The 55,437-nt window shown below is 67.7% G+C and carries 51 protein-coding genes and 1 tRNA gene (2 of these 52 running past the window's edge); 20 read left to right on the top strand and 32 right to left on the bottom strand.

Features of this window, described 5'->3' with window-relative positions; all coding sequences use genetic code 11:
* Both ABL844_RS25985 and ABL844_RS25980 read right to left on the bottom strand, forming a co-directional pair.
* On the bottom strand, positions 1–347 hold the 5' portion of the coding sequence (locus ABL844_RS25985) for a HupE/UreJ family protein (protein WP_418129514.1). It extends 253 nt beyond the left edge of the window; the window shows 347 of its 600 coding nt (coding positions 1–347); it begins with the start codon at positions 345–347; its stop codon lies beyond the left edge, outside the window.
* A gap of 38 nt (positions 348–385) precedes the next feature.
* On the bottom strand, positions 386–688 hold the full coding sequence (locus ABL844_RS25980) for an urease subunit gamma (protein WP_042578881.1): 303 nt from the start codon (positions 686–688) through the stop codon (positions 386–388).
* Positions 689–792: 104 nt separating this feature from the next.
* On the opposite strand from ABL844_RS25980, the gene ABL844_RS25975 reads away from it, so the two are divergent.
* The 3 genes from ABL844_RS25975 to ABL844_RS25965 all read left to right on the top strand — a co-directional run bounded on the left by ABL844_RS25975 (position 793) and on the right by ABL844_RS25965 (position 6,193).
* Complete coding sequence (locus ABL844_RS25975; RefSeq protein WP_418129513.1) at positions 793–4,359, top strand: ATP-binding protein; 3,567 nt, start codon at positions 793–795, stop codon at positions 4,357–4,359.
* Positions 4,360–4,379: 20 nt separating this feature from the next.
* On the top strand, positions 4,380–5,387 hold the full coding sequence (locus ABL844_RS25970; RefSeq protein WP_126024792.1) for a response regulator transcription factor: 1,008 nt from the start codon (positions 4,380–4,382) through the stop codon (positions 5,385–5,387).
* Between the two features lie 83 nt (positions 5,388–5,470).
* The gene (locus ABL844_RS25965; RefSeq protein WP_260319517.1) at positions 5,471–6,193 is read left to right on the top strand and encodes a hypothetical protein; all 723 of its coding nucleotides are present in this window, start codon (positions 5,471–5,473) and stop codon (positions 6,191–6,193) included.
* Positions 6,194–6,200: 7 nt separating this feature from the next.
* On the opposite strand, the gene ABL844_RS25960 is transcribed toward ABL844_RS25965, so the two are convergent.
* A complete protein-coding gene (locus ABL844_RS25960; protein WP_126024661.1) occupies positions 6,201–7,121 on the bottom strand; it encodes a LysR substrate-binding domain-containing protein in 921 nt (306 codons plus the stop codon).
* A 140-nt stretch (positions 7,122–7,261) separates the two neighbouring features.
* On the opposite strand from ABL844_RS25960, the gene ABL844_RS25955 reads away from it, so the two are divergent.
* A complete protein-coding gene (locus ABL844_RS25955) occupies positions 7,262–8,452 on the top strand; it encodes a threonine synthase (protein ID WP_418131956.1) in 1,191 nt (396 codons plus the stop codon).
* A gap of 17 nt (positions 8,453–8,469) precedes the next feature.
* Positions 8,470–9,462 (top strand): Bug family tripartite tricarboxylate transporter substrate binding protein, encoded by a 993-nt coding sequence (locus ABL844_RS25950; RefSeq protein ID WP_418129512.1) that lies wholly within the window; start codon positions 8,470–8,472, stop codon positions 9,460–9,462.
* 12 nt (positions 9,463–9,474) lie between these two features.
* Here ABL844_RS25950 and ABL844_RS25945 read toward each other — a convergent pair whose 3' ends face one another.
* Complete coding sequence (locus ABL844_RS25945; protein ID WP_418129511.1) at positions 9,475–10,104, bottom strand: helix-turn-helix transcriptional regulator; 630 nt, start codon at positions 10,102–10,104, stop codon at positions 9,475–9,477.
* 106 nt (positions 10,105–10,210) lie between these two features.
* On the opposite strand from ABL844_RS25945, the gene ABL844_RS25940 reads away from it, so the two are divergent.
* A complete protein-coding gene (locus ABL844_RS25940) occupies positions 10,211–11,356 on the top strand; it encodes a threonine synthase (RefSeq protein WP_418129510.1) in 1,146 nt (381 codons plus the stop codon).
* A gap of 119 nt (positions 11,357–11,475) precedes the next feature.
* Here ABL844_RS25940 and ABL844_RS25935 read toward each other — a convergent pair whose 3' ends face one another.
* The 3 genes from ABL844_RS25935 to ABL844_RS25925 form a co-directional block, all read right to left on the bottom strand.
* Positions 11,476–13,473, bottom strand: coding sequence for a YadA family autotransporter adhesin (locus ABL844_RS25935; RefSeq protein ID WP_418129509.1), 1,998 nt, complete (start codon positions 13,471–13,473; stop codon positions 11,476–11,478).
* A 603-nt stretch (positions 13,474–14,076) separates the two neighbouring features.
* Positions 14,077–15,063 carry an ornithine cyclodeaminase family protein gene (locus tag ABL844_RS25930; RefSeq protein ID WP_418129508.1) on the bottom strand — a complete coding sequence of 329 codons (987 nt, stop codon included), beginning with the start codon at positions 15,061–15,063 and terminating at the stop codon, positions 14,077–14,079.
* 57 nt (positions 15,064–15,120) lie between these two features.
* Positions 15,121–15,429: a hypothetical protein gene (locus ABL844_RS25925; RefSeq protein WP_418129507.1), complete on the bottom strand. Its 309-nt coding sequence runs from the start codon at positions 15,427–15,429 to the stop codon at positions 15,121–15,123.
* A gap of 173 nt (positions 15,430–15,602) precedes the next feature.
* Here ABL844_RS25925 and secA point away from each other — a divergent pair, with 173 nt between their 5' ends.
* The 6 genes from secA to ABL844_RS25895 all read left to right on the top strand — a co-directional run bounded on the left by secA (position 15,603) and on the right by ABL844_RS25895 (position 25,111).
* Positions 15,603–18,389: a preprotein translocase subunit SecA gene (secA, locus tag ABL844_RS25920; RefSeq protein ID WP_418129506.1), complete on the top strand. Its 2,787-nt coding sequence runs from the start codon at positions 15,603–15,605 to the stop codon at positions 18,387–18,389.
* A gap of 165 nt (positions 18,390–18,554) precedes the next feature.
* Positions 18,555–19,784, top strand: a complete 1,230-nt coding sequence (gene argJ, locus ABL844_RS25915; RefSeq protein WP_418129505.1) for a bifunctional glutamate N-acetyltransferase/amino-acid acetyltransferase ArgJ — start codon at positions 18,555–18,557, stop codon at positions 19,782–19,784.
* Positions 19,781–20,656, top strand: coding sequence for an ATP-binding protein (locus ABL844_RS25910; protein WP_369660995.1), 876 nt, complete (start codon positions 19,781–19,783; stop codon positions 20,654–20,656). Before argJ ends, ABL844_RS25910 begins: the two co-directional genes overlap by 4 nt.
* A gap of 50 nt (positions 20,657–20,706) precedes the next feature.
* Positions 20,707–21,114, top strand: coding sequence for an NUDIX domain-containing protein (locus ABL844_RS25905; protein WP_418131955.1), 408 nt, complete (start codon positions 20,707–20,709; stop codon positions 21,112–21,114).
* A gap of 7 nt (positions 21,115–21,121) precedes the next feature.
* On the top strand, positions 21,122–23,089 hold the full coding sequence (locus tag ABL844_RS25900) for an acyltransferase family protein (RefSeq protein ID WP_418129504.1): 1,968 nt from the start codon (positions 21,122–21,124) through the stop codon (positions 23,087–23,089).
* A gap of 51 nt (positions 23,090–23,140) precedes the next feature.
* The gene (locus ABL844_RS25895; RefSeq protein WP_418129503.1) at positions 23,141–25,111 is read left to right on the top strand and encodes an acyltransferase family protein; all 1,971 of its coding nucleotides are present in this window, start codon (positions 23,141–23,143) and stop codon (positions 25,109–25,111) included.
* Positions 25,112–25,129: 18 nt separating this feature from the next.
* Here the strand turns inward: ABL844_RS25895 and ABL844_RS25890 are convergent, their stop codons facing one another.
* The 10 genes from ABL844_RS25890 to ABL844_RS25845 all read right to left on the bottom strand — a co-directional run bounded on the left by ABL844_RS25890 (position 25,130) and on the right by ABL844_RS25845 (position 34,537).
* Complete coding sequence (locus ABL844_RS25890) at positions 25,130–25,342, bottom strand: DNA gyrase inhibitor YacG (protein ID WP_184642167.1); 213 nt, start codon at positions 25,340–25,342, stop codon at positions 25,130–25,132.
* Positions 25,339–26,094: a cell division protein ZapD gene (gene zapD, locus ABL844_RS25885; protein WP_418129502.1), complete on the bottom strand. Its 756-nt coding sequence runs from the start codon at positions 26,092–26,094 to the stop codon at positions 25,339–25,341. The genes ABL844_RS25890 and zapD overlap by 4 nt, the downstream gene beginning before the upstream one ends.
* A 30-nt stretch (positions 26,095–26,124) precedes the next feature.
* Entirely contained in the window at positions 26,125–27,159 is a 1,035-nt protein-coding gene (locus ABL844_RS25880; protein WP_418117679.1) for a hypothetical protein, read from the bottom strand.
* Between the two features lie 4 nt (positions 27,160–27,163).
* Complete coding sequence (locus tag ABL844_RS25875; RefSeq protein WP_126024676.1) at positions 27,164–28,657, bottom strand: MBOAT family O-acyltransferase; 1,494 nt, start codon at positions 28,655–28,657, stop codon at positions 27,164–27,166.
* A 69-nt stretch (positions 28,658–28,726) separates the two neighbouring features.
* Positions 28,727–29,338 carry a dephospho-CoA kinase gene (gene coaE, locus ABL844_RS25870; protein WP_418129501.1) on the bottom strand — a complete coding sequence of 204 codons (612 nt, stop codon included), beginning with the start codon at positions 29,336–29,338 and terminating at the stop codon, positions 28,727–28,729.
* Positions 29,339–29,345: 7 nt separating this feature from the next.
* Entirely contained in the window at positions 29,346–30,311 is a 966-nt protein-coding gene (locus ABL844_RS25865; protein ID WP_418129500.1) for a prepilin peptidase, read from the bottom strand.
* Positions 30,311–31,540 carry a type II secretion system F family protein gene (locus tag ABL844_RS25860; protein ID WP_184642161.1) on the bottom strand — a complete coding sequence of 410 codons (1,230 nt, stop codon included), beginning with the start codon at positions 31,538–31,540 and terminating at the stop codon, positions 30,311–30,313. Before ABL844_RS25860 ends, ABL844_RS25865 begins: the two co-directional genes overlap by 1 nt.
* A 26-nt stretch (positions 31,541–31,566) precedes the next feature.
* The gene (pilB, locus tag ABL844_RS25855; RefSeq protein WP_126024679.1) at positions 31,567–33,300 is read right to left on the bottom strand and encodes a type IV-A pilus assembly ATPase PilB; all 1,734 of its coding nucleotides are present in this window, start codon (positions 33,298–33,300) and stop codon (positions 31,567–31,569) included.
* Between the two features lie 116 nt (positions 33,301–33,416).
* Positions 33,417–33,493: transfer RNA gene (locus ABL844_RS25850), tRNA-Pro, on the bottom strand.
* Between the two features lie 51 nt (positions 33,494–33,544).
* Positions 33,545–34,537, bottom strand: a complete 993-nt coding sequence (locus tag ABL844_RS25845) for a polyprenyl synthetase family protein (RefSeq protein WP_126024680.1) — start codon at positions 34,535–34,537, stop codon at positions 33,545–33,547.
* Between the two features lie 196 nt (positions 34,538–34,733).
* Here ABL844_RS25845 and rplU point away from each other — a divergent pair, with 196 nt between their 5' ends.
* The 4 genes from rplU to proB all read left to right on the top strand — a co-directional run bounded on the left by rplU (position 34,734) and on the right by proB (position 37,707).
* On the top strand, positions 34,734–35,045 hold the full coding sequence (gene rplU, locus ABL844_RS25840; RefSeq protein WP_019656543.1) for a 50S ribosomal protein L21: 312 nt from the start codon (positions 34,734–34,736) through the stop codon (positions 35,043–35,045).
* A gap of 21 nt (positions 35,046–35,066) precedes the next feature.
* Positions 35,067–35,327, top strand: a complete 261-nt coding sequence (gene rpmA, locus ABL844_RS25835; RefSeq protein WP_093057448.1) for a 50S ribosomal protein L27 — start codon at positions 35,067–35,069, stop codon at positions 35,325–35,327.
* A gap of 71 nt (positions 35,328–35,398) precedes the next feature.
* Positions 35,399–36,475: an Obg family GTPase CgtA gene (cgtA, locus tag ABL844_RS25830; RefSeq protein ID WP_418129499.1), complete on the top strand. Its 1,077-nt coding sequence runs from the start codon at positions 35,399–35,401 to the stop codon at positions 36,473–36,475.
* 89 nt (positions 36,476–36,564) lie between these two features.
* Positions 36,565–37,707, top strand: a complete 1,143-nt coding sequence (gene proB / locus ABL844_RS25825) for a glutamate 5-kinase (protein WP_126024682.1) — start codon at positions 36,565–36,567, stop codon at positions 37,705–37,707.
* A 65-nt stretch (positions 37,708–37,772) separates the two neighbouring features.
* On the opposite strand, the gene ABL844_RS25820 is transcribed toward proB, so the two are convergent.
* Both ABL844_RS25820 and ABL844_RS25815 read right to left on the bottom strand, forming a co-directional pair.
* Positions 37,773–38,369, bottom strand: a complete 597-nt coding sequence (locus ABL844_RS25820; protein WP_184642158.1) for a CNP1-like family protein — start codon at positions 38,367–38,369, stop codon at positions 37,773–37,775.
* Positions 38,314–38,985 (bottom strand): RNA pyrophosphohydrolase, encoded by a 672-nt coding sequence (locus tag ABL844_RS25815; protein ID WP_126024797.1) that lies wholly within the window; start codon positions 38,983–38,985, stop codon positions 38,314–38,316. The genes ABL844_RS25820 and ABL844_RS25815 overlap by 56 nt, the downstream gene beginning before the upstream one ends.
* Positions 38,986–39,123: 138 nt before the next feature.
* On the opposite strand from ABL844_RS25815, the gene ABL844_RS25810 reads away from it, so the two are divergent.
* Together ABL844_RS25810 and ABL844_RS25805 are read left to right on the top strand one after the other, a co-directional pair.
* Entirely contained in the window at positions 39,124–40,869 is a 1,746-nt protein-coding gene (locus ABL844_RS25810) for a proline--tRNA ligase (RefSeq protein ID WP_418129498.1), read from the top strand.
* Complete coding sequence (locus ABL844_RS25805; RefSeq protein WP_126024684.1) at positions 40,866–41,546, top strand: lytic transglycosylase domain-containing protein; 681 nt, start codon at positions 40,866–40,868, stop codon at positions 41,544–41,546. The genes ABL844_RS25810 and ABL844_RS25805 overlap by 4 nt, the downstream gene beginning before the upstream one ends.
* 34 nt (positions 41,547–41,580) lie before the next feature.
* On the opposite strand, the gene ABL844_RS25800 is transcribed toward ABL844_RS25805, so the two are convergent.
* From ABL844_RS25800 to hemA, 6 genes are all read right to left on the bottom strand, one after another.
* Positions 41,581–42,891, bottom strand: a complete 1,311-nt coding sequence (locus tag ABL844_RS25800; RefSeq protein WP_126024685.1) for a hemolysin family protein — start codon at positions 42,889–42,891, stop codon at positions 41,581–41,583.
* Positions 42,892–42,945: 54 nt separating this feature from the next.
* Positions 42,946–43,464, bottom strand: a complete 519-nt coding sequence (locus tag ABL844_RS25795; protein WP_418129497.1) for a cupin domain-containing protein — start codon at positions 43,462–43,464, stop codon at positions 42,946–42,948.
* 17 nt (positions 43,465–43,481) lie between these two features.
* Complete coding sequence (gene grxD / locus ABL844_RS25790; RefSeq protein ID WP_126024687.1) at positions 43,482–43,811, bottom strand: Grx4 family monothiol glutaredoxin; 330 nt, start codon at positions 43,809–43,811, stop codon at positions 43,482–43,484.
* A 29-nt stretch (positions 43,812–43,840) separates the two neighbouring features.
* The gene (prmC, locus tag ABL844_RS25785; protein WP_418129496.1) at positions 43,841–44,695 is read right to left on the bottom strand and encodes a peptide chain release factor N(5)-glutamine methyltransferase; all 855 of its coding nucleotides are present in this window, start codon (positions 44,693–44,695) and stop codon (positions 43,841–43,843) included.
* Positions 44,692–45,780: a peptide chain release factor 1 gene (gene prfA / locus ABL844_RS25780; RefSeq protein ID WP_418129495.1), complete on the bottom strand. Its 1,089-nt coding sequence runs from the start codon at positions 45,778–45,780 to the stop codon at positions 44,692–44,694. Before prfA ends, prmC begins: the two co-directional genes overlap by 4 nt.
* Positions 45,781–45,877: 97 nt before the next feature.
* Positions 45,878–47,149 (bottom strand): glutamyl-tRNA reductase, encoded by a 1,272-nt coding sequence (hemA, locus tag ABL844_RS25775; protein ID WP_093302366.1) that lies wholly within the window; start codon positions 47,147–47,149, stop codon positions 45,878–45,880.
* A gap of 112 nt (positions 47,150–47,261) precedes the next feature.
* On the opposite strand from hemA, the gene ABL844_RS25770 reads away from it, so the two are divergent.
* The gene (locus ABL844_RS25770) at positions 47,262–47,540 is read left to right on the top strand and encodes a hypothetical protein (protein WP_126024690.1); all 279 of its coding nucleotides are present in this window, start codon (positions 47,262–47,264) and stop codon (positions 47,538–47,540) included.
* A gap of 13 nt (positions 47,541–47,553) precedes the next feature.
* Here the strand turns inward: ABL844_RS25770 and ABL844_RS25765 are convergent, their stop codons facing one another.
* Genes ABL844_RS25765 through ABL844_RS25750 form a run of 4 tightly spaced genes read right to left on the bottom strand, consistent with a single transcriptional unit; the run spans position 47,554 to position 50,734 of the window.
* The gene (locus ABL844_RS25765) at positions 47,554–48,069 is read right to left on the bottom strand and encodes a GNAT family N-acetyltransferase (protein WP_418129494.1); all 516 of its coding nucleotides are present in this window, start codon (positions 48,067–48,069) and stop codon (positions 47,554–47,556) included.
* On the bottom strand, positions 48,069–48,863 hold the full coding sequence (locus ABL844_RS25760; RefSeq protein ID WP_418129493.1) for an ABC transporter ATP-binding protein: 795 nt from the start codon (positions 48,861–48,863) through the stop codon (positions 48,069–48,071). Before ABL844_RS25760 ends, ABL844_RS25765 begins: the two co-directional genes overlap by 1 nt.
* A complete protein-coding gene (locus tag ABL844_RS25755; RefSeq protein ID WP_184642558.1) occupies positions 48,863–49,759 on the bottom strand; it encodes an ABC transporter permease in 897 nt (298 codons plus the stop codon). Before ABL844_RS25755 ends, ABL844_RS25760 begins: the two co-directional genes overlap by 1 nt.
* A 30-nt stretch (positions 49,760–49,789) precedes the next feature.
* Complete coding sequence (locus tag ABL844_RS25750; RefSeq protein ID WP_418122400.1) at positions 49,790–50,734, bottom strand: ABC transporter substrate-binding protein; 945 nt, start codon at positions 50,732–50,734, stop codon at positions 49,790–49,792.
* A 246-nt stretch (positions 50,735–50,980) separates the two neighbouring features.
* Here ABL844_RS25750 and ABL844_RS25745 point away from each other — a divergent pair, with 246 nt between their 5' ends.
* A complete protein-coding gene (locus tag ABL844_RS25745; protein ID WP_126024693.1) occupies positions 50,981–51,451 on the top strand; it encodes an Lrp/AsnC family transcriptional regulator in 471 nt (156 codons plus the stop codon).
* A 114-nt stretch (positions 51,452–51,565) separates the two neighbouring features.
* Here the strand turns inward: ABL844_RS25745 and ABL844_RS25740 are convergent, their stop codons facing one another.
* The 3 genes in view from ABL844_RS25740 to ugpC are tightly spaced (at most 51 nt apart) and all read right to left on the bottom strand, a layout consistent with a single transcriptional unit that may run on beyond the window.
* A complete protein-coding gene (locus ABL844_RS25740; protein WP_418129492.1) occupies positions 51,566–53,959 on the bottom strand; it encodes a DUF3772 domain-containing protein in 2,394 nt (797 codons plus the stop codon).
* A gap of 51 nt (positions 53,960–54,010) precedes the next feature.
* Entirely contained in the window at positions 54,011–54,757 is a 747-nt protein-coding gene (gene ugpQ / locus ABL844_RS25735) for a glycerophosphodiester phosphodiesterase (RefSeq protein WP_418129491.1), read from the bottom strand.
* A 3-nt stretch (positions 54,758–54,760) separates the two neighbouring features.
* Positions 54,761–55,437 carry the 3' portion of a sn-glycerol-3-phosphate ABC transporter ATP-binding protein UgpC gene (ugpC, locus tag ABL844_RS25730; protein ID WP_418129490.1) on the bottom strand. It continues 331 nt past the right edge of the window, so the window shows 677 of its 1,008 coding nt (coding positions 332–1,008); the start codon falls outside the window, past its right edge; its stop codon occupies positions 54,761–54,763.

Below are 55,437 nucleotides of genomic sequence, written 5' to 3'. Positions count from 1 at the left end.
CGCACGCGCGTGACCACCAGCAGGCCCAGCACCAGCAGCGAGGCCGCGATCATCGGCTCGACCGCCGGCAGCTGCACGCCGGCCAGCCCCGCCAGCGCGCCCGCGAGCAGCATGCCGGCGAAGGCCAGCGGCGCCCAGAGCAGGTCGGGCCAGGCGCGGCGCGCGGCCAGCGCGCTCCACAGGCCGACCGCGATCATCGCCGCGAGGTGGTCGGCGCCGGTCAGCGGGTGCATGAAGCCGGTGACGAAGCCGTGGTGCAGGCCGCCGTCGACACCGGTGTGGGCGCTGGCGGCCAAGGGCAGCAGGAGGGCGATCAGGGCAAGGGTCTTGGAGGTGCTGTGGCGCATGGAAAAGTCCTTCTGTTCTTTCTCTTGTTCTTCGAATGTCAGACGATGGGCTGATGGACGGTGACCAGCTTGGTGCCGTCGGGGAAGGTCGCTTCGACCTGGATGTCGGGAATCATCTCGGCGATGCCGTCCATCACGTCGGCGCGGGTGAGCACGCTGCGCCCCTCGCTCATGAGTTCGGCGACGCTCTTGCCGTCGCGCGCGCCTTCCATGACGGCGGCGGAAATCAGGGCGACGGCTTCGGGGTAGTTGAGCTTGAGGCCGCGGGCCTTGCGGCGTTCGGCCAGGAGTGCCGCGGTGAAGATCAGCAGCTTGTCTTTTTCGCGCGGGGTCAGTTCCATGGGATCGGCATCGGGTGACGGGAGGAGGCGGCCATTATGGGCAAGCCGGCTTGTTTGCAACAGTCGTGCCTTGTCCGCCAAAAGCCGTATGGATGGCACGGAAGATGCACCGAAACGGTGTGAACCCTGAAGCCACGACCGCCACCCCCGACGATGCCCCGCAGCGCATCGTCAAGGTGCGGCGCGACTACAACAGCTGGGTGGCCAGCGAGACGCTGGAGGACTACGCGCTGCGCTACACGCCGCAGCGCTTCCGCAAATGGTCCGAATGGCGGGTGGCCAACACGGCGTTCGGGGCGGCGTCGTTCCTGATCCTGGAGGCGGTGGGCGCCACGCTGCTGGTGCAGTACGGCTTCGCCAATGCCTTCTGGGCGATCCTGGCGACCGGGCTCATCATTTTTCTGGCGGGCGTGCCGATCAGCGTGTACGCGGCGCGCTACGGCGTGGACATGGACCTGCTCACGCGTGGCGCCGGCTTCGGCTACATCGGCTCCACGCTCACCTCGCTGATCTACGCGAGCTTCACCTTCATCTTCTTCGCGCTGGAGGCGGCGGTGATGGCCTATGCGCTGGAGCTGGCGCTGGGCATTCCGCCGGTCTGGGGCTACCTGGTGTGCGCGCTGGTGGTGATTCCGCTGGTCACGCACGGGGTGTCGGCCATCAGCCGGCTGCAGCTGTGGACCCAGCCGCTGTGGCTGCTGATGCTGGTGGTGCCCTTCGCGTATGTGCTCGTGCGCGATCCTGGTGCGTTCGCGGGCATCGCGCACTACAACGGCGTGCGCTCGGGCACGAAGGGCTTCGATCTGCACCTGTTTGGCGCAGCCCTCACGGTGGGCATCGCGCTCATCACCCAGATGGGTGAGCAGGCCGACTACCTGCGCTTCATGCCCGCGCGCACGGCGGCCACCGCGCGGCGCTGGTGGGCCGGGGTGCTGGCCGGCGGCCCGGGCTGGGTGGTGCTGGGCGTGCTCAAGATGCTGGGCGGCGCGCTGCTGGCCTACCTGGCGCTCACGCACATGGTGCCGGCCGACCGGGCGGTCGACCCCAACCAGATGTACCTGGCGGCCTACGAGTACGTGTTTCCGCACTACGGTTGGGCGGTGGCGGCCACGGCGCTGTTCGTGGTGATCTCGCAGCTCAAGATCAACGTGACCAACGCCTATGCGGGCTCGCTGGCCTGGAGCAACTTCTTCTCGCGCGTGGCGCACAGCCACCCGGGGCGGGTGGTGTGGGTGGTGTTCAACGCGCTCATCGCCTTCATGCTGATGGAGATGAACGTGTTCGAGGCGCTGGGCGACGTGCTGGGCCTGTTCGCCAACATCGCCATCGCCTGGATGATGGCGGTGGTGGCCGACCTGGTCATCAACAAGCCGCTGGGCCTGTCGCCGCCGGGCATCGAGTTCAAGCGCGCGCACCTGTGGGACATCAACCCGGTGGGCGTGGGTGCGATGGCGCTGGCCTCGGGGCTGTCGATCACCGCGCACCTGGGCGTGTTCGGGCCGCTGGCGCAGGCTTTTTCGGCGCTGATCGCGCTGGGCACGGCGCTGGTGGCCTCGCCGCTGCTGGCCTGGGCGACCGGCGGCAAGTACTACCTGGCGCGCGGCGCGGCGTCCTCCGGGGCCGGCGCGGTGCGCTGGGCCAGGGTCGAGCACGAGGGCAGCTACCAGCGCCTGAAGGTGCAGCACTGCGTGATCTGCGAGCGCGAGTACGAGGGGCCGGACATGGCTCACTGCCCCGCCTACCAGGGCCCGATCTGCTCGCTGTGCTGCACGCTGGACGCGCGCTGCGGCGACCTGTGCAAGCCGCACGCGAGCCTGTCGTCGCAGTGGTCGGCGGTGCTGCGCTGGCTGCTGCCGCGGCGCAGCTGGCGCTACCTCGACACGGGGCTGGGGCACTTCCTGCTGCTGATGCTGGTGATCGTGCCGCTACTGGCGGTGGTGTTCGGCGTGCTCTACCAGCAGGAGCTGCGCGCTCTCGCCGAGGGCGCGCTGGAGCTGGCTTCCGAATCGGAAGTGACGGCCGCGCTGGCGGGGCTGCAGAAGCTGTCGCTGCGCTCGGGCTTCCTGAAGGCATACATGGCGCTGCTGGTCATCGCGGGCATCGTCGCGTGGTGGCTGGTGCTGGCGCACCAGAGCCGCAAGGTGGCGCAGGAGGAATCGAACCGCCAGACCCACCTGCTGATGCGCGAGATCGAACTGCATCGCGAGACCGACCGCGCGCTGCAGGCTGCCAAGCAGGCTGCCGACGAAGCGCGCGAGATCGCAGAGCAGGCCAAGCAGGCCGCCGACCAGGCCAACCAGGCCAAGAGCCGCTACATCAGCGCCATCAGCCACGAGCTGCGCACGCCGCTCAACAGCATCCTGGGCTACGCGCAGCTGATGGGCGAGGATCACTCCGTGCCGCCGCACCGGCAGCAGGCGGTGGCGGTCATCAAGCGCGGCGGGGAGCATCTGCTCTCGCTCATCGAGGGCACGCTGGCCATCGCGCACATCGAGGCCGGCAAGCTCACGCTGCACGCGCGGCCGATGCGCTTCGCCGACACGCTGCGCGAGCTGGCCGACATGTTCGAGCTGCAGGCGGCCGAGAAGGGGTTGCAGTTCCGCTTCGAGGCGGCGGGGCAGCTGCCCGAGGTGGTGCGCGCGGACGAAAAGCGCGTGCTGCAGATCCTCATCAACCTGCTGGGCAACGCGATCAAGTTCACGGCCGTGGGGCAGGTCACGCTGCGGCTGGCCTATGCGCGCGAGTTCGCCTCCATCGAGATCGAGGACACGGGCCCGGGCATGCCGGCCGGGGACATCGAGCGCATCTTCGAACCCTTCGCGCGCGGCAACGCCGCGGGGGCGGCGGCCGCGCCGGGCGCGGGGCTGGGGCTGACCATCGCCAAGATGCTCACCGACCTGATGGGCGGCGAGATGAAGGTGAGCAGCACGCCGGGCGTGGGATCGCTCTTCTGCGTGCGGCTGTTTCTGCCGCGCGTGCATGACGCGGCGGCCGGCGCGGGACGCGCGCTGCCCGTTCCGCGCGCGCGGCGCGGCTACGAGGGGCCGCGCCGGCGCCTGCTGGTGGTCGACAACGAAGAGGCCGACCGCGACCTGCTCGGCCACCTGCTCGCGCCGCTGGGCTTCGAGTTGCGCAGCGCAGCCAGCGGGCACGACGCGCTCGACCTCGTTGCCGCCGGCTACCGGCCGGATGCGATGTTCGTCGACCTGGCGATGCCCGGCATCGATGGCTGGGAGACCATCCGCCGTGCGCGCAAGCTGGGCCTGACCGAGGCTGCCGTGGCCATCGTCTCGGCCAACGCCTTCGACAAGGGGCTGGACAACGACGTGGGCATCGCGCCGGAAGATTTCTTCGTCAAGCCCGTGCGCCACACCGAGCTGCTCGACTGGCTCGAACGCCGGCTCGGGCTGCGCTGGACCGAGACCGCCGCGAAGCCCGCCGCCGTTGCCGCGCCGCGCGCGATGTTGGCGCCTTCGCTGGCCCGCCTGCGCGCGCTGGAGGAGGCCGTCGGCCTGGGCTACTTCCGGGGCATCATGAACCAGCTTGACGACATCGACGCCGCGCAGCCCGAGTGCGCGGCATGGACCGAAGCGCAGCGCACGCTCGCCCGCCAGTTCCAGTTCGAAGTCATGAGCCGCGCGCTGGCCGAGGCCGTCGAAAGCGCAGCATGACCACGAAGCCATCCGCAGCCATGGAAACCTCATCGCTCGCCAGGACCCTGCGCGAACAGCAGGGCGCCAACAGCGACCTCGTGCTGATCGTCGACGACGTGCCCGACAACCTCGCGGTGCTGCACGATGCGCTCGACGAATCGGGCTACACCGTGCTCATCGCCACCAACGGCGAGCAGGCGCTGCAGCGCGCGGTGCAGGCCAAGCCCGACATCGTGCTGCTCGACGCGATGATGCCGGGCATCGACGGCTTCGAGGTCGCGCGGCGGCTCAAGGCCGATGCCGCGACGGCGCACATTCCCATCGTGTTCATGACGGGGCTGACCGAGACCGAGCACCTGGTGGCCGCGCTGGAGGCGGGCGGCGTCGACTACGTCACCAAGCCCATCAAGCCGAAGGAAGTGCTGGCGCGCATGAACGTGCACCTGCAGGGCGCGCGCCGCGCGAGGCAGGACGCGCGGCAGGCCGGCCAGGCGCGAAACGCGCTCGACGCCTTCGGCTACGCCAGCATCACGGTGCGCCTGCCCGAAGGCAAGCTCATCTGGCAGACGGCGCTCGCGCGCGACCTGCTGCTGCGCTACTGCGACACCCGCGCGCCGGAGACGCCGCCGGCGGTGCTCGAATGGCTGCGCAGCCACACGCCCGATGCGCGCGAGCGCGGCATCGAGCCGCCGGCGCTGTCGATCGTGCAGGGCGCCGGCAGCCTCACGCTGCGGCTGCACCAGCAGACCGGCGGCGACGACGACGGCGATGAGTGGATGATCATCATGCGCGAGGTGTCCGACACGGCGGTCATCGAGGCCATGAGCCTGAGCCTCAAGCTCACGGCGCGCGAGGCCGAGGTGCTGTACTGGGTGGTCAAGGGCAAGACCAACAAGGACATCGGCGAGATCCTCGGCAGCAGCCCCGCCACGGCAAAGAAGCACCTGGAGCGGGTGTACGTGAAGCTGGGCGTGGAGACGCGCACCGCGGCGGCGGGCGTGGCCATCAAGCGCATTCGCGAGCTTCAGCCCCAGTTCGAGATCTGAAGGGTACCCACCGCGTGGTGCCGTGTCATGGCGCCTGCTTTCCGCGTCCCTAGAATGGTTCGAGGCCCCCGGGGACGCGAGCGATGAAGAACACCAGCCACAGCAGAACAACGACCCGACCGCCATCGCGCGGCTGGATGCTCGCGGCCTCCTGCCTTGGAGCGGGGCTGCTCGCGGCTCCCGTTGCACAGGCGGCGGGGCATTTCGATGTGGACGACGCCAGCACGCTCGACCCGGGCCAGTGCCAGTACGAGACCTGGTGGGGCCGCACCGGCGTCGAGCCCGTCACGGGCTTCCACTTCGGGCCGGCCTGCCGCGTCGGGCCTGTGGAACTGGGCCTGAACCTCGACCGAACCTCGGTGGGCGGCGTCCATTCGGTCACCGGCGGGCCGCAGCTCAAGTGGAATTTCTACGGACAGGCGGCCGACGCGCCCTTCAGCGCGGCGGTGTCGGCGGGGGCGGTGTTCGACTTCAGGCGCGGCGGCCGCGCGGGCGGGCAGTTCGTCGTTCCCGTCACCTGGCGGCCGCTGGACAGCCTGCAGATCCACGCGAACGTCGGCGCCGACTGGGCGACCGGAACCGGGGCGCGCACCCCGCGCGGCGGCGTCGGCGTGGAGTGGGCTTTGAACGACACGGTGTCGCTCATCGCCGAGCGCAACCGCGCCTCGAACGCCTGGACATCGCGCGTGGGCGGGCGCTTCAGCATCACGCCGCTGATCAGCGTGGACGTGAGCGCATCGCGCACCGGGCCGCAGGGCGTGCGCGGCTTCGTGATCGGGCTGAACCACGAGTTCAGCTGGAAGTGAGCCGGCCCTAGCGCAGGTGGCGCTGGATGCGCTTCTCGTCTTCCGCCAGCTGCTGGCGCATGAGCGAAATGAAGTCGCGCGCGGTGGCCGAGAGCACCTTGCCCGCCGGCAGCGCCAGCAGGCAGGTGAAGTACACGTCGACCGAGAACTTGCGCACCACCAGCCCGCGCTCCGCGTAGTCGAGCGCGGTGATCGGGTTGACCAGCCCCACGCCCAGGCCGCGCAGCGCCATCTCGCACACGCTGGCCGCGTAGGGCGTCTGCACCAGCACGCGCAGCGCCACGCCGTGCGGCGCCAGCGCAGCCTCGAGCCGCTGGTGCGAGGGGTCTTCGGGGTTGAGCGAGAGAAACGGCGCCTCTGCGAGCTGCTCGGGCTTGATGGTCTTGAAGCGGGCCAGCGCATGGTTGGGCGGCATCACCACCACGCCGGGAAAGCGCGAGAAGGTGGAGTGGTCGATGCCTTCGAGCGAGAGCTCGTCGGCCATCAGCCCGAAGTCGGAGATGCCCATGGCCACGCGGTCGCGCACGTCCTTCGAGCTCAGGACCTGCAGCGACACCTGCGGCCAGGGGCTCGCGCCGCGGTGCGCCTTCAGCCGCGCCAGCGCGCGCGGCATGAAGCCCAGGCCGTAGGCCGGAAAGCAGCTGAGCTCGAGCTGGCTCACGCCGAAGTCGCGCAGGCTGCGCACCCGGTGCTCGATGGCGTCCATGCCGATGAAGACCCGCTCCACCTCCACCCACAGCGCGCGCGCCTCGGGCGTGGGCACCAGCCGCCCGCCGATGCGCTGGAACAGCAGCATGCCGGCCTGGGTCTCCAGGCGCTTGAGCGACTGGCTGATGGCGGGCTGCGTCACGTGCAGCAGCGCGGCGGCCTTGCGCGTGGAACTGCTGCGCATGAGTGCCCGGAACGTTTCGATTTCGCCGAATCGCATCGATAAGTTCTGTTATCGGTTGAGTATCTGAGGCTGCGTAATTTTATTTCCGATTGCATAAGATTTAGTCACAACTTCATCAAGCGCAGACCCCCGTGACGACATCGCCCGTTCTGGATTTCAAGTTCGCCGCTCCCCCGATGGATCCGCTGAGCCATCCTTCGTCCCCGGGCCATCCCCCCGGGCTGGTCCGCGACCGCACGCCCAAGCCCGTGCGCAACCCGAACCTGCGCGGCCTGCAGTGCCTGCGCTGCGATGCGCTCTACCCGGTCACGCTGGCGCACGACGGCTGCCCGGCGTGCCGGCGCGAGGGCATCCACGTGGCGTTGCGCGCGAGCTACCTGCCCGACAGTGCCGAGCTGATGCCCATGCCCTACACCTCCAGCTTCGCGCTGGGCGAGGGGCAGACGCCGCTGCAGGACATGCCTGGGCTGGCGCAGCAGTTCGGCGTGTCGCGCCTGTCGATCAAGGACGAGTCGTGCAACCCCACCGGCTCGCACAAGGACCGCATGACCGCGGTCGGCGTGGCGCAGGCGCTCGACTTCGACGCCCACACGCTGGTGCTGGCCTCTTCCGGCAACGCGGCCGTCTCGGCGGCGCACTACGCATGGGCCGCGGGCCTGGGCTGCGAGGTCGCGACCTACGAGGGCATGCCGGCCACCTACGCGCGGCAGCTCGACGCGCTGGGCGCGCGGCGCTACGTGTTCTCCGACAACGCCGGCCGCTGGGCCTTCGTGCGCGAGCGCTCGGAGCATCCCGGCTATTTCGCGCTCACCAACTACCGCCTGCCCGCGCTGGGCAGCGCGCCGCTGGCGATCGAGGGCTACAAGCCGATCGCGCTGGAGTGCGTGAACGAGGGCGGCCTGCCCGACCACGTCGTGATTCCCACCGCGCGCGGCGACCTCGCGTGGGGCATCTACGCGGGCTTTCGCGACCTGCTGGCAGCCGGGCGCATCGCGCGCCTGCCGAAGCTCTGGCTGGTGGAGCCGTTCCCGCGCCTGGCGCGCGTGTTCGCGGGTGGCGCCATCAACGGCAGCTACCCGGGCCACACGGCGCAGTTCTCCACCGCGGGTGCCACCGTCACCTACCTGCAGTGGCAGGCAGCCACCGCCACCGGCGGCGGCGCCGTGGTGGTGAACGACGACGAAGCCCGAGCCGCACGCCGCGTGCTCACTGCGGCCGGCGTGAGCGCCGAACTGTGCGCCGCGGGCGGCCTTGCCGCGCTGCGCCAACTGCGAGAAAGCAACTCCATCGCTGCGGACGCGCACGTGGTGCTGATGCTGACGGCCAACGCGACCGGCGATCCGAGCTGGCCCGACCGCCCGGTTTAACTTTCCAGGAATCCAACATGCCGACGATGAATCGCCGGGCCTTCGCGGCCTCCGGCTCTGCAGCCCTGCTCGCCTCTTTTGTCAGCCCCGCGTGGGCTGCCTACCCCGACAAGCCGGTGAAGCTGGTCGTGCCGTGGGCGGCCGGGGGCAGCACCGACGCCATTGCCCGCGCCATGGCGCAGCGCATGAGCCAGACCATCGGCAGCCCGGTGATCGTGGACAACCGGCCCGGCGCCGCCGGCATGATCGGCACCGACGCGGTGGCCAAGGCCGCGCCCGACGGCTACACGCTTGCCATCGTCGAGCTCCCGCACGCCATCGCGCCGGCGGTGACGGCGAAGCTGCCCTACGACCTGCTGCGCGACTTCACGCCGGTGACCATGATCGGCACCTCGCCGCTGGTGTTCTTCGCGGGCATGGACGACGACAGCAAGGACTTCAAGACCTTCCTGAAGACCGCTGCGGCTGCTGCCGCCAAGGGCTCGCCGCCTGCCATCGCGCACAGCGGCGCGGGCACGGTGAGCCACCTCGCGGGAGAGCTGCTCGCGAGCCGCACGAAGATCCCGTTCAACATGGTTCCGTATCGCGGTTCGGCGCCTGCGCTCACCGACGTGGCGGCGGGCACGGTGGCGGGGCATTTCGCGACGTTGGCCAGCGGCTCCAGCCTGCTGGGCGCCAACCGCATCCGGCCGCTGCTGGTGACGAGCGCGCAGCGGGTGAACCTGCCCGGCCTGCAGAACGTGCCGGCGCTCGCCGAGAACGGCCTCAGGGGCCTGGAGATCGACCAGTGGTGGGCCCTGGTGGCGCCGGCCACCACGCCGCTGGACGTGATCGAAAAGCTGCGCCGCGAGGCCATTGCCGCGCTGGAGCATCCGTCGGTGAAGGAGCGGCTTTCGGTGCTCGGCGTGCAGATGAAGGGGTCGACGCCGGCCGAACTGCGCGCCTTCCTGCGCTCGGAGGCGGAGCGCTGGCAGAAGGCCGCGCACGAGATCGGGCTGCAGCCGCAGTAAGCCCCGGCAGGGCTACTTCGCGTCGCTGTAGACGGTGGCGCGCGACACGCCCATGTGCGCCGCCGCGATCTCGGCGCCGCGGCGGACTTCGAGCATGCCGGCCTTCTTCAGCTCCTGCACCAGCTGCTTGCGGTCGGCCGGCTTCAGCGAGCGCGGCGTGGTCGCGCGCGCGGCGGCGAACTCGTCGATGCGCGCGTGGATGCGGTCCGAATGGCTGCCGCCGCCGGCTTCGAGGTGCTCGTGCACTTCCCTGTCGTCGATGCGCGTGAACTGCGAGATCGCGCCCTGGAAGCTCTGGAACAGCGTCAGGTCGACGTTCAGGCACAGCGCGGCCACGTACTCGCCGCTCTCGTCCTTGATGCCGATGGAGGTGCTCTTGACCTTGCGCCCGTCGGGAAAGGTGTTGGCGTAGTTCGCGATCACCGCCGGGAAATCCGGATCGCGGATGCGCGCGAGGCCCAGTTCGGTGACCGAATCGCCGACGTCTCGGCCGCTCAGGCCGTTCTCGATCGCGTGGATCGCGTTCCTGGGGTTGCTCAGGTCGTGCACCACCACCTCGCAGAAGGGCGCGAAGGTCTGGCCCAGGCCCTCGGCGATGTTGCTGAGCATGTCGAGCAGCTGCTTGTTCGGCTTCTTCTTCATACCGGGGAATGTATCCAGCTCTGGACGAACAATCTGATTTATACAAAAAGTACAATATTGGATGTATTATCCAGTCTTGTTCAGATTGTTGATCCAGGAGCCACGAATGACAGAACGCGCACGCTACGTCGATCCCCGCACCGGCCGGCGCCACGAACTGTCCGAACGCCGCTGGCGCTCGGACGACGGCAACCCGATGCTGGTCACGCCGCTGCCGGGCATCGGGCGCGACGACATCGATTCGCGTACGCGCTCGCTGTGGCGTTACCGCGCGGCGCTGCCCGTGGCCATCGACAGGCCCGCGAGCATGGGCGAAGGCTGCACGCCGTTGGTGCAGAAGCGCTGGGGCGACTTCGAGCCGCACTTCAAGCTGGAGTGGTTCAACCCGACCTGCAGCTTCAAGGACCGTGGCGCGGCGGTGATGATGTCCTTCCTGCGCCAGATCGGCGTCGATGCGGTGCTGGAAGACAGCTCGGGCAACGGCGGCGCGGCCATCGCCGCCGCGGGCGCCGCGGCCGGCATGCGCGTGAAGGTGCTCGCGCCGAGCTACACGCCCGCGCCGAAGGTGGCGCAGATCCGCGCCTTCGGCGCCGAGGTGCAACTGGTGCCGGGGCCGCGCGAGGAGTCGGAACACGAGGCGGTGCGGCAGTCGGAATCGATCTTCTACGCGAGCCACAACTGGCATCCGTTCTTCCTGCAGGGCACGAAGACGCTGGCCTACGAGCTGTGGGAAGACCTGGGCTTCGTGGCGCCGGACAACGTCGTGATTCCGACCGGCGCGGGCAGCAACGTGCTCGGCTGCTGGATCGGCTTCAAGGAGCTGCTGGCGGCGGGGCAGATCAGGAAGTTGCCGCGCATCTTCGTTGCGCAGCCGCTGAACTGTTCGCCGATCGACGCGAGCTTCACCGCTGGCGTCGACACGCTCGTGGAGCGCGCCGTGCAGCCGACCATCGCCGAGGGCACGGCGATCAAGCGGCCGGTGCGGCTGGCGGAAATCATCCAGGCCCTGCGCGAGACGAATGGCAGGACCGTGGCGCTGACCGAGGAGCAGATCGCGGCGGCGGTGCGCCGGCTCGCGGCCTGCGGCCTTTACACCGAGCCGACTTCCGCGTCGGCCGCCGCGGCCATCGACGTGCTGGCGCAGCGCGGCGATATCAGGAGCACCGAGACGACCGTGGCGCTGCTGACGGGTACCGGGCTGAAGTCGACGCAGTTCATGACCGGGCTCTTCGCGGACGCGGCCGTCGCATAGCGGGCCTGCTCAAAAAAATGGCCCCCACGCCGCGCGGCATGGGGGCCATCCTCTTGCTTGCCGATTCGTTGCCGGCTCGCTCCCTGATCGGCTCTATTTCCTCTGAGCCCCTATTTCCCTTATTTCCACTTCCAGCCCACGCCGGCGTTCACGCCCCATTCCCTGCCGTTGGTCGAAATGCCCGCGCCCCACGACATTCCTCCGTCGCCGGCAAGCGCCTTGAAGGTCAGCGCCACGGCGCTGTAGCCCTTGTAGCTGCCCACCCCGACGCCCACGGTCTTCTCGCCCGGGGCGAGCGTGGGCAGGTAGGTGCCCGACATGGCCATGGCCATCGCCGTGCCCGTGTAGGCGATGCGCGCCACGTCGGCGACCTGGCTGCGCACCTGGTTGAGCTGGTTCACGTTGACGGCGTCCGTGGGCTGCACGCCTGGCGCCACGTTGGAGATGCGCGTGCCTCCCGGCGCCTGGCCGTTGCCCAGCACGATCTGGCTGTAGTCGACGGAGCCATCGGCGCGGGTCGTGTATTGCGCACTGCTGGCCCGGGAGGCGGCTTCGGATGCCTTGAGCTGCGCCACGTTCGCCGCGTCGCTGTCCGCCGTGCCGGCCGCCACGCCGGTGATCTGGCGGAAGCGGCCGCTGGCTGCGTCGCCGACCGAAGCGGCTGCCTGTGTGCTGGCGGTGGCCTTGACGGCGGCCTGTTGCTGCGCCGATGTGTTGCGAGGCACGTATCCGGCCACGCCGGCAGCGGTGGCGGCCACCGAGCCGGCGCCCAGCGCCACACCCTCGCTCTGCTGCACCACCGCGCCGAAGCCGATGGCGGTGCCCTTGGCGATCCGCGGCGACTGGCTCAGCGACGTTCCACCGGCATCGGCGTTGTCGCCGAGAGCGGTGCCGCCTCCGCCTGCGCGCGAACTCGCGCCGATGGCCTGCGAGCCCGTGGCCAGTGCGCCGGTGCCGATGGCGATCGCGTTCGCGCCTGTCGCGAGGGCGTAGGAGCCCACGGCCAATGCGTTGTTGGCTGCTGCCTTGGCGCCTGTGCCGGCCGCAAGGGAGGTGGAACCGCTGGCCTCCGATTGCGGGCCGATCGCAACGGAACTGTCGCCGCTGGCCATCGAGTCGCCCGCCGTCGACCTGGCGTGGAAGTACTTGGTACCCGTGTTGTAGATGGTGCTGACCGACGTGCTCAGGCTGCGAAGGTTGCCGTTTGCGGTGGACAGGCCGGTGGAGAGGCTTCCGATGCTTGCCGCGGTGGACGTGGACAGGCTGGCGAGGGCGCCATTGGCCGTATTGAGGCCGGTCGACAGGCTGCCGATGCCGGCGGCGGTGGAGGTGGACAGGCTGGCGATGGTTCCGTTGGCCGTGTCCAGGCTGGTGGACAGCGAAGCGGTGGCGGTCGAGAGCTGGCTGACGTTGACCGCGTCGGTCGCAGAGCCGCCGGCGGCGACATTGGTGAGCCTGCGCTCACTGCCGCCGCTGCCCACCGACACTTCGCCAGCCGCCGTTGCAGCTGCGACCGCGGTTCCCGCGGCCGGCGAGTAGGCGGGCGCACCCTGCAGGTTTGCCAGCGAGTCGGCGGTGGTGCTGCCGGCGCCGATGGCGGCGGAGTTGTCGTACTTCGCGGAGGCGCCGCTGCCAAGGGCCACGGCACCCTGGCCGGCTGCACTGGACGCCGCGCCGATCGCGGCCGAGTTCAGCCCCTGTGCCTGTGCGTCGTAGCCGAAGGCGGCACTCCCGGTTCCCGAGGCGCTGCTCGAAAGCCCGGCCGCGGTGGCCCATTTGCCCGCGGTACTGGAGAACCCGACGGCGGTGGCCCCGTCGCCCGTGCCCTGCGAGTAGCTGCCATACACCGTCACCCCGTTCAGGTTGTTGCCGCTGGAGTCGCAGCCGGTGATGTTGGACCAGGGACCGCTTCCGTCGACCGGGGCGCTGTTCGTGCCGGTGACGGTCACGCGCCCGATGGTTGCAGTGCTCGTGCTGCTGCAGTTGGAAGGCGCGTAGGTCGAGGCGTTGGCTGCGACCGGCGAGAGCTGCAGCCCGCTGGCGAGAACTGCCGCAGTGACCGCAGACAGCCTGAAGCCCAAACGGCCGGCGCGAATGTTTTTGTACGAATTGCTCATGGATTTTTCTTTGAAATCAATCTTCTGAAAAAGAAATGCGGACTCGATGCGCGTGACGAGACGGCCTGATTCCTTGGCCGGAGCCGGGCGTCGTTCGGTTCTGGGGGTGAAAAAAGGATCTCCCGTCTTCGGGAAATCGGCCTCACCGATGGCTGCTTGCCGGCGCCGGTCAGGCGGGCAAGTGGCGAGGCGTGAGCTAGCCGCAGGGCTCGTGTGAAATCATTCCAACCTCTCCGTGTTTATTCGATGGTGAAAGTCGCGCAGAGCTGCGTTGCCAAGCTCTGCCAAAGACTTCGAGGTTGCGGAATGTATCGACTGGAAATTGACTCGGACATGACCATTAATGTCAATTAATGGCATTCCTCCGGGATTGAATTATTTCCGGATTGCGAATTTCTTTTTTAGGGTGAGAAGAAGTCCGCAATTTGGGTTTTTCTCTTTGAAAGAGCCTCGCGGCAGAAACAGCCATGCGGTGCATTGATGACCAAAGATGCCAGCAGGGACTCGGTTCGCAGCGCTCAAATGTTCTGCCGTCCGCCACAAAAAATCACGCTTTTCAGATGCGCGGCAGGCGGCGCGGCATTGCCTCCGTCTCTGAAGACGTCACCAGGGCCAGGCGATGCGCGTGCCTGTTCGGGTGTCGATGGCGCGCGCATGAAGAAGGCGTGCGACGGTCAGGTCCTGCAGCGCGAGGCCCGTCATGTCGAAGACGGTGATGTCCTGCGGCGTGCGCTCGAAGCCGGCCTTGCCGCTGAGCAGGTCGCCCAGTTCCACGCAGTCGGTGTTGGGCGCCCACTGCATTTCGCCGATCTCCCGGGCCTGCGTGCGGTCGTCGACGAACAGGCGCGCGCGGGGCAGCAGGCCTTCCGGCAGCTCCCGCTTGCCGCGGGTGTCGGCGCCGACGCAGTTCAGGTGGGTGCCGGGCTGGACGGCATCGAGATCGAACAGGGCTCCTCCGCCGGGCGTGGCGGTGATCACGATGTCGCTGCGGGCCACGGCCGTGTTGCGGTCGGTGGCCGGCGCGATGCGGCAGCGTCCTGCGAATTTGGCTTCGAAGGCGGCATTGGGCTCGCCGCTCGCACTGATATATAGAACCTCGCTCAGCGAGGGCAGCAGCCGCAGCGCGAAGTCGAGCTGGATGCGCGCCTGCACGCCGGTGCCGATGATGCACAGCCGCGCACTGCCGGGCCGCGCGAGCCGCTGCAGGCCCAGCCCGCCGGCAGCGCCGGTGCGCACGGTCGTCACCGTGTTGCCGTCGATGACGCACAGCGGCCGGCCGGTCGCCGGGCCAATCAGCATGATCGTCGCCTGATGGGGCTCGCCCCCGCGCTGCCGGTTGGCCGGCCAGAATCCCGCCGCCTTGAATCCGAGCAGCCCCTGGGCCTGCACCTCGCCGGACTTGATGCCGAACACCCCGCCGGTGCCCAGCGCCTCCCGCACCACCGGGAACACGCGGCCTTCGCGGTCGCTGTGCAGCACGAAGGCCTCGCGCACGGCGCCGAGCACTTCGTCGTGAGAGAGGAGGGCGTCGACCTGGTTCTTGTCGAGCAGCAGGAGCCGGGCGTCGGCGGGCGCGATGGAGGATGTCATCTGGAAATATTATCTATCTCCAGACAAAAAATCAAAAAACTGGCGGCTTGCGGTCCGTCAGCGCCCGGTGGACACCTTGATCCGGATCGTCGCCACGTCCCAGCCCCGGTTCTTGAGCCGGGTCACGAGCATCGGCGAGAGCTGGCGCAGCTTGGCCGCCGCGGCGCTGCCCTTGACCAGCAGGCACCAGACGTCGCCCTCGGCCGGACCGGCCTGCACGGCCGCGCGCATGGCCGGCGGGATCAGCCCTTCCACCGCCTTGAGCCGCTCCGTGGTGTCGCGCGCGCGCGCCATCAGGCTGCCCAGCGTCGGGGCGCCTTCCGCAGCCTGCTGCAGTGAAATGGCGGGGGGAAGTCGGCGATACATCGGTAATCCAGGGGTTAGAAACAAGACAGCTAAAATGCCCGGTTTGCCGGCGATTGCGCCGGAAAAAGGCTGCTTGCTTTCATGGAAAGCGCGCCCAACTGCTTTCACCATATCTTAGGGAATCCGGTCGAAGTGCCTGCCGTATCTCATCAGGCGCCCGCCCATCTCCACCCATGGCAACCAACTTCCTGACCCAGATTTTCGGCAGTCGCAACGACCGGCTGCTCAAGCAGTATCGCAAGACGGTGGAACGCATCAATGCGCTCGAACCCGAGTTCGAGAAGCTCAGCGACGACGCACTGCGCGCCAAGACCCAGGAATTCAAGGACCGCATCGCCAAGGGCGAAACCCTCGACGCCCTGCTGCCCGAAGCCTTTGCAACGGTGCGCGAGGGTTCCAAGCGCGTCATGAAGATGCGCCACTTCGACGTCCAGCTGCTCGGCGGCATGGCGCTGCACAACGGCAAGATCTCCGAAATGCGCACCGGCGAAGGCAAGACGCTGACCGCCACGCTGCCGGTGTACCTGAACGCGCTGTCCGGCAAGGGCGTGCACGTGGTCACGGTGAACGACTACCTCGCCAACCGCGACGCGACCTGGATGGGCCGCCTCTACAACTTCCTCGGCCTGACGGTGGGCATCAACCTGCCGCAGATGCCACGCGAGGAGAAGCAGCAGGCCTACCGCAGCGACATCACCTACGGCACGAACAACGAGTACGGCTTCGACTACCTGCGCGACAACATGGTCTACGAGCCGGGCGACCGGGTCCAGCGCGGGCTGAACTACGCAATCGTCGACGAGGTGGACTCCATCCTGATCGACGAGGCCCGCACGCCGCTGATCATCAGCGGCCAGGCCGAAGATCACACCGACCTGTATCTGGCCATCAACAAGGTGGTGCCGCTGCTCAAGAAGCAGGAAGGCGAAGCCGACCCGCGCACCGGCGAAGGCGTCACGGTGCCCGGCGACTTCACGGTCGACGAGAAGACGCACCAGGTGTTCCTCACCGAGGACGGCCACGAGAACGCCGAGCGCCTGCTGAGCGAATTCAAGCTGCTGCCCGAGGGCGCGTCGCTCTACGACCCGGCCAACATCACGCTGATGCACCACCTGAACGCGGCGCTGCGCGCCCGTCACCTCTACCACCGCGACCAGCACTACGTGGTGCAGCAGGGCGAAGTGGTGATCGTCGACGAGTTCACCGGCCGCCTGATGAGCGGGCGCCGCTGGAGCGACGGCCTGCACCAGGCTGTGGAAGCCAAGGAAGGCGTGGAGATCCAGGCCGAGAACCAGACGCTGGCCTCCATCACCTTCCAGAACTACTTCCGCCTGTATTCCAAGCTCGCCGGCATGACCGGCACGGCCGACACCGAGGCCTACGAGTTCCAGGAGATCTACGGCCTCGAGACCGTCATCATCCCGCCGAACCGCACGAGCAAGCGCGAGGACCAGCTCGACCGCGTCTACAAGACCACGCGCGAGAAGTACGAGGCGGCCATCCAGGACATCCGCGAGTGCTACGAGCGCGGCCAGCCTGTGCTGGTGGGCACCTCGTCCATCGAGAACTCCGAGATCATCGACGGCCTGCTCACCCAGGCGGGCCTGCCGCACCAGGTGCTCAACGCCAAGCAGCATGCGCGCGAGGCCGACATCGTGGCGCAGGCCGGCCGCACGAAGATGATCACCATCGCGACCAACATGGCCGGCCGCGGCACCGACATCGTGCTTGGCGGCAACATCGAGAAGATGATCGAGGCCATCGAGAACGACGAAGGCCGCGACGAGGCTGCCAAGCAGGCCGACATCGCCCACATCCGCGCCGAGTGGACCAAGGACCACGAGTTCGTGAAGTCGCTCGGCGGCCTGCGCATCATCGCCACCGAACGCCACGAGTCGCGCCGCATCGACAACCAGCTGCGCGGCCGCTCGGGCCGCCAGGGGGACCCCGGCTCCTCGCGCTTCTACCTGAGCCTGGACGATCCGCTGATGCGCATCTTCGCGGGCGACCGCGTGAAGGCGATCATGGACCGCCTGAAGATGCCCGACGGCGAGGCCATCGAGGCCGGCATCGTCACACGCAGCATCGAGAGCGCGCAGCGCAAGGTCGAGGCGCGCAACTTCGACATCCGCAAGCAGCTGCTCGAGTACGACGACGTGTCGAACGACCAGCGCAAGGTGATCTACCAGCAGCGCAACGACATCCTCGACGCGGCCGACCTGACGGCGCAGATCGCGGCGCTGCGCGAAGGCTGCTTCACCGACCTCGTGCGCCAGTACGTACCGGCCGAGTCGGTGGAAGAGCAATGGGACCTGGACGGCCTGGAGAAGAGCCTCTTCAACGAGTGGGGCATCGACATGCCGCTCAAGAAGGAAGTCGAGGCTTCCGAGGCCATCGCCGACGAGGACATCGTCGAGAAGGTGCTCAAGAACGCCAACGAGACCTTCGACGCCAAGGTCGCGCTGATCGGCCAGGAGAACTTCACCCAGTTCGAGCGCATGGTGCTGCTGCAGAGCATCGACACCCACTGGCGCGAACACCTGGCCTCGCTCGACTACCTGCGCCAGGGCATCCACCTGCGCGGCTACGCGCAGAAGCAGCCCAAGCAGGAATACAAGCGCGAAGCCTTCGAGCTCTTCGGCCAGTTGCTCGATTCGGTCAAGAACGAAGTCACGCGCCAGCTCATGACGGTGCGCGTGCAGTCGAGCGAGCAACTCGAACAGGCCGCCGAAGCGATGGAAAGCCGCGGCGAGAACGTCTCGAACATCACCTACTCGGCACCGACCGAGACGGGCGAAGTCGAGGTGCGCGTCGACGAGGAAAACCAGCGCCGCATCGCGGCCGCCGGGCTGGGCGCGCTCGGCGCGGAGGCTGCCGCCTTCGCCCGCGTCGGCCGCAACGACCCGTGCCCCTGCGGCAGCGGCAAGAAGTACAAGCAGTGCCACGGCAAGCTGACCTGAAGTAGACATGCTCCCCCAGGCTTGCCGCACTTCGTGTGGCCGCCAGCCCCTCGCCGGGGGCGATACCGGCGGCCCGGCAAAGCCGGTTCCGCGGTATCCCTGGCGACGAAAAGTGCGTCTTGTCGGTGCCGATGAAAAATTGATACGCAAGAAGGAATAAGTGCCATGCCCGTGAACCTGTCTGCCCCTGATCCTGCCGCCTTGTTCGCGGTGCCCGGCGTCCGCATCGGCGTGGCCGAGGCGGGTGTGCGCAAGGCCAATCGCAAGGACCTGACGGTCGTGCTGATCGACGAAGGTTCGGCCGTCGGCGGCGTGTTCACGCAGAACCGCTTCTGCGCGGCGCCGGTGCAGGTCTGCCGCGAGCACCTGGCTGCTAACCACGGCATCCGGGCGATGGTCATCAACACCGGCAATGCCAATGCGGGCACCGGCGAAGACGGGCTGATGCGCACGCGCTCCACCTGCATCGCGCTGGCGCGCAAGCTGGAGATCTCGCCCGAGCAGATCCTGCCGTTCTCCACCGGCGTGATCATGGAGCCGCTGCCCGTCGACCGCATCGAGGCTGGCCTTCCCGCCGCCCTGGCCGATGCCAAGGCGGACAACTGGGCGCGCGCGGCCGAGGGCATCATGACCACCGACACGATCCCCAAGGCGTTCAGCCAGCAGGTTCAGGTCGGCGGCGCCACCGTCACCATCACCGGCATCAGCAAGGGCGCCGGCATGATCCGCCCGAACATGGCGACCATGCTGGGCTTCCTGGCGACCGACGCGAAGATCGACCCCTCGCTGATCCAGCCGCTGGCGAAGCAGTTGGCCGACGCCTCGTTCAACCGCGTGACCATCGACGGCGACACCTCGACGAACGACTCGTTCGTGGTCATCGCCACACAGAAGGCTGCGCACGCGACCATCACCTCGCTCGACTCGGCCGAGGGCAAGGCGCTGGTGGCCGCGATGCAGAACGTGGCGCGCCAGCTGGCGCAGGCCATCGTGCGCGACGGGGAGGGCGCGACCAAGTTCATCACCGTCCAGGTCGAAGGCGGCCGCGACGCTGCCGAGTGCAAGCAGGTGGCGTACGCCGTGGCGCACTCGCCGCTGGTCAAGACGGCCTTCTACGCCAGCGACCCGAACCTGGGCCGCATCCTCGCGGCCGTGGGCTATGCGGGCATCGCCGACCTCGACCAGACCGGCATCGACCTGTTCCTCGACGACGTCCATGTGGCGGTCAAGGGCGGGCGCAATCCGTCGTACCGCGAGGAAGACGGCCAGCGCGTGATGAAGCGCAGCGAAATCACGGTGTGCATCGGGCTGGGCCGCGGCAATGCCAGCGAGACGGTGTGGACCTGCGACTTCAGCCACGAATACGTGACGATCAACGCCGATTACCGGTCATGAATGAGCAGTTCCAACGGCTGATCGAGCGAGCCGAACAGCTCATCGGGCGCATCGAATCGATCCTTCCGCAGCCGCTGGCCGAGCCGGCCGACTGGAACGCGTCCATCGCCTGGCGCTACCGCCGCCGCAGCTCGGGCCACGGCGTGCTGGAGCCCGTGAAGCACGTGGCGGCGATGTCGCTCGATTCGCTGAAGGAAATCGACGTTCAGAAGGAAAAGATCGCGCGCAACACGCAGCAGTTCGTCGAAGGCAAGCCAGCCAACAACGTGCTGCTGACGGGCGCTCGCGGCACGGGCAAGTCGTCGCTCATTCGCGCCTGCCTGCAGACCTACGCGCCGCAAGGGCTGCGCCTGATCGAGGTGGACAAGGCCGAGCTCACCGACCTGCCCGACATCGTCGAGGTGGTGTCGCAGCGGCCCGAGAAATTCATCGTGTTCAGCGACGACCTGAGCTTCGACGAGGGCGAGCCGGGCTACAAGGCGCTGAAGTCGATCCTCGACGGCTCCATCGCGGCATCGACGCCCAATGTGCTGATCTACGCGACCAGCAACCGGCGCCACCTGCTGCCCGAGTACATGAAGGACAACCTCTCGTACACCCACACCGAGGACGGCGAAGTCCACCCCGGCGAGGTGATCGAGGAAAAGATCTCGCTGTCGGAGCGCTTCGGCCTCTGGGTGAGCTTCTATCCCTTCAGCCAGAACGAATACCTGACGATCGTGGGCCAGTGGCTCTCGTCGTTCGGCATGGACGAGGCCACCATCGCGGCGGCGCGGCCCGAGGCGCTCGTGTGGGCGCTGGAGCGCGGCTCGCGCAGCGGCCGCGTGGCCTACCAGTTCGCGCGCGACTACGCGGGGCGGAGCAAGGCGTGAGCGAACAGACCCGCAAGCACACGGAAGTCTCGGTCGGCGTGCTGATCCGCATGTCCGACGGCGCGCTGCTGCTTTCGACGCGGCCCGAGGGCAAGGCCTACGCGGGCTTCTGGGAGTTTCCCGGCGGCAAGATCGAGGCGGGCGAGACGGTCGAACAGGCGCTGCGGCGCGAGCTTCAGGAAGAGCTCGGCATCACCATCGACGGCGCCGAGGTCTGGAAGGTCACGGAGCACGACTACCCGCACGCGCTGGTGCGCCTGCACTGGTGCAAGGTCACGGCCTGGAGCGGCGAATTCGAGATGCGCGAAGGCCAGCGCATGTCCTGGCAGCAGTTGCCGCTGGACGTGGCGCCGGTGCTGCCGGGCGCGTTCCCGGTGCTGCAGTGGCTGTCGCAAGAGCGCGGCCTGCCGTTCGTGGCGCCGCCGGTGGTCGCGCCTGCCGACGCGCCGGCCAGCTGATCGCTTGATGCATCCCAAGTACCGTCCGGACATCGACGGCCTGCGGGCAATCGCCGTGGGCTCGGTGCTGGTGTACCACGCGTTCCCGACGGCGCTGATGGGCGGCTTTGTCGGCGTCGACATCTTCTTCGTGATCTCGGGTTTCCTGATCACGACCATCATTCTCCAGAGCCTCGCGGCGGGCGACTTCAGCTACCGCGACTTCTACGCGCGGCGCATCCGGCGGATCTTCCCGGCGCTGATCGTGGTGCTGTTCGCCACGCTCTGCGCGGGCTGGTACCTGCTGCTGTCCGACGAGTTCGCCGAGCTCGGCAAGCAGACCGTGGGCGGCGCGGCCTTCGTCGCCAACTTCGTGTTCTGGGGCGAGTCGGGCTACTTCGACACGGCCGCCGAGACCAAGCCGCTGCTGCACCTGTGGTCGCTGGGCATCGAGGAGCAGTTCTACATCTTCTGGCCGCTGCTGCTGGGGCTCGCCTGGCGCAAGGGCTGGCCGATCGTGCGCGTGGTGCTGGCGGTGGCGGCGGTCTCGTTCGTCGTGAACGTGGCCACGGTGCATCCGCTGCCGGCGGCGTCGTTCTATTCGCCGGCTTCCCGTTTCTGGGAGCTGATGGTGGGCGGCATCCTGGCCTGCATGCGGCTGAAGCCACCGGCGCCGAGCGCGTGGCGCAGCCACCTGCAGTCGGTGCTGGGCGTGGGGCTGATCGTGCTCGGGCTGGTGATGATCCGCAGCAACAAGGCCTTCCCGGGCTGGTGGGCGCTGCTGCCCACGCTGGGCGCCGTCAGCTGCATCGCCGCGGGGCCGAACGGCGTGCTCAACAAGTACCTGCTGTCGAACCGGGTGATGGTGTGGATCGGGCTCATCAGCTATCCGCTGTACCTGTGGCACTGGCCGCTGCTGGCCTTCGTGCGCATCGTGGAGGCCGATCCGCTGCATCCATCGCCGGTCTACCGCGCGGGCGCGATGGTGGCCGCCGTGCTGCTGGCATGGGCCACGTACCGCTTCGTCGAACGCTACACGAGAAGCCGTCCCGGCACGGGGATCCTCAAGGCGCTGGGCGGTGGCATGGTGCTGATCGCCGCGCTGGGCACCGCGATCTTCTTCGGTGTGCCCGGCCCCCGCAACGACAGCGACCGGCTGCAGGTCGTCGCCAACGCCACGCTGGACGCCGACTACTACGCCGGCTTCAAGCTCGACCAGATCGGCGAGCAGCTGGTCTACAAGACCGGAAACGGCCCCAAGCGCGTGCTCTTCGTGGGCGACAGCCACGTGCAGCAGTACGCGCCGCGCATCATGGAGCTGTCGCGCACGCTGTCGATGCCCGACAAGTCGGCCTGGTTCGTGACCCAGGGCGCATGCCCGGCGGTTCCGGGCGTGCAGGTCGACAAGAACATCGGATGCGCCGAGCGCCGCGACGCGATGCTGGCCTATGCGATGGGCCCGGAGGTCGACTCGGTCGTCATCGGTGGCTGCTGGAACTGCTACTTCGTCGGCCACGGGGCGCTGGAGTACTACTTCCGCGGCCCCGACAACAAGGTCCATCCGTTCCAGGGCGGCGACGGCATCGAGCGTTCGCTGGCCTCGCTGGAAGCCACGCTGCGCGAGCTGGCGCGGCACAAGAAGGTCTTCCTGCTGCTTGACAACCCCGGCGGCCCCGAATTCACGCCCAAGCGCCTGATCGAAGGCAGCCGCCTCACGCACATGGAGGCGATGACCTCCTCGCCGACGGTGCCGCTGCCGGCCGACCAGAAGGCGCTCAACGACAGGCTGCGCGCCATCGCCGAGGCGAGCGGCGCGCAGCCCATCGATGCGATGGCTGCGCTGTGCAAGGACGGCGCCCATTGCCTGGTCACGCTGCCCGACGGCGCGCCCGCGTACAAGGACGCCGACCACCTGCGTCCGCGCTACACGCGCGAAGAGGCGAGCTACTTCGACCGGACCGTGCGCAGCGCCCCGGCGCAGCAGCCGTCGCGCTGAGCGGCCGTTTGCCAGCCGACCGACCGACAGATCGAAGAAGAGCAAGCGCCCATGCATCCCAAGTACCGCCCGGACATCGACGGCCTGCGTGCCATCGCGGTCGGCTCGGTGCTGGCGTACCACGCCTTCCCGAGCCTGCTGCCGGGCGGCTTCATCGGGGTCGACATCTTCTTCGTGATCTCGGGCTTCCTGATCACGACCATCCTTTTGCAGAGCCTGGCGGCGGGCGACTTCAGCTACCGCGACTTCTACGCGCGCCGCATCCGGCGGATCTTCCCGGCGCTGGTGCTGGTGCTGCTGGCGACGCTGGCCTTCGGCTGGTATGTGCTGCTGCCGGGCGAGTTCTCGCAGCTGGGCAAGCAGACCACGGGCGGCGCCGCCTTCTTCGCCAACCTCGTCTTCCTGGGCGAGGCCGGCTACTTCGACGCCTCGGCCGAGACCAAGCCGCTGCTGCACCTGTGGTCGCTGGGCATCGAGGAGCAGTTCTACATCTTCTGGCCGCTGATGCTGGGGCTGGCATGGCGCAGGCGCTGGCCGATGCTGCGCGTGGTGCTGGCGGTGGCCGTGATCTCGTTCCTGGTCAATGTGCTGACGGTGCAGGCGCACCGGGCGGCGGCTTTCTATTCGCCGCTGTCGCGCGCGTGGGAGCTGATGGCGGGCGGGTTGCTGGCGGTCATGCAATTGCAGTCAGTTGCACAAGGCGCCGCTACCGCCCGCGCGTGGAAGAAGCACCTGCAGTCGATCGTCGGCATCGCGCTGATCGTGCTCGGCCTCTTCATGACGCGCAGCACCAAGGCGTTTCCGGGCTGGTGGGCGCTGCTGCCGGTGCTGGGCGCGGCGAGCTGCATCGCGGCAGGGCCGGGCGGGGTGCTCAACAGGTACCTGCTGTCGAACCGGGTGATGGTGTGGATCGGCCTCATCAGCTATCCGCTGTACCTCTGGCACTGGCCGCTGCTGTCCTACGCGCGCATCGTGACCGGCGGCGAGCCGCCGCTGCAGCTGCGCATCGTGCTGGTGGCGGCGTCGGTCGTGCTGGCGTGGGCCACGTATCGCTTCCTCGAGCGCTTCGTGAAGCTGCACCTCTCGCAGGCCGTCCTGCGCGGGCTGGCGGGTGCGGGCGCGGCGCTGGCGCTGGCCGGTGTTCTTGTTTTCCTGGGCACGCCCATGCCTCGCCACGACAGCCCGGCCCTGCAGGCGGTGGCCGATGCGACGCGCGAGGACAACTACTACGACGGCTTCGAGGAGGCCGCGCTGGGCAACCAGTTCGTCTACCGCGCCGGCAACGGCAAGCACAACGTGCTGCTGATCGGCGACAGCCACGTCGAGCAGTACGCGCCGCGCGCGCTCGAGCTGGTGCGCACGCAACCCGACAAGGCACGCACCATCTACTTCGCGACCAAGGGCTCGTGCCCGCCGGTGCCGGGCCTGTTCAGCGGCCCCGACACCGGCTGCGACGAGCGGCGCACCGCAGTGCTCGACTTGGCGCTCAAGCCCGAAATCGATTCGGTCGTGCTGGGAGCGTGCTGGAGCTGCTACTTCACCGGTGCCGGCCCGACGGTGAACTACTTCGTCGACGACCGGAAGGCCGTGCATCCGTTCATCGGCGGCGACGGCATCGATCAGTCGCTCAGGTCGCTGGGCGAGGTGCTGAAGCGGCTGTCGGCGCACAAGCCGGTCTACCTGGTGCTCGGCAATCCGGTGGGCATGGATTTCGATCCGCTGCGGCAGATCGAGGGCAGCCGCCTGGGGCGCATGACGGCGGAGTCGGGTCAGCTCAAGGCGCCGATGCCGCAGGACCAGGCGCAGTTCAACGCGCGGCTGAAGCAGGTGGCGCAGGCCAATGGCGCCAAGGTCATCGAGCCTTTCGCCAGCCTGTGCGCGGATGGCGAGTGCATCCGCAGCATGCCGGACGACGGTTCGCCAGCCTACAAGGACATCGGCCATCTTCGGCCGCGCTATGCGCGAAGCTTCGCGACGTACATCGATCCGGCGCTGCTGGATGAAGGCGCCGTCGGCAAGTAAGCGGCTTTTCCTGCCGACCTACTGGATCTTGGGATCGCCGAAAGGCTCGTCGTCCGGCGGCGCTTCGGCGGGCATGCGGAATTCCTCGCTGGCCCAGGCGCCCAGGTCGATGCCTTTGCAGCGCGCGCTGCAGAAGGGCCGGTAGGCGTTGCTCGGCGCATAGACGCTCTCGCCGCCGCAAGTGGGGCAGCGCACGATGCGCTCGCCCTTGCTGTTCACCTCGGTCGTCATGCGCAAAGGGTGAGCTCGAACGGGGCGTCTTCCGAGCTCTGGTGCAGGCGGTCGTCCTTGTCGTGGCGCATCAGGCGCACCGAGACCATGAGGCGGTTGCCGCTGATTTCGGGGATCAGGCCCAGCTTGGGGTCGATGCGCAGGCGCAGCAGCTGGAAGCTGCGGCCCTGGGGCAGGTTCTGCTGGAACTGGCCGTTGACCGCGATCACCTTGTAGGGCACGTCGGCGTCGCGCAGCAGCTTGAGCAGCAGGTAGATCGACGAGGCCAGGGGCGACAGCGTGTTCGACCAGCGTTCGAGGTCGGCGCGGCGGCTGGTGGCCGGGCGGTGCTGCCAGGCGTAGTAGGCGGGCAGGTCGAACTCGCAGGTGCCGCCCGGAATTCCGGCGCGGCTGCGGATGCTCATGAGCCACTCGTTCTCGGTCAGCGCCTGGCCCGCCTTGCCGGCCACGCCGTTGAGGGAGGCGAAATTGCCTTCGAGCTGGCCGATGACCTGGTCGAGCACCGTCTCGGCGATGGCCGGATTGCCCCGGTAGCTGTTGAAGACGTTCTTGTGCTTGTCCAGGTCGCGCAGCACGTCGGCCTTGAGGTCGGCGCGCGCGGCGACGTCCATGATCTCGAAGATCGTGACCAGGGCGTAGTGGTGGGACAGGGGGGATTCGGCCGGCACCAACTCGCCGAGGCGGCGAAACAGGTGCTCTAGCCGCAGGTACGTGCGGATGCGCTCGTTGAAGGGGTACTCGTAGAGGATCACGCGTATCGGTTTTTCACGTCGGGTTCGGGCTCATTGCGTCTTGGCGGCCGGTGGCGGGAACACCTCGCGCACAGCCTCCAGCATACGCTGCCCGAAAAGAATGTAACCCCGGGTCGACACGTGGGTCTCGTTGGCAGGGAAAAGATCCTTCATCTTGAAGCGGTTCTGCTCGGCCAGCGCGAACAGGTCCGGGCCGATATTTTGCGGGTTGAACGCGGCCCGGAACGCATCGGCATGGTTTTGTTGCAAATACACGCTGGTCTTGTTCGGCACGACCATCCACACCACCTTGTAGGGCGCTGCAGTGCTCTCGAAGCGCTTCATGAAGCTCGCGGACTCGGCTGTCAGCGCCGGATTGACGCGGTCCTCGGCGGTCATCAGCAGCTTGTTGCAGGCGCGGTGGCTGAACTGCTTGCAGCCCTCGGGCACCACGCGGGCGTCGATCAGCGGGCCCCAGCGGTCGGGCGTGTTGGTCCAACTGTCGGAGGCCAGGATCTCCTTGGTGTTTTGGTATGTCAACCAGCCGCTGAGCAACTGGGCGTCCCAGTTGAGCTGGAAGCCCGGGGCCGGCCTGGACGGGTTCTCGAAAGGCGGCGGGGTGGGCTTGAAGGCATGCTTCATGGTCTTGCACGACTGCGATTTCTCGATGCGGTCGTACAGCAGCCGTTCGATGCTCTCGACGATCACGACCTTGCCCTTGAAACCCGACTTCTGGAGCCAGCCCGAGAAGTCGTCGCAGAGCACGCCGCCCAGGTTGTCCCAGTGCGTGGTCGTGACCTTGTAGCCTGCGCCCACGAGCTTCGACTGCCACGCGTAGCGCACCGAGAAGCTGTCGCCGATCACCAGGATGTCGGATTCGTTGATGGGCCAGGTCTTGACGTCGGCGTCCGGGATGGGCGGCGGCGGCTCGTGCCAGCCGAATTCGCGCTCGGAGATGCGCCCGATGCGGGTCAGGTCGCCGTAGGGGATGGGCGTGAAGAGGCTGACCAGCAGCAGGGCGCAGCACACCAGGTAGCCCGCGGCGAAGATGCGAAGCCAGGTCCTGGCAGATTTCGTGTCTTCCATGTCGTCAGAACTGGAAATAGAGGAAGGGGCTGTAGCTGCCGAACTTCGACACGCACAGGCCAAAGAGGTAGACGCAGCCCAGGCCGGTGGCCCAGGTCGCCAGGCGCTGCAGGCGCGGGCGCCCGGCCAGGCCGGCGACGGCGGGAATCCAGCGGTCGAGCGTGATGGTGGGCGGCAGCGCCAGGCAGATCACGAGGCCGACCAGGATCGTCTGGAAGAATTCCGGCTTGCGGAACGGCACGCGGAACTCGCTGAAGGCCGACACGGGCGCGCCGTGCATGCCCAGCATGCCCTTGTAGATCTCGATGGCGGCCGACATGCTGTCGGCGCGGAAGACCACCCAGGCGATCATCACGCACAGGAAGGTGAGGAACCAGCCGGCCACGCGGCCGTACCAGGTGGTTTCGGTCTTGCCGCGACGCACCTTGGCGTTCCAGAAGTGGTTGACCATCAGGTAGAAGCCGTGCAGCGCGCCCCAGAGCACGAAGGTCCAGGCGGCGCCGTGCCACAGGCCGCCCAGCAGCATCGTCAGGAACAGGTTGATGTAGCGCCGCGTCGGACCCTTTCGGTTGCCGCCCAGCGGCACGTAGAGGTAGTCGCGCAGGAAGGTCGACAGCGAGATGTGCCAGCGGCGCCAGAACTCGATCATGTTGGTCGACTTGTACGGCGACCTGAAGTTGAGCGGCAGTTGCACGCCCACGCACAGCGAGAGGCCCACGGCCATGTCGGAATAGCCCGAGAAGTCGAAGTAGATCTGCAGCGTGTACGCCAGCACCCCGAACCAGGCCGTGTACAGCGAGGGCAGCACGCCTTCGTGCACGCCCTTGAACATCATGTCGGCGTACTGGCCCAGCGGGTCGGCGATGAGCATCTTCTTGGCCAGGCCGAAGACGAAGATGCCCAGGCCCAGCGCGATGTTGTTGGCGTTGATCCTGTAGGTGGCCGGGCTGTTGAACTGCGGCATCATCTGCGCGTGATGCAGCACGGGGCCCGCGATCAGGTGCGGGAAGTAGGTCACGAACAGCACGTAATGGATGAAGCTGCGCTCGTGCACCTTGCCCTGCCAGCAGTCGACCAGGAAGGCGATCTGGGTGAAGGTGTAGAACGAGATGCCGATGGGCAGGACGATGTGGACCAGGTCGATCTGCGGGAGCCCTGCGGCGGCCAGGCCGGCATCGACGTTCTCGAGGAAGAAGTTGGCGTACTTGAAGACCGCCAGCACCCCCAGGTTGACCACCAGGGCGATGATCAGCAGCGTCTTGCGGTACTTGTCCTCCCGGCTGGGGGAGGGCGTGAGCCGCAGCCCGAACCAGTAGTTGACGCAGATCGACCCCAGCAGGAGCGGCAGCGCCTTGACGCTCCACCACCCGTAGAAGAAGAGGGAAGCCAGTGCCAGGAACCCCGCCGCCGACCGGGGGCTGCGCGCACCGATCAGGAAGAAGCCGATCAGGACCAGCGGGAAGAAAACGAAGATGAAGGGGTACGAATTGAAAAGCATCGTGAGGGGCGCTTGGGCATGCGCCGTTTGACGTGACCGTCTTTTTGCCGTCGCGGCGTCAACCCCAAATTATCGCGTGCTTGACTTAGCCCACCGTTCCCAGAAACCCCGGACCTGCTGAGCGAGTTCCTCCAGGGTCAGGGACTCGTTGTAAATGACGGCGTCCGCGGCGGCCCGCCGGGCCCGGCGCGGAGCCTGCTGGGCGATCACCGCCTTGACCGCTTCGGGCGCCCAGCCCGAGCGTGCGACGACGCGCTTCAGCTGCGTTTCCTCGGTGGCGTCGACCACCAGCACCCGGTCGACGATCGCGCGCCAGCGACCGGATTCGACCAGCAGGGGAACGTCGAACACGACGACGGCATCCTCGCCGGCCGCCGCGGCCTGGCGCTGGGTTTCGGCGCCGATCAGGGGGTGGAGAATGGATTCGAGCCGGGCCTTGGCGCCGGCGTCCGCGAACACGATCTGGCGCATCGCGGCACGGTCCAGGCCGCCGGCCGGGTCGATGACGCCCGGGCCGAAGGCGGTTTCCAGGGCCGGCATCGCGATGCCGCCCGGCAGCGCGATGGAGCGCGCGATGGCGTCGGTGTCCACGAGAACCGCCCCCTGGGCCACCAGGAGGCCCGCGACCGTGCTCTTGCCGCTGCCGATGCCGCCCGTCAGGCCGATGCGCCGCACTGCCATGCGGAGGTCAGCGCATCAGCGCGTCCAGGGGAAAGGCGAACGGAATCCACTGCCTCACGACTTCGGGGCCCGCCACGAGGCAGACGAGGCCCGCGCCGGCCAGGAAGGGGCCGAAGGCGATGGGAATGTCCTTGTGCGCCAGCTTGCCGGCGATGCGCAAAGAGATGCCGATCACCGCACCCACCAGCGAAGAGACGAGGATGATCGCGATGAGGTAGTCCGCTCCGAGCCATGCACCCAGCGCGGCCAGCAGTTTGAAGTCTCCATAGCCCATGCCTTCCTTGCCCGTGACCAGGCGAAAGGCATGGTACACAAGCCAGAGGCTCAGGTAGCCGAACACCGCGCCCCAGACGGCCGAGCTCAACGAAACGCCGGTCCAGCCCATGGCCGCGCCGATCAGGCCGAGCCAGAGCAGCGGATAGTTGAGCGAGTCGGGCAGGAACTGGGTGTCGAAGTCGATCAGGAACTGGCAGATCAGGAAGGCCCCGAACGTCGCCCAAAGCGCCCCGGCCGGCGTGATGCCGAAACGCCAGGCGCACAGGGCGAACAGGCCACCGGTGATCAGCTCGACCAGCGGGTAGCGAAGGCTGATCGGGGTCTTGCACGACGAGCAGCGTCCGCGCAGCGCGGCATAGCTCAGCACGGGGATGTTCTCGTACCAGCGGATCTCGTGGCCGCAGGCGCCGCAGCGCGACGCGGGGCGCATCAGGTCGAAGGGAGGCTGCTTCTCGACGACTTCGGCCGCCTTGTCGGCGGAGGCCTCCAGCCCGGCGGGCGCCGCGACCTTCGGCCCGAAGGCCAGCGACCACAGCGAGGGCGCATCCTTCGACGACATGAGATTGGCGACCGCGTCGGCAAGCCACTCGCGGTACATCATCACCGGCACGCGGTAGATGACGACGTTCATGAAGCTGCCGATCAATAGCCCCAGGACACCGGCGAAGACGGTGTCGAATTCCCGCGAAACCAGCATCAAACGACCTGGCCGAGCTTGAAGATGGGCAGGTACATCGACACCACGATGCCGCCGATGATGGTGCCGAGGAACACGATGATGATCGGCTCCATCAGGCTGGAGAGGCCCGCGACCATGTCGTCCACCTCGGATTCGTAGAAGTCTGCGGCCTTGCCCAGCATGTGGTCGATGGAGCCGGATTCCTCGCCGATGGCGGTCATCTGGATCACCATGGACGGGAACAGGTTGACGTTGGTCATGGCGGCCGTGAGGCTGGTGCCGGTGGAGACTTCCTGCTGGATCTTCGCGGTGGCGTCGCCGTAGACGGTGTTGCCGGAGGCGCCGCCCACGGAGTCGAGGGCTTCGACCAGCGGGACGCCGGCGGCGAACATGGTGGCCAGGGTGCGGGTCCAGCGGGCGACGCAGGATTTTTCGATCAGCGCGCCGAAGATCGGCACTCTCAGCAGCAGGCGGTCCATGAAGCGCTGGAAACGCTCATTGCGTTTCCAGGCTTGCAGGAAGAAATAGATTCCGCCGCCGACGCCACCGAAGATCAGCCACCAGTAGGAGACGAAGAACTCGCTCATCGCCATCACGAACAGCGTCGGGGCAGGCAGGTCGGCTCCGAACGACGTGAACACCTGCTTGAACGCCGGGATCACGAAGATCATGATGATGGCCACCACCACGAAGGCCACGACGATCACGGAAGTGGGGTACATCAGAGCCGACTTGATCTTCGACTTGATCGCCTCGGTCTTCTCCATGTAGGTGGCCAGCCGGTCCAGCAGTTCTTCCAGAATGCCGGCCGCCTCGCCAGCCTCCACCAGGTTGCAGTAGAGATTGTCGAAGTACTTCGGAAACTTGCGGAAGGCGGACGAGAGCGAACTGCCGGTTTCCACGTCGCTGCGGATGTCGTTGAGCAGCTTGGCCACACTCGGGTTCGCATTGCCGCGCCCGACGATATCGAAGGACTGCATCAGGGGCACGCCGGCCTTCATCATGGTCGCCAGCTGGCGCGTGAAGATCGCGATGTCCTTCGGCTTGATCGCCTTGCCTGAGCGCATGCGGCGCTTCTTGATCTTGGAGGCGAGCACGCCCTGGCGGCGCAGCGCGGCCTGCACCTGGTTTTCGCCGGCAGCACGAAGTTCGCCGCGTACCAGCTTGCCGTTGCGGTCCTTGCCTTCCCATTCGAAGACAAATTCCTTGTGTGTGGGCTGGGTGCGGGAGGATGCCACTGTAGCCATTCGATCTCCGGTATTCGGTGTGTTCGTTATTCGTTGGTGCAGGCCACCACTTCTTCGAGCGAAGTGAGGCCCTGCATGACCTTGCGCAGGCCCGACTGGCGCAGCGAACGCACGCCCTCGGCTTCCGACTGCGCGGCGATGTCGAGCGCACTGCCGTCGCGCAGGATGATTTCCTGGATGGCTTCCGAGATCGGCATCACCTGGTAGATGCCCACGCGGCCCTTGTAGCCGCTGCTGCAGGCGGAGCAGCCGACGGGGCGGTAGGGCTTCCAGGAGCCGTCCAGTTCTTCTTCCTTGAAACCTGCTTCGAGCAGCGTTTCGCGCGGGATGTCGGCCGGCAGCTTGCAGACGGTGCACAGGCGCCGCGCGAGGCGCTGGGCAGTGATCAGGATCACGCTCGACGCGATGTTGAACGGCGCGATGCCCATGTTGCGCATCCGCGTGAGCGTGGTCGGCGCATCGTTGGTGTGCAGCGTGGAGAGCACCAGGTGGCCGGTCTGGGCTGCCTTGATCGAGATGTCGGCGGTTTCGAGGTCGCGGATTTCGCCGACCATGATGATGTCGGGATCCTGGCGCAGGAAGGCGCGCAGCGCGGCTGCGAAGGTCAGGCCCGCGCGTTCGTTGACGTTGACCTGGTTGACGCCGGGCAGGTTGATTTCCGACGGGTCTTCCGCCGTCGCGATGTTCACGCCCGGCTGGTTCAGGAGGTTCAGGCAGGTGTAGAGCGACACCGTCTTGCCCGAGCCGGTGGGGCCGGTGACGAGCACCATCCCGTACGGGCGGCCGATGGCATGCAGCAGCCGCGCCTTCTCGTCAGCGTCGTAACCCAGGGCGTCGATGCCCAGGCGCGCGCTGCTCGGGTCGAGGATACGCACGACGATCTTCTCGCCGAAGAGCGTGGGCAGCGTGCTCACGCGGAAGTCGATCACGCGGTCGGGACCGATCTTGAGCTTCATGCGGCCGTCCTGCGGCACGCGCTTCTCGGAGATGTCGAGCCGGGAAATGACCTTGATGCGCGAGGCCAGCTTGTCCTTGATGACCGTGGGCGGGCTGGCGACTTCGCGCAACTCGCCGTCGACCCGGAAGCGGACGCGGTAGTTGTGCTCGTAGGGCTCGAAGTGGATGTCGGATGCCCGCATGCTGACGGCGTCGAGCAGCATCTTGTGAAGGAAGCGCACGACGGGCGCGTCTTCGACTTCGGCGATGGCCTGGTCATTGCCCTCGTTCGCGGTCTCGGCCGCGACGTCGTCGAACTCGAACTCGCTGCCGACGATGCTGTTGATGGTCTCGGCCGCGCTGACGGCGGCGGCTTCGATCATCCGCGACAGCTTGTCGTATTCGGCGATGACCCAGTCGACGCCCATCTGGGAGGCGAACTTGATCTTTTCTGCGGCCTGCTGATCGGAAGGATCGGCCGTTGCAACAATCAGACGGTTGTTGCGCTTGCTGAGCACGACGATGCGGTACGCATGGCACAGCTTCTGGTCGAGCAGGTCCTTGGGCAGGCGCTGGGGATCGATGGCATCGAGATCGAGCAGCGGTGCGCCGAACGCGGTGGAAAGGGTGTGGGCGAGGTCCGCGGCGGAAACGGCGCCGGAGCCGGTCAGTTCGGCAATGAAGCTCGTGCGAGCGCTGATGGACTTCTGATAGATGTCCTCGGCTGCCCTGGCAGGCAGCTTGCCGGCCGAAACCAGGGCGCGCGCAAGCCCGGGTAGGGCAATTTGCGAAGGTTCTTTAACAGGAAGTTCGGCTGCAGCCATTCAGCGAGTGAAAAAGATGTGAAAATTTGCTTCACGATCATCGCTGAACAGTCCTGTGCTGTAAATCGCTACACAGCAACAGGCTGGCCATTTGTCCATTAATGCCAGCCAAAGGCTGGTCGGGGTGAGAGGATTCGAACCTCCGGCCTCTACGTCCCGAACGTAGCGCTCTACCAGGCTAAGCTACACCCCGATGGTTGCAAGAAAGAAGAAGTCGTCCTAGATGCCAACTCAGGAGAGGTGTTCAGGCACGTCGCTCAAGCAACTGAGCCGCTAATTGTAGCAAACCTGAAGCGTGCAAATTGGCCGGGAAATCTTTTAATGCATGAATCGCACGCTGCGCCTCGGCTGCTGCCGCTGCGCGCGAGGCATCCAGGGCCCCGGTTTCCTGAACGATCTCGATGACCTTGCCCAGCTGGGTGGTGTCGCCGGCCTCGATGGCGGCGCGCACGAGCGCGCTCTGTGCCGGAGTGCCTCGCTGCATCGCGAAGATGAGCGGCAGAGTGGTCTTGCCTTCACGCAGGTCGTCGCCGACATTCTTGCCGGTTTCGTTGGCGTCGCCCGTGTAGTCCAGGACGTCATCGATCACCTGGAAGGCGGTGCCCAAGGCCTGGCCGTAGGTTGCGCAGGCCTCTTCCATTTCTGGGGTGGCATTCGCCAGCACGGCCGCGAGGCGGGTGCTCGCCTCGAAGAGCTTCGCCGTCTTCGAGCGGATCACGCGCAGATAGGCCGCTTCGTCCAGCGATGCATCGTGCATGTTCATCAGCTGAAGCACCTCGCCCTCGGCGATGATGTTGGTGGCTTCGGCCAGGATCTGCATCACGCGCATGTTGTTGGCGTCCAACATCATCTGGAACGCGCGCGAATAGAGGAAGTCACCGACCAGCACGCTGGCCGGGTTGCCGAACGATTCGTTGGCCGTTGCGCGTCCGCGCCGCAGGGTCGACTCGTCGACCACGTCGTCGTGCAGCAGGGTTGCCGTGTGGATGAACTCCACCACGGCCGCCAGATTGAATCGCTGGTCCCCGGTGTAGCCCAGCGCGCCCGACATCAGCAGCAGGAGCGCCGGTCGCAGGCGCTTGCCGCCAGCGGAGATGATGTACCGGGAAACCTGGCTGACCAGCGGCACGCCGGTGTCGAGGCGGCGGGCGATCACGCGGTCGACTTCGACCATGTCGCCGGCAATCAGGTCCAGCACGGTGGCGGTGGGGGAGGTGTCGGCGGCTGGAACTGGCAAAGCGAAGGCGCGGGGCGCTGCTGAGTGTTGTATGTGGGGGACCCAGGCAGGTGCAGGGCCGGAAGGCGCAAATTATATGGAGCCGAAGCGGCTTGCCGATGGGGCTCCGGCTCAAGAGTAGCTAGTGGGCGCAAACCGCGCTATAATCTTGGGCTCTGCGGAATTCGCCGTGGAGACTCATTTCTAAGAGGTTTACATGTACGCGGTCATAAAAACCGGTGGCAAGCAGTATCGCGTTGCTTCCGGCGAGAAAATCAAAGTAGAACAGATTGCTGCGGACGTAGGCCAGGAAATCGTGATCGACCAGGTTCTGGCAGTCGGCAACGGCGCTGAGATCAAGGTTGGCACGCCCCTGGTGTCCGGTGCAACGGTGACGGTCACGGTACTGTCGCACGGCAAGCACGACAAGGTTCGCATCTTCAAGATGCGCCGTCGCAAGCACTATCAGAAACGTCAAGGCCATCGCCAGCAGTTCACCGAACTGCAAATCGGCGCGATCGCCGCTTAACACGGCACAGGAGCAGATTCCATGGCACAGAAAAAAGGCGGCGGCTCAACGCGAAACGGGCGCGATTCCAAGCCCAAGATGCTCGGCGTGAAGGCTTTCGGCGGCGAACTGATCAGCGCAGGCTCGATCATCGTGCGCCAGCGTGGTACCCAGTTCCACCCCGGCGTGAATGTCGGCGTGGGCAAGGATCACACGCTGTTCGCCCTGGTCGACGGCCACGTGTCGTTCGGTACCAAGGGTGCGCTGAACAAGCACACGGTCAACGTGACTCCCGCGGCTTAAGCCCCGAGTCAGCCCCGACCATCCGAGGCCCCGCATTGCCGGGGCCTCTTCATTTGTAAACTAGACATCCCATGAAGTTCGTCGACGAAGCCTTCATCGACATCGCCGCGGGCGATGGCGGGAACGGCTGCGTGTCGTTCCGTCATGAGAAGTACAAGGAATTCGGCGGCCCCAACGGCGGAGACGGCGGCCGCGGCGGCCACGTGTACGCGGTGGCCGATTCCAACCTCAACACCCTGGTCGACTTCCGCTATTCGCGCCGCCACGAGGCCAAGCGCGGCGAGCACGGCATGGGCTCCGACATGTTCGGCGCCGCCGGCGACGACATCACGCTCAAGATGCCGGTCGGAACGATCATTTCCGACGCCGAGACCGGCGAAGTGCTGTTCGAACTGCTGAAGGACGGCGAGGTCATCACCATCGCCAAGGGCGGCGACGGCGGCTTCGGCAACATGCGCTTCAAGAGCGCGATCAACCGTGCCCCGCGCCAGAAAACCCCCGGCTGGCCTGGCGAGAAGCGCAGCCTCAAGCTCGAACTCAAGGTGTTGGCCGATGTGGGCCTGCTCGGCATGCCGAATGCGGGCAAGTCGACGCTGATCAGCGCCATCTCGAACGCCCGCCCGCGCATCGCGGACTACCCCTTCACCACGCTGCACCCGAACCTGGGAGTGGTGCGCGTCGGTCCCGAGCAGAGCTTCGTCGTGGCGGACCTGCCCGGCCTGATCGAAGGCGCATCCGAAGGCGCCGGCCTCGGCCATCTCTTCCTGCGGCACCTGCAGCGCACGCGCCTGCTGCTGCATGTGGTCGACATGGCCCCGTTCGACGACAGCGTCGACCCCGTGGCGCAGGCCAAGGCCATCGTGGGCGAACTCAAGAAATACGACGCCGACCTGTACGAAAAGCCGCGCTGGCTCGTGCTGAACAAGCTGGACATGGTGCCCGCCGACGAGCGCGCCGCGCGCATCAAGGACTTCGTGAAGCGCCTGCGCTTCAAGGGTCCGGTGTTCGAAATCTCGGCGCTCACGCGCGAAGGCTGCGAGCACCTGGTGCAGGCCATCTACCAGCAGGTCAAGGCCGAGCAGGTGGCCGAGCAACAGACGGTCGAGGTCGATCCGCGCTTCGTGCCTCTGCCCCCCGAAGGCTCCTGAGCGGCACCTGCCGCAGCAGCATCGACGGCCGGCCCGAGACGGGCCGAAGACAGCAACCCGAGCAGCATCCAAAGACCGTAACACCCCAAATGACCTCGTCGAACTCCGGATCCACTGCCTTGCGGGATGCCCGCCGTATCGTCGTGAAGGTGGGCTCCAGCCTCGTGACCAACGAGGGGCGCGGTCTCGACGAGGCCGCCATCGGCGAGTGGTGCCGGCAACTGGCCGCGCTGGTGCGCGACGGGCGCGAGGTGGTGATGGTGTCGAGCGGTGCGATCGCAGAAGGAATGAAGCGCCTTGGCTGGCGCACCCGGCCGCACGAGATCAACGAGCTCCAGGCCGCTGCCGCGGTCGGCCAGATGGGCCTGGCCCAGATGTACGAGACCAAGCTGCGCGAGAACGAGATCGGCAGCGCCCAGGTGCTGCTGACGCACGCCGACCTGGCCGACCGCGAGCGCTATCTCAATGCCCGATCGACGCTGGTCACGCTGCTCAAGCTGGGCGTGGTGCCGGTCATCAACGAGAACGACACGGTCGTCAACGACGAGATCAAGTTCGGCGACAACGACACGCTCGGCGCCCTCGTGGCCAACCTGGTCGAGGCCGATGCGCTGGTCATCCTCACCGACCAGAAGGGCCTGTACACGGCCGACCCGCGCAAGGACCCCGACGCGAAGTTCGTGCACGAGGCCGCCGCCGGCGACCCGGCGCTCGAGGCGATGGCCGGCGGCGCGGGTTCGAGCATCGGCAAGGGCGGCATGATCACCAAGATCCTCGCGGCCAAGCGCGCGGCCGGCTCGGGCGCCTCCACGGTCATCGCCTGGGGCCGCGAGGCCGACGCGCTGCTGCGGCTGGCGAAGGGCGAATCCATCGGCACGCTGCTGGTGGCGCAGACCGCCAAGCACCAGGCCCGCAAGCGCTGGATGGCCGACCATTTGCAGCTGCGCGGCTCCGTCGTGGTCGACGCGGGCGCGGCCGCCAAGGTGCGGGCCGAGGGCAAGAGCCTGCTGCCGATCGGCATGACCGGGGTCTCGGGCGAGTTCTCGCGCGGCGACGTGATCGCGGTGCGCGACGCCGACGGTGTCGAGCTGGCCCGCGGCCTTGCCAACTACTCGAGCGTGGAGGCGCGCCTGCTGTGCCGCAAGCCCTCGTCGGAGTTCGAACGCCTGCTGGGCTATGTGGCGGAACCGGAAATGGTCCACCGCGACAACATGGTGCTGATGCCGGGCTGAGAGGCCTCTGGAAACAAGAAACGGGGCCCGCGGGCCCCGTTTCTGCGTCTTTCAGCGCGGATCGCCTATTGCACTTCCCGTACCGGATTGCGGATGTTCTGGACCATGTCGCCCACCGACGGCCGCGGGGCGTTGCCGCGGCACAGGGCCTGCGTGGCCAGCTTGCGCGTGTAGCTGGAGTTCATGTCGCCGAGCTTCTTCCATTCGGGCTTCGCGACGTCCTGCCAGCTGCCGTTGTTGTAGCGCGCGTAGCTCTTCATCTCGGCCGTGGAGCAGCGGATGCCCTCGTAGAAGGCGTTGGTCGCGCCGCCGCTGCGGTTCTGGGCCACCACCACATAGCGGACGATGCCGTCGCCCGTGATCGTGATCGTCTGCGGGTCGACGCCGAACTTCAGGCTCATGTAGGGCGGCATTTCGATCGGCAGCAGGCGGCTTTCGCTGAAGGCCGGCGGGGGCGGGGTGGCCGTTTCTTCCCACTCCTTGTCCGTCTCGTACCGCTTGGGCGGGGGCGGCAGGCCGGCCTGTGCCCAGTCGGGGTTGTCGGTGTCGTGGGGGCCCGAGGCGCATCCGGCGAGGATGCCGAAGCAGGCCAGCAGGAGGACGCGCTCAGCGTTGCGTCGGAAGGGGCGGGGGTGCCTTGTTGTCTTGGACAGGAGGTTCATTGCTCGCGGAAGGAATGTCGGGATGCGGATCGAAGCTGCCGCCGGGCGGCAGATCGAGTCCGGGCGGCGCCCCGGCGTCCGGCGAGTGGCGCTCGAATTCTCGGGCGCGCACGTTGCTGCGCAGGAAGCGGTTGCGGAAATCCTGCCTGGGCAGGTAGCGAGCGAGCTCGGTGAGCGCCATCTCGTAGACGCCGCGCTTGAACTCGACGACCACGTCGAGCGGCACCCAGTAGTCATGCCAGCGCCAGGCGTCGAATTCGGGATGGTCGGTTGCACGCAGGTTGAGATCCCAATCGTGGCCGATGAGTTGCAGCAAGTACCAGATTTGTTTCTGGCCCTTGTAGTGGCCCCGTGCGTCACGGCGAATGAACCGATCCGGCACCTCGTAGCGCAACCAGTCGCGGGTACGGGCCACGATGCGCACATGCTCCGGGTGGAGTCCCACTTCCTCGTGCAGTTCCCGGTACATGGCCTGCTCGGGACTTTCGCCGCGGTCGATGCCGCCCTGCGGAAACTGCCAGGAGTGCGTGCGTATGCGTTTGCCCCAGAAAACCTGGTTTCTCTGGTTGAGCAGGATGATGCCGACGTTGGGCCTGAAGCCGTCCCGGTCGAGCATAATCAAACCCCAATTTTTGAACTGAGTCGATTATGCATGCCGGGTTGCCCTCGGCAAGCTGCCGATGCCAGGCTCTCAGGGTCTCTCCGGGGGAGCAGTTCCCCACTTCCGAACCTCGAATCCAGCGCCACCATTCCGATGAAAGCTTCCCGTTTTTTCGTCTCCACCCTCAAGGAAGCGCCCGCTGACGCCGAAGTGGCGAGCCACCGTCTCATGATGCGGGCCGGCATGATCAAGAAGCTCGGCACGGGCATCTACACCTACATGCCCATGGGCCTGCGCGTGATCCGCAAGGTGGAAGCCATCGTCCGCGAGGAGATGAACCGCGCCGGTGCCGTCGAGATGACCATGCCCGTGGTGCAGCCCGCCGAGCTCTGGCAGGAGACCGGCCGCTTCGACAAGATGGGCCCCGAGCTGCTGCGCATCAAGGACCGCCACGACCGCGACTTCGTGATCCAGCCGACCAGCGAAGAGGTGGTGACCGACATCGCCCGCCAGGAGATCCGCAGCTACAAGCAGCTGCCGAAGAACTTCTACCAGATCCAGACCAAGTTCCGCGACGAACGACGTCCGCGCTTCGGCCTCATGCGCGGGCGCGAGTTCATCATGAAGGACGCCTACAGCTTCGACCGCGACCTCGACGCCGCCAAGGCGAGCTACCAGGTCATGGCGCAGGCCTATCGCAACATCTTCGACCGCTTCGGCCTGCGCTACCGCGCCGTCGCGGCCGACAGCGGCGCTATCGGCGGCGACCTGAGCGAGGAATTCCAGGTGATCGCCGCCACCGGCGAGGACGCCATCGTCTACTGCCCCGACAGCGATTACGCCGCCAACATGGAAAAGGCCGAGGCGCTGGCCCCGGCCGGTCCGCGCCCGGCGCCCGCCAAGGCGCTCGAGAAGACCCCGACCCCCGGCAAGAGCACCTGCGTCGACGTGGCCGAGCTGCTTGGCGTGCCGCTTTCCACCACCATCAAGTCGCTGGTGCTGGCCACCGACGTCCTCGACGAGGCTGGCGACATCAAGGGCTCGCAGGTCTGGCTGCTGCTGCTGCGCGGCGACCACGACATGAACGAGATCAAGGTCGGCAAGCTGCCCGGCCTGAACCAGGGCTTCCGCTTCGCGACCCTGGCCGAAATCGAGGACCACTTCGGCTGCAAGCCCGGCTACCTGGGCCCGCTGAACCTCAAGAAGCCCGTGAAGCTCGTGGCCGACCGCGAAGCCGCCGTCCTGGCCGACTGGATCACGGGTGCCAACGAAGTCGATTTCCACATGACCGGCGTCAACTGGGGCCGCGACCTGCCCGAGCCCGACCTCGTCGCCGACATCCGCAACGTGGTCGCGGGCGACGCCTCACCCGACGGCAAGGGCGTGCTGGCCATCGAGCGCGGCATCGAGGTGGGCCATGTGTTCGTGCTCGGCACCAAGTACAGCAAGGACATGAACGCCACCTACCTCGACGAAGGCGGCAAGCCGCAGTTCCTCGAGATGGGCTGCTACGGCATCGGCATCACCCGCCTGCCGGCCGCCGCCATCGAACAGAACCACGACGAGCGCGGGATCATCTGGCCCGACGCCATCGCCCCCTTCACCGTGGTTGTCTGCCCGATCGGCATGGACCGCAGCCCCGAGGTCAAGGCGGCGGCCGAGGCGCTCTACGAGGAGCTGCTCGCCAAGGGCGTCGACGTGCTGCTCGACGACCGTGGCGAACGCCCCGGCGCGATGTTCGCCGACTGGGAACTGATCGGCGTGCCGCACCGCGTGGTCATCTCGGACCGCGGTCTCAAGGAAGGCCAGCTCGAATACCAGAACCGCCGCGACACGGCGGCTACCAAGGTGCCCGCGGCCGGTATCGCCGACTTCATCGCCGGCAAGCTCGCCCAATGAGCCTGGAGGGCGGCCTCTCGCGACGCCAGTGCCTGGGCGGCGCCGTGACCGCAGGCGCCCTCACCGTGCTGTCGTTGCCGCGGGCTGCCATGGCCGGCGCGCAGATCGAGGAGCCGCTGATCGACTCGGTGCGCACCGCGCTGAGTTCGGCCATCCACAACAAGGCGCCGCCGGTGCCGCAGTTCGCGAGCACCGAGGCCCGGCTGGCCTACCTGCGCTGGCTCGGAGAGATGAGCGAGCGGCTCAAGAAGAAGATCGCCGATGCGCCCTCGCGCATCGAGTTCCTGCAGACCGTCTGGTACGAAGCCAAGCGCTCGGGGCTGGAGGTGAGCCTGGTGCTGGGGCTGGTGCAGGTCGAGAGCAATTTCCGCAAGTTCGCGGTGTCGAGCGCGGGGGCGCGCGGCTACATGCAGGTCATGCCGTTCTGGACGCGCGTGATCGGCGACAGCGACCCGGCCAAGCTCTTCCACATGCAGACCAACCTGCGCTTCGGCTGCGTCATTCTTCGCCACTACCTCGACCGGGAGAACGGCGACCTGTTCATGACGCTGGGCCGCTACAACGGCAGCCGCGGCAAGTCGCCGTATCCGAACGCCGTGTTCGCCAACCAGCGGTTCTGGGTGTTCAACGACAGGGAACGCGAGAAGGAAAAGGACAAGGACCGCTCGGCGGCCTGACGCCTTCCGACTGGCGCCTTCCTCTTCCGTCTGCTCAGTTCGCAGGTGCCTTCGCGGTGCCCGAGCCCTTGGTGACCATCACCTGGTCGATGCGGTAGCTGTCGACGTCCATCACCTCGAAGGTGTAGCCGCCCCAGCTCACGTTGTCCGTGCGCTTCGGAACCCGGCGCAGCATCACCATCAGGAAGCCGGCCAGCGTCTCGTACTCCTCGGCATGCGGCATCTCGTCGATCTGCAGCGCGCGCTGCACGTCCTGGATGGGCGTCACGCCATCGATCAGCCACGAGTTCTCGTCGCGCTGCACGATCTGCTCCTCGTCGGGCGTGGACACCAGGTCGCCCATCACCGTGCTCATCACGTCGTTGAGCGTGATCACGCCCACCACCAGGCTGTATTCGTTGACGATGATCGCGAAGTCCTCGTGCGCCTGCTGGAACTGCTCCAGCACCTCGGTGAGCGAGAGCCGGTCGGGAATGACCAGCGCCTTGTGCAGCGGCAGCCCCTGGTCGAAAGCCAGCGGCTGGCCGCTGAGCACGCGCTGGAACATGTCCTTGGCGTCCACGTAGCCCAGCACGTGGTCGATGTCGCCGTCGCACACCGGGTACGCCGAGAAGGGCTCGGCGATGATGCGCGCGCGCAGCACTGTCTCGGGGTCGTCGTGCAGGAACCAGGTGATGTTGTCGCGCACGGTCATCACGCTGCTGACCAGGCGCGTGTCGAGCTCGAACACGTTGGCGATCACCTGCTGCTCGCGCGCCGCGAGCACGCCCGCCTGCGCGCCGGCCTCGGTCATCGCGAGGATGTCGGCCGAGGTGATCTTGTCGTCGCGTGCCATCGGCATGCCCAGCAGCTTGAACAGCAGGTCGGTGCAGCGCGTGAAGAACCACACCAGCGGCTTGAAGGTGGTGATCAGCAGCAGCATCGGCCCGACCATGCGCACCGCCAGCCGCTCGGGGTTGCTCATGCCCAGCCGCTTGGGGAACAGGTCGGCGAACACCAGGAACACCGCGATGATGATCACGAAGGAGCACAGGAACGCCGCGCTGGCCGAAGCCTCGGGGCTGAGCCACTTCTCGAAGAGGACCGCGAAGTACGGGCTCAGCGAGCCTTCGCCCACCACGCCGCCGAGGATGGCCACCGCGTTGAGCCCGATCTGCACCACCGTGAAGTAGTGGCCCGGCTGCTCCTGCACCCGCAATACCTTCTCGGCCCGGGGGTCGCCCTCGTCGGCCATCTGGCGCAGACGCAGCCGGCGCGATGCGGCCAGGGTGATTTCGGCGAGGGAGAAGAAGGCGCTCAGCGCAATCAGCAGCGCGATGATGAGCAGGCTTTGGGTGAGGGTCATGGTGGCACGTCGAAGACGGCCGACATGGTGCCATGACTCGGCACCGGAAATCGCTCAGACGCCGCCGTGAGGGTGGGTCGGGTCGACCCACAGCACCGATTCGGGCTTCTCCACGGGCTCGATGTCGAGGTTCACCGCCACCGCTTCGCCGTCGCTGCGGCACAGCACGCATTCGAGCGTCTCGGTCGCGCTGGCGTTGATTTCCTGGTGCGGCACGTACGGCGGCACGTAGATGAAGTCGCCCGGCCCGGCCTCGGCCGTGAATTCCAGCTTCTCGCCCCACCGCATGCGGGCCCGGCCGCGCACGACGTAGATCACCGATTCGAGATGCCCGTGATGGTGGGCGCCGGTCCTGGCGTCGGCGTGGATGGTCACCGTGCCGGCCCAGAGCTTCTGCGCGCCCACGCGGGCGAAGTTGATGGCCGCTGCCCGGTTCATGCCGGGCGTCTGGGCGGTGTTGGCGTCGAGCCGGTCGGCCGAGATCACGCGCACGCCGTCGTGCTTCCAGGCCGGCGCGGCATCGTTGCCGCCGTCATCGTGGGAATGGCCGTGGTCCGCGTGATCGTGGCTCATGACCGTTCCCCGGGGGCTCAGGAGGCTGCGGCCCCGTTCACCACCTGCTGCAGCTCGCCCGACTCGTACATCTCCATCATGATGTCCGAGCCGCCGATGAACTCGCCCTTCACGTACAGCTGCGGGATCGTGGGCCAGTTGCTGTACTCCTTGATGCCCTGGCGGATGCTGTCGTCGTCGAGGACGTTGACGGTCTTGAGCGTCCTGGTGTCGACGCCGACCGCCTTCAGGATCTGGATCGCGCGGCCCGAGAAGCCGCACATCGGAAAGCTGGCGTTGCCCTTCATGAAGAGCACGAGGTCGTTGGTCTTGACGAGATCGTCGATGCGTTGCTGGGCGTCGGACATGGGGACTCCTGAAAAATAGGCTGAGGGGATTATTTCACCGTGCGCCAGATTCCGCCGGAGCAGCGCTGGATGCCGGCGAGGTCGTCGCGGCTTTGCACTTCGGCGAAACCGCGCGCCGCAAGCAGTTCGCGCACGGCCGGGGCCTGGTCGTGGCCGTGTTCGAGCAGCAGCCAGCCGCCCTCGGCGAGGTGGGCGGGGGCGTCCTGCACGATGCGGCGGATGTCGTCGAGGCCGTCCGTGCCCGAAACCAGCGCCGAAGAGGGCTCGTGGCGCAGGGCGGGCAGGTGCGGGTCGCCGGCGGCGATGTACGGCGGATTGCTGGCGATGACCGTGTAGCCGGCGCCGGCGCCGTCCAGCCAGTCGGCCTGGGCGAAGCGCACGGGCAGGCCCAGCCGCGAGGCGTTGGCCTGGGCGACGGCCAGCGCATCGGCGCTGGCATCGACCGCATCGACCTGCGCGTCGGGCCGGGCATGCTGCAGCGCCAGCGCGATCGCTCCACTGCCGGTGCCGAGATCGAGCACACGAGGCGCGGCCTGGCCTTCGAGGCACTCCAGCGCCCATTCGACCAGCGTTTCCGTGTCGGGGCGGGGCACCAGCACGCGGGCATCGACCTGCAGGCTGAGTCCGTGAAATTCTTTTTCGCCCAGCAGGTAGGCGACAGGCTCTCCGGCCCGGCGGCGCGAGAGCTGCGCGGCCAGCGCGGACCACGCCGCATCGGGCATGGCGTCGGTGTCGTGCGCCAGCAGCCAGGCACGGTCGTGCGGCGCACGGCCCAGCGCATGCAGCAGCAGCAGCTGGGCGTCGAGCCGGTCGACGCCCAGCGCGATGGACGCGGCCAGCGCCTGCGCCACGGTGGCCGGCTTCGGGTTCTCGACGGCGCTCATGCCGGCAGGCTCGATTCCAGCTCGGCCAGCTGCTCGGCCTCGCGCGCGGCGCGCAGCGCGCCCAGCACGTCACCCAGGTCGCCTTCCATGATGGCAAGCAGCTTGTAGAGCGTGAGGTTGATGCGATGGTCGGTGAGCCGGCCCTGCGGGAAGTTGTAGGTGCGGATGCGGTCCGAGCGGTCGCCGCTGCCGATCAGGCCCTTGCGCGTGGCGGCGTCCTTGGCGGCGCGCTCGCTGCGCTCCTTCTCCTGGATGCGCGCCGACAGCACCTGCAGCGCCTTCGCCTTGTTGCGGTGCTGGCTGCGGTCGTCCTGGCACTCCGCCACGATGCCGGTCGGGATGTGCGTGATGCGCACGGCCGAGTCGGTCTTGTTGATGTGCTGCCCGCCAGCGCCGCTCGCGCGGTAGGTGTCGATGCGCAGGTCGGCCGGGTTGATCTGCACCGCGACCGTCTCGTCGGGCTCGGCCAGCACGGCGACCGTGCAGGCGCTGGTGTGGATGCGGCCCTGCGTCTCGGTGGCCGGCACGCGCTGAACGCGGTGGCCGCCCGATTCGAAGCGCAGGTGGCCGAACACGTCGTCGCCCACGATGCGCACCACCACTTCCTTGTAGCCGCCGAGCTCGCTCTCGCTCTCGCTGACGATCTCGCAGCGCCAGCCGGCGCGGTCGCAGTAGCGCGTGTACATGCGCAGCAGGTCGCCCGCGAAGAGGGCCGATTCGTCGCCGCCCGTGCCCGCACGGATTTCGAGGAAGGCATTGCGCGCGTCGTCGGGGTCCTTGGGCAGCAGCAGGCGCTGCAGCTCGTCCTCCAGTTGCACCAGCTCGGCCTCGCCGCTGGCGATTTCTTCCTTCGCCATCTCGGCCATGTCGGGGTCGTCCAGCATCTCCTTCGCGCCGGCGATGTCAGCCTCGCGTTGCCTGTAGCGCTCGTAGCGGCCCGCGACCTGCGTCACCTCGGCGTGCTCGCGCGAGATGGTGCGGTACTGGGCCATGTCGCTCATGATGTCTTCGCGCGAGAGCAGGAAGTCGAGCTCGCCCAGGCGCTGGGCGTAGCGTTCGAGTTGGTGGCGGAGAAAGGATTTCACGGAGGAAGGAGGCTCGAAAAAATGGGGATGTGCTGCCGTGCGAAGGCAGGGCGCATGAAAGCCGCAGCCATGCAGGCCGGGCCGCCGATGAGCGTCGCTAACGCTCTTTGCGCAGGAACAGGCGCGAGATCGTCTGCGCCGTCTGCTCGCGCGAGGCGGCATCGCCCGCGTGCAGCTCGGCCATCGCGCCGTGCATCATCTTCTGCGTGAGGCCGCGAGACATGGCCTCGAGCACGGCCTCCACCGATTCGCCCTTGGCCAGCAGCTTGCGCGCACGCGCCATCTCGGCGGCGCGCCACTCGTCGGCCTGCGCATTGAGCTGCTGGATCAGCGGCACCGTGCCGCGCTGGCCCAGCCAGTGCATGAAGCTCTGCACGCCGGCGTCGATGATCACCTCGGCCTGCGCCACGGCGGCCTGGCGGTTGGCCTGGCCCTGCTGCACCACCTGTGCAAGGTCGTCGACGGTGTAGAGATAGATGTCTTCCAGCGCCTTCACCTCGGGCTCGATGTCGCGCGGCACGGCCAGGTCGACCATGAACATCGGGCGGTGCTTGCGCGCCTTGAGCGCGCGCTCGACGGCGCCCAGGCCGATGATCGGCAGCGTGCTGGCGGTGCAGCTCACGATGATGTCGAACTCGGCCAGCCGCGAGGGCAGGTCGGCCAGGCGCATCGCCTCGCCGCCGAAGCGCGAGGCCAGCTTCTCGCCGCGCTCCAGCGTGCGGTTGGCGATGGCGATGGCCTTCGGCTCCTTGGCCGCGAAGTGCGTGGCCGCGAGGTCGATCATCTCGCCCGCGCCGACGAAGAGCACGCGCGTCTTGCGCAGGTCCTCGAAGAGCTGGCCGGCCAGCCGCACCGCGGCGGCGGCCATGCTGATGGAGTGGGCGCCGATCTCGGTGGCGGTGCGCACTTCCTTGGCCACCGCGAAGGAGCGCTGGAACAGCTGGTTGAGCGTGCTGCCGAGGGCGCCGGCCGTCTCGGCGGCGCGCACGGCGTCCTTCATCTGGCCGAGGATCTGGGCTTCGCCCAGCACCATCGAATCGAGCCCGCTGGCCACGCGGAAGGCGTGGCGGGCGGCTTCGCCGTCGTGCAGGGTGTAGGCGTGCGAGCGCAGCAGGGCGGGGGCCACGCCGCCGCTCTGGGCGAGCCAGCCGAAGGTGTGGTCGAGCGCGGCGTGCTCCGAGGCGCAGTAGATCTCGGTGCGGTTGCAGGTGGAGATGATCGCGGCCTCGACCTGGGGATGGCGGCCGGAGGCGAAGGAACTGCGCAGGCTCTGCAGCGTGGGGGCGATCTGGTCGAGCGCGAACGCGAAACGACCGCGCAGATCGAGCGGCGCGGTCGTGTGGTTCAAGCCGAGGGCCCAGACTGACATGCCCGTGATTATAAAATCAGCAGCCCCACGGGGCTTGACGAGGGACAAATGGCTTTCCCTATGACAGCCATAACCCTGGACACATGTTCCAGCCCGTGCGCAACCTTCTCCGATGGACCTGCCGGCCCTCCTGAACCACCTGCTTAATTTCGTAGCACCCGCGGCTTTCCTGGCGCTGGTGCTGGCCTTTGCCGGGCGCTTCCTGGGCGGCGGGCGCGCCGGCGTCCCGCGCTGGTGGCTGCAGTTCGCGCTGACCTTCGCGGCCGGCGTCGGGGTGCTGGTTGCCGGGCTGGTGGTGTTCGGGCGCGATGGGGCGATGGCGACCTACGCCGCGCTGGTCGTGGTCTGCGGCACGGTCCAGTGGCTGGCGATGCGCGGCTGGCGCCGCTGAAATTTCCCCCCGCTCAGCCAGGCAGCCGCCGGATCATGTAGACCGACTCGCCCGGGTAGGTGGCAAGCCGGGCCTGCTGCTGCGGGCCATGAGGCAGCGTGGCTGCATAACCTTGGCGCTCCCAGAACCCCACCGACGATTGCACCGACACCAGCGTCGAATGCCGCCAGCCGGCATGCAGCGCATGGGCCCAGGCATGGCGCACCAACCGGGGTCCCAGCCCCAGGCCCGACGCGTCCGGATGCACCGCCAGGTCGTGCAGGTAGAGCGAATCGGCCTGCGCCGCCACCTCGAACTCGCCGTGCAGCGGCGTCAGCTTGCCGGCCACCGACGGATAGCCCGCCAGATAGGCCCGCACGCCGCCTTCATGTTCCACCACCCAGCCCGTGTGCGGCGCGGCGGCGAGCCGCCTGGCGATGAGCGCGCCGTCTTCCACGAAGCCAGCGCCGTAGCAGGCAAGCTGGATCGCCAGCACCGCGTCGAGGTCGTCGGCGCGCATGCCGCGCACGATGACGTTGTCGGGCGCCATCAGGCCAGCAGCAGCTTGTCGTCGTCCAGCTTCTCGCCGCGGGTCTGCTCGAACATGCGCAGCAGGTCGGGCACGTCGAGGCCCGAGCGCTGCGGTCCGGCCACGTCGAGGATCACCTGGCCCTCGTGCAGCATCACCGTGCGCGAGCCGTAGTCCAGCGCCTGGCGCATGCTGTGCGTCACCATCATCGCGGTGAGCTGGCCGGCCTCGACGATCTTCGCGGTCAGCTCCAGCACGAAGGCAGCAGTCTTGGGGTCGAGCGCGGCCGTGTGCTCGTCGAGCAGCAGGATGCGCGAGGGCTTGAGCGACGCCATCAGCAGGCTCACCGCCTGCCGCTGCCCGCCCGAGAGCAGGCCGATGCGGTCGGCCAGACGGTTCTCCAGCCCGAGCTTCAGGATCGACAGCTTCTCGCGGAACATCTCGCGCAGGTTGCGGTTGAGCGCGAAGCCGAAGACCCGGCGCTCGCCGCGCTTCCAGGCCAGCGCCATGTTCTCCTCGATGGTCAGCGCCTCGCAGGTGCCGGCCATCGGGTCCTGGAACACGCGCGCCACCATGCCCGAGCGCTGCCAGGCGTTCATGCGTGTCACGTCCTTGCCATCGATCTCGATGCGGCCCTTGTCGACGATCAGGTCGCCGCTCACCGCGTTCAAAAAGGTCGACTTGCCCGCGCCGTTCGAGCCGATCACGGTGACGAACTGGCCGGTGGGAATCTCCAGGCTCAGGCCGCGCAGCACGCGGTTCTCGATCGGCGTGCCCGGGTTGAAGGTCATTTCGAGTTGTTGGGCGCGCAGCATCAGTTCTTCCCCTTGAACAGGCCACCCAGCCTGCGCTTGTAGGCGGGCACCAGCAGCGCGAAGGCCACCAGCACGGCGGTCACCAGGTTCAGGTCCTGCGCCTGCAGGCCCATGAAGTCGGTGTTCAGCGCCATCGCGATGAAGAAGCGGTAGAGCAGCGCGCCGATGATGCAGGCCAGAGTCGTGATGACCATGCTGCGCGCCGGAATCAGCGTCTCGCCGATGATCACCGCCGCCAGGCCGATCACGATCGTGCCCACGCCCATCGAGATGTCGGCCGTGCCCTGGCTCTGCGCGAACAGCGCGCCGGCCAGCGCCACCAGCGCGTTCGACAGCGCCAGGCCCGCCATGGTGTGGAAGTCGGTCGAGATGCCCTGGGCTCGCGCCATGCGCGCGTTGCCGCCGGTGGCGCGCATCGCCAGGCCGGCCTCGGAGGCGAAGAACATGTCGACCACGATCTTCGCGACGATCACGATCAGCAGAAGCAAGAGCGGCTTGGCCCACTGCTCGGGCATGCCGCCGAAGCTGGCCATGCTGAACACCGTGGGTTCCGTGATGAGCGCCACGTTGGGCTTGCCCATCACGCGCAGGTTGATGGAGTACAGCGCGATCATCACCAGGATGCTCGCGAGCAGCTGCATGATCTTCAGCTTCACGTTGAGCCAGGCCGTGACCCAGCCCGAGGCCGCGCCGGCCACGCAGGCCACCGCGGTGGCGGCGACCGGGTTCCAGCCTGCGACGATCAGCGTCGCGGCCACGGCGGCGCCCAGCGGGAAGCTGCCGTCCACCGTGAGGTCGGGGAAGTTGATGATGCGAAACGACAGGAAGACGCCCAGCGCGACCAGCCCGAATATCAGGCCGATCTCGATGGCGCCCAGCGAAGCGATGAGCGACATGGGGAAAAGCGGAAAGCCGGCGGCTTCTTCTTACTTCGTGCTCACGACCTTGGCGGTCTTCAGCAGCTCGTCGGACAGCGTCACGCCCTGCAGCTTGGCCGCGCCGGGGTTCACCACCAGCTCGAAGTTGGCGCTGGTCTGCGAGGCGATGGCGCCGGGCTTCTCGCCCTTGAGGATGCGCACCACGACCTTGCCGGTCTGGCGGCCGATGTCGGTGTAGTTCAGGCCCAGTGCGGCCACGGCGCCGCGCTCGACGGTGGCGGTGTCGGCCGCCACCACCGGCAGCTTGCCCTGTTGCGCCACCTTCACGATGCCCTCGAAGGCCGAGACCACGTTGTTGTCGGTGGGCGTGTAGATCACGTCGGCCTTGCCGACCAGGCTCTGCGCGGCGGTCGGCACGTCCACCGTGCGGGCGGCGGCGGCTTCGACCACGGTCATGCCGGCGGCCGAGGCGGCCTTCTTGAGCGAGTCGACGATGGCCACCGAGTTGGCTTCGCCGGGGCTGTAGATCACGCCGATGCGCTTGGCGGCGGGCACCACCTGCTTGATGAGGGCGATGTGCTTTTCCAGCGGCGACAGGTCGGACACGCCCGTTACGTTGGTGCCCGTGGGTTCCCAGCTCTTCACCAGCTTGGCCGCCACCGGGTCGGTGACCGCCGAGTACACCACCGGAATGCTCTTGGTGGCCGCCACCATGGCCTGCGCCGACGGCGTGGCGATGGCGACGATCGCATCGGGCTGGTCGCCCACGTACTTGCGGGCGATCTGGGCGGCGGTGCCCACGTTGCCCTGCGCGCTCTGGTAGGTGAACTTGAGGTTCTTGCCTTCCTCGTAGCCCGAAGCCTTCAGCTCGGCCTTCACGCCGTCGCGCACCGCGTCCAGCGCCGGGTGCTCGACGATGGCGGTCACGGCCACCGACTTGGTGTCGGCCGCGAACGAAGGCGCGGCGGCCAGCATGCCGAGGGCCAGGGCCATTGCGCTGAAGGGGGTGCGAAGCAAAGCGTTTTTCACGGGAAAGGGTCTCCGGGTGGGGATTGGGATGCGTCTGAAGCCGCCGGCGGGTGCCGACGGCGAGGGATTCAACGGCTGGACATCGCGTCGTGCGGTCCGGGCGCCACGGAGTCTAGATCGTACTTTGCACAATTAAGGTGCATGAAAGCCTCGGGCTTACCCCGCTTTGCGCCATAAAATTGCATCGATCTGGTGCATTGGGAGAAGAAATTGCATGACATCGCACTCGACCGGATCGACCGGAAGATTCTCGAGCACCTGCAGGCCCACGGCCGGGCCACCAACCTGGAACTGGCGGAGGCGGCCAATCTCTCGCCCGCCCAGTGCCTGCGGCGCCACCGGCGGCTGGAGGAGCTGGGGCTGATCCACGGCTACGCGGCGCGGCTGAACGCGCGCCACATCGGGCTGGGCGTGACCGCCTTCATCCACGTGACCATGGCGCGCGGCCATGTCGACGAGCTGCCCAAGTTCCAGGACCTGATCGCGGACATGAAGCAGATCCTGGAGTGCTACTCGGTGACGGGCGACTTCGACTACGTGCTCAAGGTCGTCGCGCACGACCTCGAGTCGCTCTCTCAGTTCCTGATGCACACGCTGATGCACATGCCCGGCGTGTCGGCGGTGCGCTCCAGCGTTTGCCTCAACGAGATCAAGTTCACGACGGCGCTGCCGCTGGAGTGAAGGAGGCGGGGGCGGACAGCCGAACGCAGAAGGAGAACCAAAAAAGTTTTCTTCTGCGACCTCTGCGAAACCTTCGCGACTTCTGCGTTCGGCTGTCCGCTCCCGATCCCGCTTTCAACCCGCCCCGCCAGGCGCCGGCGGCGGCGCCGTCATCACCATCGTCGGCACCGCCAGCGGCAAAGAGGCCTTCTTCAGTTCGTCGAGGATGGTGAACAGCAGGTCGCTGCGCACGCCGCCCGCCAGCCGCGGGCTTGCCACGTAGGCGATGGCCTGGAAGATCAGGAGCCCGTTCTCGATGCCCTCCAGCGTGAGCGAAGGCGCGGGCGTCTCCAGCACGCCCTCGTGCGCCTTGCAGGCCGCGAGGATCAGCTCGCGCACGCGCTGCGCGTCGGTGGTCAGCGGCATCGGCAGGCGGATCAGCACCCGGCCCTCGGCGTTGGCCAGCGTCATGTTGCGCACGGTCTTCGTGATGAACTCCGAGTTCGGCACGATCAGCGTCGAGCGGTCGCCCAGCTGGATCTCGGTGGCGCGCACGTTGATGCGCCGCACGTCGCCCTCGGCCGTGCCCAGCACCACCCAGTCGCCCACCTTCACCGGCTGCTCGGCCAGCAGGATCAGCCCCGAGATGAAGTTCTGCACGATGGCCTGCAGGCCGAAGCCGATGCCCACCGACAGCGCGCTGGCCACCCACGCGATGCGCTCGATGCCGATGCCCAGCGCCGACAGCGAGAAGGCGATCACCAGGATGCCGCCCACGTAGCCCAGCAGCGTGGTGATCGAGCTCTGCATGCCCGGCTCGAACTTGGTGTTGGGCAGGTAGCTGCGCGCGAGCCAGCGCTTGAAGATGCGCAGCACCACGAAGCCCACCAAGGCCACCGCGACCGCGCTGAGGATCGCGCCCGGCACCAGCTGGAACTCGCCCACCTTCACGCCGGTGCCGAACTTGCCGCTGCGCTGGAACACCTCGCCCGGCCCCGTGCCCAGCGGCGCGGCCAGCGCCACCAGCATGTAGAAGAAGAGCGCCACCCGGCTGAGCGCCGAGAGCACCGTGGCGGCCTGGTCCAGCGTCTGCGGCGCGAGGTTGAAGCTCTTCTGCAGCCGCTGGCCGAAGCTGGCGCGAGACGACACCGTGGCCATGAACACGTCGTCCGCGAACTTGAAGAGCACGTAGAAGGCGGCCGCGACGATGCCGCTCCAGGCCAGCTGCGAGGCCAGGAAGCTCGCGAGCGCCACGTAGCCCAGCGCCACCAGCACCCAGATCGCGATCATCAGCATGCCGATCAGCGCCACCAGCAGGCCGACCCACATCGGCCGCTCGGGCAGGCCGGCTTCGGCCGCGTCGGCGCGCAGCGGCTTCACGAGGTAGAGCACCGAGGCGACCAGCGCCGTCAGCACCAGCGCGGTGAGCACGTGCGTGGCCACCACGGCGGCGAAGCTGGCGTCGATGAGCGCGTTGACCTCGGCCGGCGTCCAGGCCAGCACCGCCACCAGCGCCACCATCCAGGGCAGGGGCGCGAGCCGGCTGGCCATCTCGTCGGGAATGGGCGGCAGCCGCCACGAGGGCCGGCGCGTGGCCAGCAGCCCGCGGCCCAGCCCGATCACGAAGGCCATGAACACCAGCAGCTGCGCGGCCGACTGCAGCACCTTGCGCGCCTGCGGTTCCCAGGTGGCGAACTCCTTCAGCACCTCGACGAAGCCGTGCGCCGCCACCGCCACCAGCAGCACGTGGCTGGCGACGATGCCGATCACCAGCACCGAGCGCCGCAGCCGCCCCGCCGGCAGGTAGCGCGCCGCCAGCCAGGCGAGCAGCACCTCGGCGCCCCAGATGCCGAACAGCGTGAGCAGCAGCGCGCCCACCAGCGCGGCGATCACCGGAAGGCGGGTCTCCGGCTGGGTGGCGGCCACCAGGCCGTCGTTCACCGAGGAGACCATCGCCTTCAGGCGCACCAGGTCGTCGGGCCAGGCTTCGCGCAGGTCGCTCCAAAACTCGGTGGTCAGCGGCGACGCCGCGCGCTCGGTGAGCTGCGCCTCGAACAGCGCCCGCCGCTGCGTGACCAGCTCGGTGCCGCGCTGCCGCACGTCGACCGACAGCAGGCGCGCGAGGCGGATGTCGGCATCCAGTGCGTTGCGCTCCTTCGTCAGGCTCGCACGCTGGCGGGTGATGTCGGGGTCTTCGGTGGTGCCGGCGGCGGGCGGATTGCCGAGCTCGCCGAGCTTGGCGTTCAGATCGGCCAGATCGCCGGTGCGCGCGGCGACGAACTTGTCGGCCTGCACGCCGATGTCGTTGATCTGGGCGAGCAGCTTGCGCGCGTCGTCGTCCGTCTCGGCGGCGTTGCTGAGCTTGGTGAACTGCGCGCGCAGCTCGGCGATCGTGGGGGCAGGGGCTGCGGCGGCCGCGGCGGCGCTGTTGGCGTTGTTTCCGTTGCCGGCGTCCGGTTGCGCCTGCGCACCGCCGCAGATGAACAGGGCCGCGAGGCAGAAGCTCGCGAAGCGTTGGGTCCAACTCATGGCCGCATCATAGAAGCCGCCATTTCGTAAGGACTGGTAAGAATCTCCGCGTCAGGCGGCTGGAGGAAAGAGATCGACCCTGTCGGTGATGATGCCGTCGGTGCCGAGCTCGATCAGCCGCTGGGCGGCCCAGTCGTCGTTCACCGTGTAGCTCAGCGCGCGCATGCCCGCCTCGTGCACCAGCGCCACCACGGTGGCGTCCCACAGCGCGTGGTTGCAGACGATGGCGACACAGCCGAGCTGCCTGGCTGCCTCGAGCCAGCCATCCCAGAGCTTGTCGAGCAGCAGGCCGCGCGGCAGCCCGGGCTGCACCGTCTGGGCGCCCTTGAGCGATTCGACCTGGAAGGAGGTGAGCAGCGGCGGCACGGCGGCTCCCTTCCAGAGGCGGGCGGCCTCGCGGGCGACCACTTCGCCCGTCTCGCGCTCGGTGCCGGGCGTGGGCTTGATCTCGATGTTGAGCAGATGGCCGTTGGCCAGGCAGAAGCGCGCCAGGTTCTCCAGCGTGGGCAGCGGCTCGCCCGCGTAGGCGCGCGAATGCCAGCCACCCGCGTCGAGCTGCGCCAGCGCGCTCCAGGGCTGCGCGCCGCCGGTGCCGTGGCCGCTGGTGGTGCGGTCGAGCGTGGCGTCGTGTATCAGGAACACCACGCCATCGGCGCTGAGTTTGGCGTCGCACTCGAACATGCGATAGCCGTGCGAGGCGCCGAGGCGGAACGCGGCCAGCGTGTTCTCGGGAGCGAGCTTGCCGGCGCCGCGGTGGGCGACCCAGCGGGGGTAGGGCCAGGGATTCAGCTCGGCCATCGATCAGTCCGCGCGTTTGCCGGAGCCGGCGTCGAACCAGTGCAGCTTTTCTTCGCGCGCCGCGATCTTCACCGTGTCGCCCGCGACCGGCGGATGGTCGGCCTCGTCGGTGCGCATGATGATCTGCTCGTCGCCGATGCGGCCGTACACCAGCCGCTCGGCGCCCAGCAGTTCGACCTGCTCGACCTGCACCGACCAGCCGCTCTCGTCGAGCTTCAGGTGCTCGGGGCGGATGCCCAGGATCTGGCCCGGGCGCACGCCCGGCGCGTGCTTCAGCAGGTTCATCGGCGGCGAGCCGATGAAGCTCGCGACGAAGGTGGTGGCGGGGCGCGAGTACACCTCCTCGGGGGTGGCGAACTGGTCCATCACGCCGCCGTTCATCACGATGATGCGCTGGGCCAGCGTCATGGCCTCGACCTGGTCGTGCGTGACGAACAGCGAGGTGATGCCGAGCTCGCGGTGCAGCTTCTGGATTTCGAGGCGGGTCTGGGCGCGCAGCTTGGCGTCGAGGTTCGACAGCGGCTCGTCGAACAGAAACACCTGCGGCTGGCGCACGATGGCGCGGCCCATGGCCACGCGCTGGCGCTGGCCGCCGGAGAGCTCTCGCGGCTTGCGCTCCAGCAGGTGGCCCAGTTCGAGGATTTTCGCGGCCTTGTCGACGCGCACCTTGATCTCGGCCG

The sequence above is a fragment of the Variovorax sp. 278MFTsu5.1 genome, assembly GCF_048305045.1.
Classification (GTDB): Bacteria; Pseudomonadota; Gammaproteobacteria; order Burkholderiales; family Burkholderiaceae_C; genus Variovorax; species Variovorax guangxiensis.
This window is presented reverse-complemented; position numbering and strand designations above follow the sequence as displayed.

Bases quoted from the DNA above. Each gene is read 5' to 3' on its own strand.
- ABL844_RS25980 (WP_042578881.1), bottom strand. From the start codon at position 688: ATGGAACTGACCCCGCGCGAAAAAGACAAGCTGCTGATCTTCACCGCG.
- ABL844_RS25975 (WP_418129513.1), top strand. From the start codon at position 793: ATGCACCGAAACGGTGTGAACCCTGAAGCCACGACCGCCACCCCCGAC.
- ABL844_RS25970 (WP_126024792.1), top strand. From the start codon at position 4,380: ATGGAAACCTCATCGCTCGCCAGGACCCTGCGCGAACAGCAGGGCGCC.
- ABL844_RS25965 (WP_260319517.1), top strand. From the start codon at position 5,471: ATGAAGAACACCAGCCACAGCAGAACAACGACCCGACCGCCATCGCGC.
- ABL844_RS25960 (WP_126024661.1), bottom strand. From the start codon at position 7,121: ATGCGATTCGGCGAAATCGAAACGTTCCGGGCACTCATGCGCAGCAGT.
- ABL844_RS25955 (WP_418131956.1), top strand. From the start codon at position 7,262: ATGGATCCGCTGAGCCATCCTTCGTCCCCGGGCCATCCCCCCGGGCTG.
- ABL844_RS25950 (WP_418129512.1), top strand. From the start codon at position 8,470: ATGCCGACGATGAATCGCCGGGCCTTCGCGGCCTCCGGCTCTGCAGCC.
- ABL844_RS25945 (WP_418129511.1), bottom strand. From the start codon at position 10,104: ATGAAGAAGAAGCCGAACAAGCAGCTGCTCGACATGCTCAGCAACATC.
- ABL844_RS25940 (WP_418129510.1), top strand. From the start codon at position 10,211: ATGACAGAACGCGCACGCTACGTCGATCCCCGCACCGGCCGGCGCCAC.
- ABL844_RS25935 (WP_418129509.1), bottom strand. From the start codon at position 13,473: ATGAGCAATTCGTACAAAAACATTCGCGCCGGCCGTTTGGGCTTCAGG.
- ABL844_RS25930 (WP_418129508.1), bottom strand. From the start codon at position 15,063: ATGACATCCTCCATCGCGCCCGCCGACGCCCGGCTCCTGCTGCTCGAC.
- ABL844_RS25925 (WP_418129507.1), bottom strand. From the start codon at position 15,429: ATGTATCGCCGACTTCCCCCCGCCATTTCACTGCAGCAGGCTGCGGAA.
- secA (WP_418129506.1), top strand. From the start codon at position 15,603: ATGGCAACCAACTTCCTGACCCAGATTTTCGGCAGTCGCAACGACCGG.
- argJ (WP_418129505.1), top strand. From the start codon at position 18,555: ATGCCCGTGAACCTGTCTGCCCCTGATCCTGCCGCCTTGTTCGCGGTG.
- ABL844_RS25910 (WP_369660995.1), top strand. From the start codon at position 19,781: ATGAATGAGCAGTTCCAACGGCTGATCGAGCGAGCCGAACAGCTCATC.
- ABL844_RS25905 (WP_418131955.1), top strand. From the start codon at position 20,707: ATGTCCGACGGCGCGCTGCTGCTTTCGACGCGGCCCGAGGGCAAGGCC.
- ABL844_RS25900 (WP_418129504.1), top strand. From the start codon at position 21,122: ATGCATCCCAAGTACCGTCCGGACATCGACGGCCTGCGGGCAATCGCC.
- ABL844_RS25895 (WP_418129503.1), top strand. From the start codon at position 23,141: ATGCATCCCAAGTACCGCCCGGACATCGACGGCCTGCGTGCCATCGCG.
- ABL844_RS25890 (WP_184642167.1), bottom strand. From the start codon at position 25,342: ATGACGACCGAGGTGAACAGCAAGGGCGAGCGCATCGTGCGCTGCCCC.
- ABL844_RS25880 (WP_418117679.1), bottom strand. From the start codon at position 27,159: ATGGAAGACACGAAATCTGCCAGGACCTGGCTTCGCATCTTCGCCGCG.
- ABL844_RS25875 (WP_126024676.1), bottom strand. From the start codon at position 28,657: ATGCTTTTCAATTCGTACCCCTTCATCTTCGTTTTCTTCCCGCTGGTC.
- coaE (WP_418129501.1), bottom strand. From the start codon at position 29,338: ATGGCAGTGCGGCGCATCGGCCTGACGGGCGGCATCGGCAGCGGCAAG.
- ABL844_RS25865 (WP_418129500.1), bottom strand. From the start codon at position 30,311: ATGCTGGTTTCGCGGGAATTCGACACCGTCTTCGCCGGTGTCCTGGGG.
- ABL844_RS25860 (WP_184642161.1), bottom strand. From the start codon at position 31,540: ATGGCTACAGTGGCATCCTCCCGCACCCAGCCCACACACAAGGAATTT.
- pilB (WP_126024679.1), bottom strand. From the start codon at position 33,300: ATGGCTGCAGCCGAACTTCCTGTTAAAGAACCTTCGCAAATTGCCCTA.
- rplU (WP_019656543.1), top strand. From the start codon at position 34,734: ATGTACGCGGTCATAAAAACCGGTGGCAAGCAGTATCGCGTTGCTTCC.
- rpmA (WP_093057448.1), top strand. From the start codon at position 35,067: ATGGCACAGAAAAAAGGCGGCGGCTCAACGCGAAACGGGCGCGATTCC.
- cgtA (WP_418129499.1), top strand. From the start codon at position 35,399: ATGAAGTTCGTCGACGAAGCCTTCATCGACATCGCCGCGGGCGATGGC.
- proB (WP_126024682.1), top strand. From the start codon at position 36,565: ATGACCTCGTCGAACTCCGGATCCACTGCCTTGCGGGATGCCCGCCGT.
- ABL844_RS25820 (WP_184642158.1), bottom strand. From the start codon at position 38,369: ATGAACCTCCTGTCCAAGACAACAAGGCACCCCCGCCCCTTCCGACGC.
- ABL844_RS25815 (WP_126024797.1), bottom strand. From the start codon at position 38,985: ATGCTCGACCGGGACGGCTTCAGGCCCAACGTCGGCATCATCCTGCTC.
- ABL844_RS25810 (WP_418129498.1), top strand. From the start codon at position 39,124: ATGAAAGCTTCCCGTTTTTTCGTCTCCACCCTCAAGGAAGCGCCCGCT.
- ABL844_RS25805 (WP_126024684.1), top strand. From the start codon at position 40,866: ATGAGCCTGGAGGGCGGCCTCTCGCGACGCCAGTGCCTGGGCGGCGCC.
- ABL844_RS25800 (WP_126024685.1), bottom strand. From the start codon at position 42,891: ATGACCCTCACCCAAAGCCTGCTCATCATCGCGCTGCTGATTGCGCTG.
- ABL844_RS25795 (WP_418129497.1), bottom strand. From the start codon at position 43,464: ATGAGCCACGATCACGCGGACCACGGCCATTCCCACGATGACGGCGGC.
- grxD (WP_126024687.1), bottom strand. From the start codon at position 43,811: ATGTCCGACGCCCAGCAACGCATCGACGATCTCGTCAAGACCAACGAC.
- prmC (WP_418129496.1), bottom strand. From the start codon at position 44,695: ATGAGCGCCGTCGAGAACCCGAAGCCGGCCACCGTGGCGCAGGCGCTG.
- hemA (WP_093302366.1), bottom strand. From the start codon at position 47,149: ATGTCAGTCTGGGCCCTCGGCTTGAACCACACGACCGCGCCGCTCGAT.
- ABL844_RS25770 (WP_126024690.1), top strand. From the start codon at position 47,262: ATGGACCTGCCGGCCCTCCTGAACCACCTGCTTAATTTCGTAGCACCC.
- ABL844_RS25765 (WP_418129494.1), bottom strand. From the start codon at position 48,069: ATGGCGCCCGACAACGTCATCGTGCGCGGCATGCGCGCCGACGACCTC.
- ABL844_RS25760 (WP_418129493.1), bottom strand. From the start codon at position 48,863: ATGCTGCGCGCCCAACAACTCGAAATGACCTTCAACCCGGGCACGCCG.
- ABL844_RS25755 (WP_184642558.1), bottom strand. From the start codon at position 49,759: ATGTCGCTCATCGCTTCGCTGGGCGCCATCGAGATCGGCCTGATATTC.
- ABL844_RS25750 (WP_418122400.1), bottom strand. From the start codon at position 50,734: ATGGCCCTGGCCCTCGGCATGCTGGCCGCCGCGCCTTCGTTCGCGGCC.
- ABL844_RS25740 (WP_418129492.1), bottom strand. From the start codon at position 53,959: ATGAGTTGGACCCAACGCTTCGCGAGCTTCTGCCTCGCGGCCCTGTTC.
- ugpQ (WP_418129491.1), bottom strand. From the start codon at position 54,757: ATGGCCGAGCTGAATCCCTGGCCCTACCCCCGCTGGGTCGCCCACCGC.